Source organism: Collimonas silvisoli (genome assembly GCF_018305005.1).
Classification (GTDB): Bacteria; Pseudomonadota; Gammaproteobacteria; order Burkholderiales; family Burkholderiaceae_D; genus Collimonas; species Collimonas silvisoli.
On record NZ_JAGQEG010000042.1, the window covers coordinates 1 to 45,633 of the forward strand.

General features: G+C 58.7%; 44 protein-coding genes. 10 read left to right on the forward strand and 34 right to left on the reverse strand.

From position 1 onward, the window contains the following. Positions 1-529: MFS transporter (locus KHU33_RS13010; RefSeq protein WP_211463581.1), on the reverse strand; the 529-nt coding region annotated here is incomplete at its 3' end. 20 nt (positions 530-549) lie between these two features. Continuing rightward, positions 550-1,761, reverse strand: coding sequence for a serine hydrolase domain-containing protein (locus KHU33_RS13015; protein ID WP_230414241.1), 1,212 nt, complete (start codon positions 1,759-1,761; stop codon positions 550-552). 112 nt (positions 1,762-1,873) lie between these two features. Between KHU33_RS13015 and KHU33_RS13020 the strand changes: the two genes are divergently transcribed. The 9 genes from KHU33_RS13020 (at position 1,874) to KHU33_RS13055 (ending at position 11,135) form a co-directional block, all read left to right on the forward strand. Further along, positions 1,874-2,791: a LysR family transcriptional regulator gene (locus tag KHU33_RS13020; protein ID WP_211463512.1), complete on the forward strand. Its 918-nt coding sequence runs from the start codon at positions 1,874-1,876 to the stop codon at positions 2,789-2,791. Positions 2,792-2,945: 154 nt separating this feature from the next. Next, positions 2,946-3,293: a zinc ribbon domain-containing protein YjdM gene (locus KHU33_RS13025; protein WP_211463514.1), complete on the forward strand. Its 348-nt coding sequence runs from the start codon at positions 2,946-2,948 to the stop codon at positions 3,291-3,293. A gap of 143 nt (positions 3,294-3,436) precedes the next feature. Beyond that, positions 3,437-4,735 (forward strand): TAXI family TRAP transporter solute-binding subunit, encoded by a 1,299-nt coding sequence (locus KHU33_RS13030; RefSeq protein WP_211463516.1) that lies wholly within the window; start codon positions 3,437-3,439, stop codon positions 4,733-4,735. Further along, entirely contained in the window at positions 4,725-4,886 is a 162-nt protein-coding gene (locus KHU33_RS13035) for a hypothetical protein (RefSeq protein ID WP_211463518.1), read from the forward strand. Before KHU33_RS13030 ends, KHU33_RS13035 begins: the two co-directional genes overlap by 11 nt. Before the next feature lie 722 nt (positions 4,887-5,608). Next, positions 5,609-7,090, forward strand: coding sequence for a hypothetical protein (locus tag KHU33_RS13040; RefSeq protein ID WP_211463520.1), 1,482 nt, complete (start codon positions 5,609-5,611; stop codon positions 7,088-7,090). 427 nt (positions 7,091-7,517) lie between these two features. Continuing rightward, positions 7,518-7,643, forward strand: a complete 126-nt coding sequence (locus KHU33_RS26690; protein WP_268907123.1) for a hypothetical protein — start codon at positions 7,518-7,520, stop codon at positions 7,641-7,643. 190 nt (positions 7,644-7,833) lie between these two features. Continuing rightward, positions 7,834-9,183 (forward strand): 2-hydroxycarboxylate transporter family protein, encoded by a 1,350-nt coding sequence (locus tag KHU33_RS13045; protein WP_329956050.1) that lies wholly within the window; start codon positions 7,834-7,836, stop codon positions 9,181-9,183. 9 nt (positions 9,184-9,192) lie between these two features. Then, the gene (locus KHU33_RS13050) at positions 9,193-10,230 is read left to right on the forward strand and encodes an isocitrate/isopropylmalate dehydrogenase family protein (RefSeq protein ID WP_211463522.1); all 1,038 of its coding nucleotides are present in this window, start codon (positions 9,193-9,195) and stop codon (positions 10,228-10,230) included. A 92-nt stretch (positions 10,231-10,322) separates the two neighbouring features. After that, positions 10,323-11,135, forward strand: a complete 813-nt coding sequence (locus KHU33_RS13055; protein ID WP_211463524.1) for an alpha/beta hydrolase family protein — start codon at positions 10,323-10,325, stop codon at positions 11,133-11,135. A gap of 123 nt (positions 11,136-11,258) precedes the next feature. On the opposite strand, the gene KHU33_RS13060 is transcribed toward KHU33_RS13055, so the two are convergent. From KHU33_RS13060 to KHU33_RS13210, 32 genes are all read right to left on the reverse strand, one after another. Further along, a complete protein-coding gene (locus tag KHU33_RS13060) occupies positions 11,259-12,392 on the reverse strand; it encodes a porin (RefSeq protein WP_211463526.1) in 1,134 nt (377 codons plus the stop codon). Positions 12,393-12,667: 275 nt separating this feature from the next. Then, positions 12,668-13,333, reverse strand: coding sequence for an energy transducer TonB (locus KHU33_RS13065; RefSeq protein WP_211463528.1), 666 nt, complete (start codon positions 13,331-13,333; stop codon positions 12,668-12,670). A 507-nt stretch (positions 13,334-13,840) separates the two neighbouring features. After that, a complete protein-coding gene (locus KHU33_RS13070; RefSeq protein ID WP_211463530.1) occupies positions 13,841-14,491 on the reverse strand; it encodes a DUF4272 domain-containing protein in 651 nt (216 codons plus the stop codon). A gap of 13 nt (positions 14,492-14,504) precedes the next feature. Continuing rightward, positions 14,505-15,731: an eCIS core domain-containing protein gene (locus KHU33_RS13075; protein WP_211463532.1), complete on the reverse strand. Its 1,227-nt coding sequence runs from the start codon at positions 15,729-15,731 to the stop codon at positions 14,505-14,507. A 131-nt stretch (positions 15,732-15,862) separates the two neighbouring features. Then, the gene (locus KHU33_RS13080; RefSeq protein ID WP_211463534.1) at positions 15,863-18,097 is read right to left on the reverse strand and encodes an ATP-binding protein; all 2,235 of its coding nucleotides are present in this window, start codon (positions 18,095-18,097) and stop codon (positions 15,863-15,865) included. 12 nt (positions 18,098-18,109) lie between these two features. Further along, a complete protein-coding gene (locus KHU33_RS13085; protein WP_211463536.1) occupies positions 18,110-18,592 on the reverse strand; it encodes an aspartyl/asparaginyl beta-hydroxylase domain-containing protein in 483 nt (160 codons plus the stop codon). A gap of 19 nt (positions 18,593-18,611) precedes the next feature. After that, a complete protein-coding gene (locus KHU33_RS13090; RefSeq protein WP_329956051.1) occupies positions 18,612-19,361 on the reverse strand; it encodes a hypothetical protein in 750 nt (249 codons plus the stop codon). Positions 19,362-19,372: 11 nt separating this feature from the next. Beyond that, entirely contained in the window at positions 19,373-20,005 is a 633-nt protein-coding gene (locus KHU33_RS13095) for a hypothetical protein (RefSeq protein WP_211463588.1), read from the reverse strand. An 11-nt stretch (positions 20,006-20,016) separates the two neighbouring features. Then, entirely contained in the window at positions 20,017-20,964 is a 948-nt protein-coding gene (locus KHU33_RS13100; protein ID WP_211463540.1) for a hypothetical protein, read from the reverse strand. A 75-nt stretch (positions 20,965-21,039) separates the two neighbouring features. Then, a complete protein-coding gene (locus KHU33_RS26405; RefSeq protein ID WP_230414242.1) occupies positions 21,040-24,729 on the reverse strand; it encodes a hypothetical protein in 3,690 nt (1,229 codons plus the stop codon). 12 nt (positions 24,730-24,741) lie between these two features. Further along, entirely contained in the window at positions 24,742-25,524 is a 783-nt protein-coding gene (locus tag KHU33_RS13110; RefSeq protein ID WP_211463542.1) for a hypothetical protein, read from the reverse strand. Further along, a complete protein-coding gene (locus tag KHU33_RS13115; protein ID WP_211463544.1) occupies positions 25,521-26,522 on the reverse strand; it encodes a phage tail protein in 1,002 nt (333 codons plus the stop codon). The genes KHU33_RS13110 and KHU33_RS13115 overlap by 4 nt, the downstream gene beginning before the upstream one ends. Further along, positions 26,519-27,640, reverse strand: coding sequence for a hypothetical protein (locus KHU33_RS13120; RefSeq protein ID WP_211463546.1), 1,122 nt, complete (start codon positions 27,638-27,640; stop codon positions 26,519-26,521). Before KHU33_RS13120 ends, KHU33_RS13115 begins: the two co-directional genes overlap by 4 nt. A gap of 4 nt (positions 27,641-27,644) precedes the next feature. Continuing rightward, a complete protein-coding gene (locus tag KHU33_RS13125) occupies positions 27,645-30,722 on the reverse strand; it encodes a baseplate J/gp47 family protein (RefSeq protein ID WP_211463548.1) in 3,078 nt (1,025 codons plus the stop codon). A 9-nt stretch (positions 30,723-30,731) separates the two neighbouring features. Continuing rightward, positions 30,732-30,911, reverse strand: a complete 180-nt coding sequence (locus tag KHU33_RS13130; protein ID WP_211463550.1) for a hypothetical protein — start codon at positions 30,909-30,911, stop codon at positions 30,732-30,734. A 22-nt stretch (positions 30,912-30,933) separates the two neighbouring features. Further along, positions 30,934-31,323 (reverse strand): GPW/gp25 family protein, encoded by a 390-nt coding sequence (locus KHU33_RS13135; protein ID WP_211463552.1) that lies wholly within the window; start codon positions 31,321-31,323, stop codon positions 30,934-30,936. 2 nt (positions 31,324-31,325) lie between these two features. Then, on the reverse strand, positions 31,326-31,739 hold the full coding sequence (locus KHU33_RS13140) for a PAAR domain-containing protein (RefSeq protein ID WP_211463554.1): 414 nt from the start codon (positions 31,737-31,739) through the stop codon (positions 31,326-31,328). 115 nt (positions 31,740-31,854) lie between these two features. Further along, positions 31,855-32,451 (reverse strand): phage baseplate assembly protein V, encoded by a 597-nt coding sequence (locus KHU33_RS13145; RefSeq protein WP_211463556.1) that lies wholly within the window; start codon positions 32,449-32,451, stop codon positions 31,855-31,857. After that, entirely contained in the window at positions 32,448-33,494 is a 1,047-nt protein-coding gene (locus KHU33_RS13150) for a phage late control D family protein (RefSeq protein WP_211463558.1), read from the reverse strand. The genes KHU33_RS13145 and KHU33_RS13150 overlap by 4 nt, the downstream gene beginning before the upstream one ends. Then, a complete protein-coding gene (locus KHU33_RS13155; protein WP_211463560.1) occupies positions 33,487-34,131 on the reverse strand; it encodes a CIS tube protein in 645 nt (214 codons plus the stop codon). Before KHU33_RS13155 ends, KHU33_RS13150 begins: the two co-directional genes overlap by 8 nt. Beyond that, complete coding sequence (locus KHU33_RS13160; protein ID WP_211463561.1) at positions 34,131-35,348, reverse strand: hypothetical protein; 1,218 nt, start codon at positions 35,346-35,348, stop codon at positions 34,131-34,133. The genes KHU33_RS13155 and KHU33_RS13160 overlap by 1 nt, the downstream gene beginning before the upstream one ends. Next, positions 35,348-35,860, reverse strand: coding sequence for a phage tail protein (locus KHU33_RS13165; RefSeq protein ID WP_211463562.1), 513 nt, complete (start codon positions 35,858-35,860; stop codon positions 35,348-35,350). The genes KHU33_RS13160 and KHU33_RS13165 overlap by 1 nt, the downstream gene beginning before the upstream one ends. A gap of 53 nt (positions 35,861-35,913) precedes the next feature. Continuing rightward, positions 35,914-36,129, reverse strand: coding sequence for a DUF6760 family protein (locus KHU33_RS26790; protein ID WP_329956052.1), 216 nt, complete (start codon positions 36,127-36,129; stop codon positions 35,914-35,916). Continuing rightward, positions 36,078-36,461, reverse strand: a complete 384-nt coding sequence (locus KHU33_RS13170; protein WP_230414243.1) for a hypothetical protein — start codon at positions 36,459-36,461, stop codon at positions 36,078-36,080. The genes KHU33_RS26790 and KHU33_RS13170 overlap by 52 nt, the downstream gene beginning before the upstream one ends. Positions 36,462-36,529: 68 nt before the next feature. Continuing rightward, positions 36,530-36,976 carry a phage tail protein gene (locus KHU33_RS13175; protein WP_211463563.1) on the reverse strand — a complete coding sequence of 149 codons (447 nt, stop codon included), beginning with the start codon at positions 36,974-36,976 and terminating at the stop codon, positions 36,530-36,532. A gap of 138 nt (positions 36,977-37,114) precedes the next feature. Continuing rightward, positions 37,115-38,758: a phage tail sheath C-terminal domain-containing protein gene (locus tag KHU33_RS13180; RefSeq protein WP_230414244.1), complete on the reverse strand. Its 1,644-nt coding sequence runs from the start codon at positions 38,756-38,758 to the stop codon at positions 37,115-37,117. A gap of 20 nt (positions 38,759-38,778) precedes the next feature. Continuing rightward, the gene (locus KHU33_RS13185; RefSeq protein ID WP_211463564.1) at positions 38,779-39,363 is read right to left on the reverse strand and encodes a peptidase associated/transthyretin-like domain-containing protein; all 585 of its coding nucleotides are present in this window, start codon (positions 39,361-39,363) and stop codon (positions 38,779-38,781) included. Next, complete coding sequence (locus tag KHU33_RS13190) at positions 39,360-39,989, reverse strand: DUF4255 domain-containing protein (RefSeq protein WP_211463565.1); 630 nt, start codon at positions 39,987-39,989, stop codon at positions 39,360-39,362. The genes KHU33_RS13185 and KHU33_RS13190 overlap by 4 nt, the downstream gene beginning before the upstream one ends. A gap of 14 nt (positions 39,990-40,003) precedes the next feature. Continuing rightward, on the reverse strand, positions 40,004-40,807 hold the full coding sequence (locus tag KHU33_RS13195) for a hypothetical protein (protein ID WP_211463566.1): 804 nt from the start codon (positions 40,805-40,807) through the stop codon (positions 40,004-40,006). A 67-nt stretch (positions 40,808-40,874) separates the two neighbouring features. Continuing rightward, complete coding sequence (locus KHU33_RS13200) at positions 40,875-41,612, reverse strand: hypothetical protein (RefSeq protein ID WP_211463573.1); 738 nt, start codon at positions 41,610-41,612, stop codon at positions 40,875-40,877. Positions 41,613-41,623: 11 nt separating this feature from the next. Next, positions 41,624-42,004: a hypothetical protein gene (locus KHU33_RS13205; protein WP_211463575.1), complete on the reverse strand. Its 381-nt coding sequence runs from the start codon at positions 42,002-42,004 to the stop codon at positions 41,624-41,626. A gap of 84 nt (positions 42,005-42,088) precedes the next feature. Then, positions 42,089-42,505, reverse strand: a complete 417-nt coding sequence (locus KHU33_RS13210) for a hypothetical protein (RefSeq protein ID WP_211463577.1) — start codon at positions 42,503-42,505, stop codon at positions 42,089-42,091. A 504-nt stretch (positions 42,506-43,009) separates the two neighbouring features. On the opposite strand from KHU33_RS13210, the gene KHU33_RS13215 reads away from it, so the two are divergent. After that, the coding region (locus KHU33_RS13215; RefSeq protein ID WP_211463579.1) for an eCIS core domain-containing protein at positions 43,010-45,633 on the forward strand (2,624 nt) is incomplete at its 3' end.

Here is a 45,633-nt window from a genome sequence, read left to right on the forward strand (position 1 = left end):
CAAAAGTGAAACGCCAGCCGATCCAGCTGCCGAGCAAGGTGCCCAGCGGAATCCCAAGCGACAGGGCCAGTGGCGTGCCGACCATGGCAACCGCAATCGCGCGGCCTCGCAGCGATGGCGCCGCCATGCGGCTGGCAAAACCGGCCAGCAAAGCCCACAGCAAACCTGCGAAGACCCCGGCAAACAGCCGCGCGACCAAGGTCAGCAGATAGCTGTCGGAGAGCGCGGTAACGGTATTCACGATAAAGAAGCCGCCGATCGCGGTTTGCAGCAGCGGCCGCCGGCGCCAGCTGCGAGTGGCGGCGACCAGCGGAATCGCGGCCAGCAAGGAGCCGATGGCGTAAATCGTGACCAACTGGCCGACCACCGATTCCGACACCGCCAGGTCGCGGCTCATCTGCGTCAACAAGCCAGCCGGCAAAGCCTCGGTCAGAATGGTAATGAATCCCGCCATCGCCAAGGCCAGCAAACCCGCCAGCGGCAGGCCGGCAGCAGCGGAAGGAACGCCGTCCGGCGTGACTGGCTCCATGGTTTGAAACTCGACGGTTTTCATGCTGCCCGCTCCGTGATTTTCGCTTCAGACTGACAGCCGTAGACGGCGTCCCGCACATCGGTCACGAACCGGCCGGCCATGCCTTCGTACAAGGTATTGGTGAAGGCGACCGCACTCAGCCCGCGGGCGCGGTCGACGAACCAGGAGTGGCCATAAGCGCCGCCCCAGCGCCAGGTGCCGACCGACTCCGGCGAATTCGCTGCAAGCGGATCGCGCAACACGGAAAACCCCAGCCCAAAACCGAAGCCCGGCGCATTCGGCAGTTCCAGGTCACCCGTATGATTCTTCGCCATTTCATCGACCAGCGAGCGCGGCAGCAATGCACGGCCGCCTTCGCGCAGCAGTTCCAGCAACTGCAGAAAATCGCCGGCGCTGCCAACCATGCCGGCGCCTGCCGAAGGAAAGGCGTGCGCATCGAGCGCGCGAGCAGGCTGGAAGCGGATACCTACCGCCCCCTCGAAAGGAGAAACGATGTCGGTCTCCTGCATGCGCCGTGGCGGCGTACCTTGGTTCACGTAAGCGCTGCTCAAGCGCGCCGGCTCGGCTGCAAAAAAGGCCGTATCGTGCAGCGCCAAAGGCGCCGTCACCAGACTCTTCACTGCGGCGTCCAGCGGCAGCTGGCAGACCCGCTCGATCACCGCGCCAAGCACATCGGTCGCCAGCGAATAACCCCACGCCGTGCCCGGCTGGTACTGCAGCGGCACGCTGGCGATGCGGCGCAGATTCTCGGCCAGCGTAACGCCGGATTGATCCATGCCGTCGGAGACGCCGGCCAGCGCATACGGGCCGTTCTCGTCGGCTTCGAAAAACCGGTAACCCAGGCCGGCCGTGTGGGATAGCAGTTGCCGCACGGTGATTTGCGCAGCGCTGCCGTCCGCCAGGTGTGGCCGGAACTCCGGCAGCCAGCGCTCAAGCGTATCGTCCAGCCCCAGCCGCCCCTGCCCCGCCAGCACCATGGCCGCAGTGGAAACGATGGGCTTGGAGACCGAGGCCAGCCGGAACAGCGCGTCGTCGCGCATCGGGCGCCTGGCTTCGCGGTCGGCAAACCCAGCTGCACGGCAGTAAACCAGCTTGCCGTCCTGCGCAATCAAGACTACGGCGCCGACCAGCCGTTGTTCCTGCAAAGCCGAGTCAAGCGCCGTATCAAGGCGTGTTTGCAAAGCAGCGGACGATTCGAGCGGACCCGGAGCGGGCATTCGTATTGGCATGATGGTTCCTTCTGTTGGTGTGATCGGCAAATCATAGGAGGCCATCGATTAAAGATAAACTGGGCTATAGTTCCACTCTATAAGGACACAAATGTCCGCAATTGGAGAGCATATGGAGAGCCTGAGTGGATTTGCGGTGTTTGTCCAAGTGGCTGAAACCCGCAGTTTTGTCGCCGCCGGCCGCTTGCTGGGCGTGTCGGCGTCGGCTATCGGCAAACGGGTGGCGCGGCTCGAAGAGCGGCTCGGCGTGCGCCTGTTTCACCGCAGCACGCGCAACATCACGTTGACCTCGGAGGGAACCCTGTTTCTAGAGCGCAGCCGGCGCGTGCTGGCCGAGATAGAGGCTGCCGAAAACGAACTGTCGCTGAGTACCGGAACGCCGCGCGGACGGCTGCGCGTCAGCCTGCCGCTGGTCAGCTCGCTGGTGCTGCCGGTGCTGGCTGACTTCATGCAGCAATATCCGGAAGTCGAACTGGATCTTGATTTCACCGATCGCAGCGTCGACGTCATCGAGGAGGGATTCGACGCCGTGGTGCGTACCGGCGAGTTGGCCGATTCACGCCTTTCATCTCGTTTGCTCGGTTCATTTCGCGTATTGCTGGCAGGCTCACCCGCCTATTTTGCCCAGCGCGGCGTTCCGCAGAAGCCGTCCGACCTGGCCGGCCATAGCTGCCTGCATTACCGCTACCCGAACAGCGGCAAGCTGGAGGTCTGGCCGTTGCGGCACACGCCTGACGAAGCCGAAATCGTCCTACCCACATCCATGATCTGCAATAACATTGAAACCCGCGTCTGCTTCGCGCTACGCGGGCTGGGGATTGCCTGCCTGCCGGGCTTCGCCGTCCGCGACGCCATCGCCGACGGCCGCCTGCGCACGGTACTGGACGACTACGTCGAGCGCACCACCGCATTTCGGGTGCTATGGCCGACCAGCCGGCATCCGACGCCCAAGCTGCGCGTGTTCATCGATTTCCTGGTGGAGCGGGTGTTTGCGCAGAGAGCTGGCGGAAAAACAAAACAGCCGGTTTAGGGCAAATGCCAGAGCTGGCGGATGCGAGAAGGTTAAACGACAGGTAGTGCGAACAGGTAGTGCGCCTCAAAAAACATTTCAATCCTGACAGCGATAGTCACGCAGTATACTGTCGCACTTTTACGGCTCCGGCTTTATTTCGAAAGACAACACCATGACTACCCTACCAGCATGCCCGCAATGCAACTCCGAATTTACCTACGAAGACGGCGGCCTCTTCATCTGCCCGGAATGCGCCCATGAATGGTCGGCACAGGCGACTGCAGAATCCGGCGGCGACGGCGTCAAGGTCTACCGCGACGCCGTCGGCAATGTCTTGCAGGATGGCGATACCGTCACCGTGATCAAGGACCTGAAATTGAAAGGCTCCAGCGGCGTGGTCAAGGTTGGCACCAAGGTCAAGAATATCCGCCTGGTCGACAGCGATCACGATATCGATTGCAAAATCGACGGTTTCGGCGCCATGAGCCTGAAATCGGAGTTCGTCAAGAAGGTGGTGTAATTGTGCGGGGAGCGATAGCCATCGGACTCCCCGGCAACAGTCCAACAGCCTCGCGCCCGGTTTTCGCGTTGCCCGACTAAGCGCTTCAAATCCGCACCATGCCCAGACAAAACCCAGCACTGCACCGCATCCAGAAGCCACCGATGACCGCGCAACGCCTGCGGCTCCTGATCATCGGCGCGATCGTGTTGATCGCTGCGCTGGGCTGGGCCCTGTTCATCATGCTCAAGCCCGCCATCCAGCGCACGATTGTGATTACCGCCGGCGCCGACAAGGGCATCTATAGCGGTTTTGCAGAGCGCTATGCGCCGCTCCTGAAACGTGAAGGCATCACCCTGGATATCCGCCGCTCCTCCGGCTCGGTGGAAAATTATCAGCGGCTGACGGATCCGGAAAGCGAATACGAAGTCGGCTTCATCCAGTCCGGCACCAACGCCCCGACTGAAAACGATCACCTGCAAACCATCGCCGCCGTCTCCTATGAACCGATCTGGGTGTTTTATCGCGGCGACACCGTCATCAACCGGCTGACGCAATTGCGCGGCAAGCGGGTTTCCGTCGGCGTTCCCGGCAGCGGACTGCTGAAAGTCTCGCGAATTCTGCTCGGCCACAGCGGCATCAACGGCGACAACGCCACGCTGATCGAAATGGATGCCTACAAGGCCTACCAGAATCTTGAAAACGGCCAGCTGGACGCCGCCTTTTTTATCGGCAGGCCCGACGCCCCCATGCAGAAAATGCTGCTCAACAGCGATCTGAAGCTGATGAGTTTTGCCCAGGCAGACGCGCTGGTGCTGAAGTTTCCCTCGCTCTCCAAGATCATTTTTCCACGCGCCTCGACCAGCATCGCCAACGATCTGCCGCAAGCCGACGTCACCATGCTGGCCGCCACCGCCCTGCTGGTTTCCAAGGATACCCTGCATCCGGCCCTGGCCTACCTGCTGCTGGAAGCCGCCAACGCCGCCCATGCCCGCGAAGATTACTTTACGCCGCGCGGTGTATTTCCCAACCTGAATACGGATGATTTTCCGGTTTCCGACGAAAGCACCCGCTACTTCAAATCCGGCCGCCCTTTCCTGCAACGCTACCTGCCGTTCTGGCTAGCCAGTTTCATTGAAAGGCGCTTGCTGATCCTGCTACCCTTCATGGCCTTGTTGTTCGGGCTGCTGCAAGCGCTGCCGCGCATGGTGGCGGCACGCATGAAAAACCGGCTGGTGGTCTGGTATCGCGAAATCAAGTCGCTGGAAGATGAGATATGGGCTTGCAAGAATCCCAGCAAGGAACAGATTGCGCAATGGCGCGACGACATCGAAAACATCGATGCGAACGCCAGCCAGATACGGATTCCGCAGCGTTATTTTCAAGATGTGTATGCGCTCAAACAGGCGATCCGGGTGGTGCGGGAACGGATTGTTCAGGTGGCGCAGAAGGTTGAACAATGAATTGGGGTTGATTGGAGACTTCCTGACACTTGGACAAGCTGGCAAGGACGAGGCGATCGCCCTGGTCCGCATGGCCGTCGAACGCGGCGTCACGCTCATCGTCCAGCCGCTCGCGCTGAAACGAGCCACATCAAACCTGGCATCCCCATAACATTTTCCGCTCGGCTGCTTCCCTCGCTTTACGTACGCCGCTTCAGATTGACGAGCGAGCCGGAGAATGGCGGCTTGCTAGACAGCCAGCATGCAGCGATCCAATTTTCCCCGGCGCCTCGAAATTACCCCACTTCTGATGTTTTGTTACGCACCAATTACCTTTTAAGCATCTATTCGCTCAGGGCCTCTTTATTTCGCATCTTGAAGAGGTTGACTGGTCACATGTCGCAGTATGAAAACGATATCGAAATTTCCAATAGCCAACATTGAACGGCTGAATGTCGAATGGCAGATATCGATTGAGAGACGAGACTATTCGACAGGAAATGATGACCCAGAACCTTGACGGTCTTTTATGGAGCATCAGAAATGCATATACAAAACCTACCCCAGCCCACGATTTCGCCCGAGAACACTGAGATCACCGAGAATGTCGAAACGAATACAAGCGGTTCCAGCCGAAGGTCGAGATCCCGCAGCCCGATGGCGAGCTCAGGCGAATTAACCCGGCTTGCAGAGCCAAATACCGGTAGTAACCGACATTCGGTGTCCTCCAGCATAGGCCATGAAGGAAGAGTGGAAAGCGCCAGGATGTCAGTATCTTCCAGTATCGGATTTGAGGGACGCACGGACAGCGGCAGACGAATTTCAGCATCGTCAAGCAGGAGCGGAAGCGGACGGGCCACCGTTGGTTCGTCGACGCGGCATCACAGCGGGGAATTGAATCTCGACGTCCTCTCAGACGAGGAAAAAAAAATAACTTTCGATGAGCAATTGGCGCTTTCCCGCATCGAAGGCTCTCCAATTGCGGAAGGTTCTCCGCTGCCGCTGATTCCCAAAGCTCCCGTCAGCCGCAGAAAGCTCTCCACCATTTTCTCCGGTAAATATTTGGGTTCGTCGTCAACTGCGAAGGCGCCTCTTTCCTCCACTGCGGAAAGCTCGGCAATGGCCAGGGCGACCCATATTGAAATCGAAATGAGCGGCATGCTTGCAGACGAGGCTGAACCAACCGCACCCTTGGATGCTGAAAACATTCGGCTGGGAGAGGAAGTAATTCAGATTCCGAACAGGGATTCAATCTCAGTGCAACTGCACGAAATATTTGCGCCGCATATTAATGAAGGCAACCATGAAGCTTTCGAATTGCTGATCGGCGAGAGAGCAATCAGACTCGATGCAAAAGGCGAAACACCTGAAAGTATCCATCGGATCCTGTCAAAAGGAACTAACATGGATCGCGTTGCGCAAGCTACCGTGGGCTACGTGAGATCAGTCCCGTTCGGAATTGCATCAAGATTGCTGGACGCCAAGCAGGTATTGACCGCGGCCGCAAAAACCCCGGCACAAGGCGGCGCCATTGCCGGCGTGTTTTCTGGCGCCGCAGATACCGTGGGCGCAAAAATTCTGGAGAAATCGACCGGCAATACCCAATGGATGAAAGCGGACGCGGAACAGCTGGAGCCGGTGATGGCGGAAGCAAAAGGGGCAACGGGCAATCTGATGAAGCAAGCTCTCGAAATTTCGGCTTCGTTTCAGACCTATACCGGACGCAACATCCTGCGAAATGCTGTCGTTCCGGCGGTTGCCAAGAAAGCCGGCGCAGCTGCGGCAACTGGGGTTGACTCCTGGATAGCGGCTGCCGGAGGTCCCATCGCCGGCTCGGCTGCATATGTCGCCATGAATGCGTTCAATGAGAAGAATCATCGTGTCGGCCCTGAATATTTGCTCGGCCGTCCTGATTGGGAAGCGCATTTCGATAGACTGAAAAATGCCACATGGACCGATGCCGGCATCAATGGGTTGAAGCGTGCCGCCAGATTGCCTGTGGATATCGCGACGGACACGCTTAGCGGGGCGCGCGAACTATTGACTGCCAAGCGTATCTTGACGAACGGTGTGCTGGCCGGCGGTTTTGCCGCAGTCTCCGCAGCAAAAGCAGCGGCCGGAATCGCAGCGAAAAAGGCGGGAATGGATCCAGCCAGCATCTCCGCCATCCAGGAAACAGTCGGGACGATCACCAGCGCACCGGTATTTGCGGCATGGACAATGACCGATGTTCTCGCCGATACCGCAATTGATAAAGCAGGTGAGGCAGCGAATCGGGCCGGCAACATGATTCACCAATCCAATCCGCCTATGGCCGCAAGAGCGGAGTATCACGTGATCGACATGCCGGAGGACGATCGGGGACCGGCAGCGTAGCCCTGTTTCTTTAACCTGCAGTAGTTCCAGGGTCGGCTTCTAGAGCCTGTTCCAGGGCCTGTCACAGGCCCTAGTGATGTCGCACAGCAAATTAAATAGTGAGGAATTGGAAAGCTGGATGAAAGTTATGCTGGCCTAGAATACATCCACGTTAATAAATGTTTGAGGAAGATCACGGCCGCCATATCAATTGCGGCAGGTCATAATTCCCAAAATCGTGGAGACAAGAAGTAATGCCTAAATTTCTCTATGGCCCAATGCATCCGCCCGCAATGCCGGCGGCACACGCGAGTGCTGCCCCGATTGCAGCGACCGGGGGCATGGCTGCCAACTCATCAAAAAATCGCCGTCATGACTGGCGGCATCGCGCAGATTATCTATTTTCCGGTAGAGCCGACTGAGCACCTGCAAGATAGATGCTGCCAGATTGGCGCGCACATTTAACACGATCCTGACGTTCATCAAGGATGACGCCACCGATTTTATCCATCAGCGCAGTACCGCCTTGACACCTGCAGATTGGCCGCCCTGGGGGGCGCATGCCTTGTTCTGATCGATGAAGTCATCGGGCAGAGTAGCAACGGGAAAAAACTGCACGTTTCCTGAACGAGCAACTTATTCGCGCCATGTTCCACATTAGCCGTAAGGCTGCGACAGCACACACTCATAACTGCCTTTGTATTTAAAAACACAGCATGACGAGCCTTGTGCCAACTCTAGAATTTGAATCAAAGGAGAAAGAAATGAAAGCTATACCTGCTGAACAGCTTATGCCGGTCACGGAAAAAACATCCGAAAAATTCTGGCCGTACGGCTGGTGGAAATTGATGGAAATGCGCATTGGCGTTATACCGTTGCCGGTGTACTTGTTGCTGCTGGCATTGATCACCGGATTTGTCGTCACCGGCAAAGTGCCGTCCGATATCTCGGTATCGATTGCGTTGCTGGCAGTGGGCGGCTTTTCTTGCGCGGAATTGGGCAAGCGGCTCCCTATCATGCGCAACATAGGCGCCGCAGCAATTTTTGCGACCTTCATCCCTTCCTACCTGGCATTCCAGCATCTTTTGCCTGCCATGGTTTTAAAGAACGTAGTCGATTTCACCAAGTCGACCAATTTTCTTTATCTATTCATTGCGTCGATCATTGTCGGCAGTATCTTGAGCATGGATAGAACGGTTCTCATCAAAGGTTTCATCAAGATTTTTGTGCCGCTTGCCGCCGGTTCTGTCGCGGCAGCTATTGTCGGCACGGCCGTCGGCACTCTGCTTGGCCTGGGCACCTACCATACTTTCTTTTACATCGTTGTTCCGATCATGGCCGGCGGTGTGGGTGAAGGCGCTATTCCCTTATCCATTGGTTACTCCGGAATATTGCACCAGGCTCAGGGTGATGTCTTTGCGCAGGTGTTGCCCCCTGTGATGCTCGGCAGCCTGACCGCAATCATGCTCGCCGGCGTGCTGAATTTTGTGGGCAAGAAATACCCGCACCTCACTGGCGAGGGCCGGCTGCAGCCGGGCGAGCATGACGAAATGCATCCGGCGAAGGAAGAAGGTCTCGCTCATACGGATGTCGGCAATATTGCGGCCGCCGGCATTACCGCAATCTCGCTGTATATGTTTGGATTGATGTGCTACAAGCTGTTCGATTTTCCGGCGCCGGTCGCCATGTTGTTTATTGCCGTGATTTTCAAGCTGTCACGCGCAGTGTCGCCGCAGTTGCAACAAGGCTCTCTGGTCGTCTACAAGTTCTTTTCCACGGCGGTCACTTACCCCTTGCTGTTTGCCATCGGCGTATCCATGACGCCCTGGGACAAACTGGTGTCCGCATTCAACGTGCTCAACCTCATCACCATCATATCGACTGTTGCGACCTTGATGGCGACAGGCTTCGTGGTCGGGCGGTGGCTGAACATGTATCCGATTGAAACGGCAATTGTAAATGCCTGCCACAGCGGCCAGGGCGGCACCGGCGACGTGGCGATTTTGACGGCGGCGAATCGCATGCAAATGATGCCGTTTGCACAGATTGCGACGCGCATTGGCGGTGCGATTACAGTCACTCTGACCCTGATTGTCATGTCCCAGTTGAAATAAAAGGATCTCATGAAAAACACAATAACTCCCCAAATTCCCGCAACGTTGATCCCCGGCGACGGCATCGGCCCGGAAGTAGTCGAAGCCACGGTCCAGGTATTGGATGCCTTGGGATCGCCTTTTTCCTGGGACATACAACAAGCGGGCATGGCCGGCGTCAACAGCAGCGGCGACCCGTTGCCGGCAGCAACCCTGGCCAGCATCCGCAAGAACAAGCTGGCCCTCAAAGGCCCGCTGACCACACCGGTAGGCGGAGGCTTCCGCTCCTCCAACGTCCGCCTGCGCGAAGAATTCCAGTTGTACGCCAATGTCAGACCGGCGCTGACGATTGTGCCGGGCCGCTACGAAAACATCGACATCGCGCTGATCCGGGAAAACATCGGCGGCTTTTATGTGGCCCATGAATACTACATTCCGGTCGGCGACGACCCGCGCGCCGTCGCCGTCTCTACCGGCATCAACACACGCGAAGCCTGCAAGAAGATTGCGCGCTTTGCCTTCGAATATGCGGTAAAGAACGGCCGCAAGAAAATCACCGTAGTCCACAAAGCCAACATCCTGAAAGCGCTGACCGGCATCTTCCTGGAAGCCGCCAAAGAAGTTGCGAGCGAATACGAAGGCAAAGTGCAGATGAACGACATGATCGTCGACGCCTGCGCCATGCAACTGGTGCTCAACCCCTGGCAGTTCGACATGCTGTTATGCACCAACCTGTTCGGCGACATTCTTTCCGATCAGATGGCCGGCCTGGTCGGCGGCCTGGGCATGGCGCCGGGCGCCAACATCGGCGACGACTGCGCGATCTTCGAAGCTGTGCACGGCTCGGCGCCGGACATCGCCGGCAAGGGCATCGCCAATCCGATTTCCTTGCTGCTGGCAGCGGGCCAGATGCTGGATCATGTCGGCCGGGGCGATCTGGCCCTGCGGCTGCGCACCGCGATCACCGACACGCTGAACAAAGACAAAATTGCGACGGGCGATCTCAAGGGCAGCGCATCCACTCAAGAGTTTACCGATGCGATTGTGCGTCGGCTTGAGGTGATCTAGCTAGCGATCCATCGAACTGTGCAGCGGCGGAATATGTCACCCTCACGTTGGCACGATCAAGGTTTTTATTTTTAATATGCCTGGAGAAAAAAATGCCAACGGAACGTTTCGAGTTCTTAGGGGCTGAAAAGCAAAAACTTGCCGCTCGCCTCGATCTTCCAACGGGAGAAACACGCGCCTATGCTTTGTTCGCTCATTGCTTCACAGGCGGCAAAGACATTCTCGCAGCCAGTCGAATTGGACAGGCGCTCGCCACGTGCGGCATAGCGGTATTGCGCTTCGACTTTACCGGCTTGGGTGCAAGTGAGGGGGAGTTTGCCAATACCAATTTTTCCTCGAACCTGGCTGATCTGACCGCCGCGGCAAATTATTTGCGGCAGACATATCGTGCGCCGTCCATGCTGATCGGGCATAGCCTCGGCGGCGCGGCGGTGCTAGCCGCCGCTTCAAAGATACCGGAGGTGCGCGGTGTCGTTACCATCGGTGCGCCAAGTGATCCAGCGCATGTCAAGAAGCAGTTCCGTGGATATCTGGACGAGATTCAAACTAATGGTGAAGCCGTAGTCAAGCTCAGTGGGCGACCATTCAGAATCAAGAAACAGTTTCTCATCGATGCGGAGAAACAGCGATTGCTGCACAATATTTCGGAGTTTGACGGGGCGTTGCTGGTCATGCATTCGCCGCAAGATGAGACAGTCGCGGTGCAGAATGCGAGCCATATTTTCAGCGTTGCAAAACACCCGAAAAGCTTCGTATCCTTAGATGATGCAGATCATCTTCTTACTCGGAAAAGCGATGCTTTGTATGCGGCAAAAGTCATTGCGGCATGGAGTGAGCGTTATATCATCGGTGACGCCAAAAGGTCCGGCTATCAAGATAATCTAGTCACTCCAGAAACGAGCTGATTTTACGGTGTGCCATCCATGTACCCAGGCCAAGCTAAAACAGCTTGATCGCATGTCCGTTGTTGAACTTCTAATTCACCGAAAGCAGAGTTTTTTATACTCTGCCTCCGGCGATGACAGCAATCAGAAGCGGGTACGCATGCCCACCGCGAATTCGGTCTGGTTCTGGAAGCCGTTCGCCGAACCTACACGATAGCCGCCGTCAAGTTTCATGTAGTCGGCAGCCAGATACAGCTCGGTACGCTTCGACAGATGGTAGAAGGTCGAACCGTACAGGGTTTTCTTTTTGCCGCTGCCGGTTGCGGTCGAGCCGCTGGCATCGGCATAGGCATTCAAGGTGCTGGTGCCGGCCGCATTGTAAGCAGCGTTGTTGGCCTTCATCACTTGATAACCGATTTCATAGTCGAACGAACCTTGCGGTGTGAACTTGGCCGATACGGTATACGCATCGTCCTTACGCTTGCCGAGTGCACCTTGCTCTGCCGTGTAATGGAAGTAGCCGGCATTCAAACGCACCAGATCGAAAATGTAGCTGCCACCCACCGAATAGGATTTGTGCTTTTCCAGACTGGTGTCGACGCCGTTGCCGACGTCGGCCTGGTTGATAAAGCCGGAGACGATGAAATTCGGGCCGTTGTAGCCGATCGCCGCCGATTTGGTGGTGTTGTGGGCGAACTGGCCGGCGACGTTGCCGAACTGATAGCCAAGGCCGGCCACCACGCCGTTATCGAACACTTTCTTCCACACCACGCCATTGTCATAGCGGGTGCCGGTGGCGCTGCCCGAGTAGAAAATCAGCTGTTTGAAGTTGTTGTTGTTGGTGTAGCCGCCCTCTTCCAGACCCAGCTTGGAACCGTAGGCGTCGCCGTAGACTTGGGAAAAATCGCGTGCCAGGGTGTTTTGGCGGCCCAGTGTGAGCTGACCAAAGGTGGTGTCTTGCATACCGACCCAGGCGTCGCGGTTAAACAGCACGCCCGGCGTATCCATTTCACCGGTGCCGACCACGAATTCGGCTTCCAGTTTGAAAATCGCCTTGAGTCCGCTGCCCAGATCTTCAGCGCCGCGGAAGCCGATGCGGTTGCCGCTGAACCAGGCGACCGGGATGCCGGTCAGGCGGTCGCCGGCCTTGTCAGCATGATTGACGGTGCTGATGGTGGCGTCGATCAGGCCATAGATAGTGACATTGGATTGTGCATATGCTGCATTGGCAGATCCGAGCGTCCCCAGAACAGTTAACGCTAATAGCGATTTTTTCATTTTTCCTCCAAACATGGGTATATTGAATTCACCGGCCAATTTCGCCTGACCGTTAAAAGATAATAATCGCAAGTTTCCTAAAAGCATTCGGCTTATATATTTTTGTTGCTTTTTGGATACAGTCGAAGAGTTTGAGTTCTTGTCCTGGCAATGGGACAAAAACGGGACAAGGGCGTAAACAGAAAAGGGCCAGCATGCAGCTGACCCTTATGTATTCTGGCTCCCCGACTTGGAGTCGAACCAAGGACTAGCCGACTCACTCACTCCAGACTTATTCACTCCAATTTCCAGACATACTGCATTCGTGTCGCAGACTGCACCGGCTGACCATCTGCCATGGCGGGAGTAAAGTGGCAGAGACTCCAGGCTTTCAGCGTCGCTCTATCCAGGTCTTTGAAGCCGCTGCTCTTTTCAATCACGGCGTCCACCACGTTACCGTTGACGCCAATGATCAGCTTGACGTCCACCGTGCCCTGTTCCTCATTGCGTAAAGAGTTTCTCGGGTATTCCGGCTTTTCGCAATTCCCGCTTACCCTCGCACTGGTGTGCGCCGGCGGAGCAGCTGCTTGCGTTACGGCAGCAGGAGACGGTTGCGCTACGGAGGTAGGCAGATCATTGGTCGGTGGCTTGACATTGCTTACGGCGGCAATCGTGTTTTCCTGCGGCTGCGGCTGTACCTTGACCTCTGGCGGCGGTACGTAGGGCGGTGGCGGCGCGACTGTTTTCGGTGTTGGCGGCGCCGGTTTTTCTAGCGCTGGCGGCGGTGGCGGCGGCTTGATTTCGGTGATGATCTTGGCGATCACAGGTTCCTGGATGACATCGACGACTTTACGGGCCAAGCCGGTCACCAGTGCATACACGACCAGCATATGCAAAAAAATTACCGCGCCGACGCCAACCAGTTTCCTGGTAGGCCTGCCGCCATCCAGTGTGAAATCCATTTAAGGACTCCTGTCTGCCCGCCAATATAAAGTCCGACAAAATCCACGGCAATCCAACTTACCTATGGAACGCAAGGTAAATAAGGCACCGTATCTCCAACCGAGTCCAAAACAACCTGTCTAAAACCAAACAACAATGGCATACCAATAAACCCACATCAACAATAAAAATTATGGCAATTCTCACCGATCTCAAAGCACCCAGCATCAAGCCCGACTCAGGAATTCTACCCCACGGCGCAGTTATAGGCTTGGCGTTCCCTGTGTATTCGTAGACTTCCAGCTGGTTCGGCACGGCGCCGTGGTCTTCCAGCGTGTAGGTATTGGTGGCGTTATTGTGGCAGGGAGATTTGTAGTCGTAGGTCACGGTCGACAGCTGCCGGCTGAGCAGCTTGCGCTGGCCGCGCCAGCGGCGTCAACTGGCGCACCGAGTCCGTGATCACGAGCGTGTGAGCGCTGCCGTCTTCCTTCTGCTTCCACTTTTAGCTATCGCTTCGCCGCAATGGATCAAATATCCACAACGATATCTTCCCAGGGCTGGCGCGCCGGATCGAGCAGCCATTGAAACGCATATTGGCGCTGCGCCACGACCTGGCAAATCACGCCGCCCGGCGCGTTTTGGTACGACGGGACGGCTTGCCGACAGATGCCGAGAAATCGCCAGGTGAGATCGGCGGCATCGAGAATGTCGCCGTCGCTGCGGCATGTGCCGATCAGACGTTCGATTGACTTTGCTGTGGTAATGATTGCGGCGACCCGCTGCGGATCGCACATCGCCACCGGATCGTCGAGGCGCTCTATCCGTCCGAGTACCCATAGCAGCACCCAGCAAGCTTCATACCCCCATTGAAACAAACGTCCTTCGATGCCGGGATCGGCCTGCGCGTTGAGAAAATCCGACTCCCGCGGCCGCAAATGCTGGGCCACGCCCAGATCGTGAGTCAGGGAAACCGCAACCTGCTGTTCCAGACCTTCGGCCCGGGCGGCGCAAATGCACAGGCAAATCGCGCGTGCGGCAATTTCTTCGGGCGTGCGGGCCAATGCCGACAGCTCCGGCGACAAGGGCGGCAGGGTGGGATCGATGGGCAGCTTCGCGTGCGCCAGGTGTGCTTCCGATCGGGTTTTTCTTGCTGCTGCGGCTGCTTCGATGTTGTTCATGATGAATGTCTAGTTATTTGAAAGTACCCATCGCCGTGCTGCTGTAACTCGTCTGCGCATCTTCTATGATGTCCTGGATATCCGTGTCCATGGCGTTGTAATTGATATACCCGGTTCCTGGCTTCATCGCATGCAATTCTTTGTGGAGTGCCGACAAGGTTTCCTTGGCGCCGGTAGGCGGCGCCGCCGCGAACATCAGGTTTTCGTACGCAGTCTGCGCGCCTCCGAACTTCTTGCCCTTGTTAACCATGTGCTCCTTGTTGACCTTGAAGGTCGGCACTTTTTTGGTTTTCGCTGCCAGGGACGGGAAATCGACGGCGATTTCGTGCAGCAGTCCCTCCATCTTATCCTTGAATTTGCCGCCGACCGAGGTGTAATTGGTCTTGTTCGAACTGGCGTTAAGGCAGCGCCGCCATGCTTCTTCAAGCACGGGGTTGACCTTGAAGTTCAGTTCTGCGACTTGCTCATAGAAATCCTCGATCTCGGCTTTGACCGTCGGCGTCATGCCGTGCGCCTGAAGCTGGAGATTAATCGCGTTGACCTTGCTTATCCAGCTATCCGGGTCGAGCAGATTTCCTTCCTGCGCTTCGATAAGCGCGTCGAGCGCATCGCTGAAGATCTTTTCATTGTTGCCGGCCTTATCCGCCTTAATGTCTTTGCTGCCGATCATGACTCGTTGCACGACAGGCTGCATCTGCACGGCGGTCCGGTCGCGATAGCCGATGACGTCGGCCGCAGCCGGCGCCAGTTGCGCCGCCTTGCCTCCCATGACGTCGGCTTCTCGCTCCAGGCCGCGGTCATCGTTGATCGCCACCCCCTGCGCCGCCAGCGTCGGCTGCACCCTGCCCTGCCGTTGCTGCACCACGTGCCAGGCCTCGTGCGGCAGATGCCGTTCCTGCCCCGGCGCGAGATGGATATCGGCGCCCTGCGCATACGCCAGCGCCTGCAAACGGGCGGGCTCGGCAGAGTTGTAGTGGACCTTGACCTGATCCATCGACAGCCCGGAAAGACCTTCGATCCCGGCTTTCAGGCCATCCGGCAGACCAGTTCTGTTGTTGCCGTCCGCCGCCGATCGCTGGATTGGACTCGCCAGCGGGCTAGGTGCATAACGATAAGCCGCCATCGCGGTGACATGGTGGCCGCTGCGCTGCTGCACGACCTCCGGCGCGCCGCCCGCGCTGGCGGCATGGTCTGTCAGGTGGCAGCTTCGCGGGTTGGGGAGCGGCGGTTCAGTGGCCATTTGCAGATCCGTATTGTCATAACGTCCTGAAAAACACGCGATATATAATTTCCCATGGGAAATTATATGACTTTTTTCCCGCTTGCAACAAACCCAGTATTGCCGCCTTGATCCCTAAGTCCGCCAAGCTGTTATTCATCATCATCCCAGCGAAAATCCCCCGCGCTAAACACCTTGCCCAGCTTGTTGTATTCGCGCTCGGTCGCTTTCAGTACGTGGCGCTGCGCCACCGCCTGCTGTTCCGCCGCCGCCAGGAACGCGGCGCCGACGGCAATGTTGTTGATGCTGCCGCCGCTGAGCGCCGCGCTCTTTGCCAGTAGCGCAAAATCGACGTCGTCGGCCAGCGGCGTCGCCGCCGGGAACGCATTGCGCCAAAGCTGCAGGCGCTGCTCGCCGCCCGGAAACGGGTATTCGATCATGAACTTGAAGCGGCGCGTGAACGCCTTGTCCATGTTGGCCAACAGATTGGTCGAGAGAATGACGATGCCGGGATAGGTTTCGATCCGCTGTAACAGGTAGCCGGTTTGCAGGTTGGCGTAGCGGTCGTGCGCGTCCTTGGTTTCGGTGCGCTTGGAGAACAGGCTTTCGGCTTCGTCGAAAAACAGCACGATGTTCATCGCTTCGGCCTGGTCGAATAGCTGCGCCAGATGCTTCTCGGTTTCGCCGATGTATTTGCTGACGATATTGGCCAGATCGATCTTGTACAGGCCGAGATTGAGTTCATTGGCGATGATCGACGCCGCCATGGTCTTGCCGGTGCCGGACGGTCCGTAGAACAGGATGCACAGGTTTTTGCTGTTCTGGTTTTTTGTGTCGAAACCCCAGTTCTCGATCACCTGATGCCGTTGCTGGGCGTATTGCAACACCTCCTGCAGCCATTGCCGCGTCTCGTCGGGCAGCACGATATCGGAAAACCGATGCGGAGTTTTGACTTCCCGCGCGACCATCATCTGCTCCCGGTTGCTCTGCTCGCGGCAGGCGTCGAACAGCAACGCGTCGGCGCTCGCCTGGTCCGGATTGAGGATTTTCCGACCGGCGGCATCCTTGATCGCCATCACGATCTGTTCTTCGGTAAACAGGTAGTTGTTGACCAGCTTGTCCAGCATCGCCGCCGTCAGGACGATGCCGCAGGCGGCGCCGTGACGTTGCCAGATCCGCATCCGCAACCGGCTGTCGGGCACGCTAATTTTGATCAGGACCGACGCCACGTCGTGTCGGGTGTAGCGGTACGCCAGATCGGACAGGCGCCGCGCCGGGCCGTTCAGTACCGCCAGGTAGCGCTGGCTTTCGAGCAGGGTATGGAACACATCTTCCAGCAGATCGTCGGCGGCGTCCTGCGCGCCGAGCCACTGGCAATGCAGTAGCACGCATACCCGGTTGCACAACAAGGCGTCGCGGCACAGCAGGCGCAGACGCAGCAGCAGGGTCGCGCGATTTTTATGGCTGGAAAGATAGGCTTGCCAGATTTCCCTGCCGTCCAGCGCCACGCAGCGCATCTGCATTTGCTCGAACGCGGCGGCGCACAGGCTGCGTTCCAGCGCCAGGTCCGGACCCTGCAATTGCAATACATAGCCCGACGCCTTGGCGCCGGCGTTGCCGCTTTCCAGGCCGCATTGGTCGATGAAGCGCGACAACTGCTGCAGAACCTGTTCGTCCACCAGATGATCGGCCATGGCCAGCGTGCTGTCGACCGGCTCCAGCGGCTGCGCCAGACGCAATTGCGGCGCCGCTTTTGCCAGCAGATAGACGGCAATCGCCGGGCTTAACTGAATCGAGCCTTCCAGCCCTGCAAGCCGGGTGTTCGGCGCCAGCTCGATCAACTCCCAGTAACGCAGGGTGGCGTCGGCCATCAGGCATTGCTGCAGCGTCAAGCGGGCGGCGACCGAGCCGCCCAGAGCCGCCGCCAGACCGCTCAGGTCGACCCAGTTTCCCTGCGGATCGGAGGCCCCGGCGGCTGCCCCGCCGAGGGCGCGCAGGATGGCGCCGTAACGCGGTTCGATTTCAGCCAGCAAGCCGAACAACATGCACGCCTGGTCTTGCCGGCTTAATTTGAATAGCGCCGCCAGATGGATCCACGGAATAAAAACCTGCGCCTCCACGGTGGCGGCGATGCGCGTCTGCATTGCCTGCCACTGGACCTCCTGGGCCGCGTCCAGTTGGGCGATTTGCTGCTGAAGTTGCGACGGCGACGGCTGGCTGCCGCTGGCTTGCCGGTACAGGCTATCGAGCTTGTCGTCGCCATCGGCGGCGGAATCGGCGCCCGGCTGGCGCGCCAGCAGTGCGCGTTCGATCATGCTTTCGCCGAGCGCACGCAGGTCCTGCAAGAAGGCAGAATTGTCGGAATAGGCGGCGTTAGGACTGTCCATGGCTGAAAATCCTTATGGTTTCGCAAAATCGACCAGTAGCACCAGACGATCCGCATGCCCCCGGTTCCACGCCTCATGTTCGACCGTATCGTCGAAAATCAGGCATTCCCCCGGTATCCAGTGCCGCACTTCGGCGCCCACCCTGATGCCGCATTGCGCCGAGCTGCGCAAGGCCAGATGCAGGCGCAGGACCTGATCGGTGTAGCCGACATGCGGCGTAATCTCGGTGCCCGGCGCCAGCCGCGAAAAACCGGCGGTCACCAGCCCGGGAACGGCTTGCAGCAGCGCCACCGTCCGCGGACAGAAGATGCAGTTCTCCATGATCCGCTGCCGCATCAATACTAGTCCGTAGACATCCCAGCCGCGGTTATAAATACTTTTTTCCGGCCATGCATCGAACTCCGCTCCCGGCAGGGAAAGACATTCGTCCAGAACGACTTGCCAGTGCCGCTCAAGGTCTTGGGTAAAACTGAAGTTGGCGCGGGGGAAAAACATCGCGGTGTCTCCTATGCATTCACCAGAATAATTGCCATTGCCCATCCAGCCAAGCGCCATGGCCTTGCAGGGTGATGCGGTACTGCTGCTCATGAAAAGGCAGGCCGCGCGCCTGATGGAAGAAATCCCCTGAATGGACGAATAGTCCGCCAGTCCGATAAGCGACGCACCGGCTGGCCGTGCGCCGCAGCAACTGCAGTTTCCCGCCTTCGTCGATCCGCTGCATGTGCTCAGCCGTCAGCGGCCATATTTTCATGCCGGCTCCGCCTTGCGGCATCGCTATCGCCAGCGTGAAGGAGATCGTCGGCGCGGCCGGCAAGCCGATCGCCAGATGCGCCGTATCGACATGAATCGGATTGCCGGGAAAGCCGTCGGCGTCCCGGCGCCGAAACCATTCTTCATGCGTGAGGTCATGCCGGTCCGACGCCTCGAAAGCTGGATGCGCTGCAAAGATATGAAAGCCGGGCAGCGCCGCGCCCGGATAAAATCCGACCGTTTGCCGCAGATGTCCGCGCAGTGCGGTCAGCAGCGCGTCATACACTTCGGCAAAATTCTCCAGCAAAAACGGATTGTATTGGCGCGCCAGCCGCCGGTACGGTCGCGCCGGGTTGGCGACGATGTCGTAATAGTTGGTCGCCCCCAGCGTATAAAACGGAAAATCCCGATGGCGCGGCAGCCAGAACGCCTCGACATCGAGCAGGCGCTGCACGATGTCGTCGCACTGCGCCGGCGACAAGACCGGATCGTGAAATTCCTGTACGCGAGACACATTCATTTCCGCTACCAATACAGAAGTAGTTCGCCGTCCAGCCGGACAGCGTGACCTTGCAAGGTAATACGCTCCAGATCGCCGTTGCAGCGCAATACCGCCTGATGCGTCGTCAGGCCGCTATGCAAGACCAGCCGGCCGCTGCGATAAGGGATGAACTCCGGCGGGTCCCGCTCCTGGCGCCAGAGATTGAGGCCGCTGCCGGGCGGCGTGCTCAATGGCAGGGTAAACGTAAAGACATCTTCGGCCGCGATCTCGCGCTTTGGGAAAACATCCCGGTATTGCAGATCCCGATGCACGCTGGCGACCGGATCGGCGAAGGCCGGATGCGGCAGGTGGATATGAAAACCGGGAAAAGCCGCCTCGCGCGCCAGCCGTGCGGGCAACTGGAAATGCGTCTGCAGCAACGCCGTCACCTGCTGCAACAAGGGGCCGAAATGCGTCTCCAGCAGCTGGTTGCTTTGCTGCCGTTGCGGCGCGTCCCGGTAGGCGGCGCCGGCCCGCCCCGCCACGCAATCGAGGTAAGCCGCCATGCCGAGGGAAAAGAAGGGCACTTCGGCATGACGCTGCCGCCAGTGCCGCTTCAGCAGCAGCACCCGCAGTACCCAATCTTCGCAATCGGCTTCGTCCAGCAAGGAGAACATCTTCACCGGCGTCAGCCCTGCGTCCCGTCTCCCACCAGGCGCACCACGGCACGCGTCAGCAGCCGACGCTCATTGGCGCCGAACTCGACGTTCAACGCCTGCTGCACATTGTCGAGAAACAGGCCGATATTGTTATTGATTATGACCAGATTGTTCCGATTGGCGTCGTTGTCGTTGATTTGCACCAGCGCCCGGACACCGGCTTCCAACATTCCTTTTTGGGCGTCGCTAAAGGAGCGGCCGGTCACTTGCCCCATCGTCGCAATCAAACCCGCGATATCGCTGTCGTCGACCCGGTTATCGGGCGTTTTACCGGCGGGCGTCGCCGAACAGACGATCTTTTGCAGAGCCGCGACAAAGCGTTGGCGATCCTGCTCGCTTTGGCTCATTTTGGTGGCGTCGCCGAAAATCTGCGAAAAATCGTTGACCCGCTCGTCGATCGCCTGCTGGGCCGAGGCCAGCAGGCCGCTTTGCAGGCGTCCCGACTGGATATCCTCGCGCAGCGTCTGCATCGCGGCGCGCATGCCGCCGGCCTTGGGATAGACCGCAGGGCGAATCTCGGTCCGGCCGTCGTCGGGCAGCCAAAAAAACGCAACCTCGGGCGCCGGCGCCACGGCGGTATCGGTGGTCAGTTGCAGTTTCCAGGTTTCGCCGGCGCGCACCGGCATGGTAAATGTGCCGGGAAGCGGAATGTAATAGGTCTGCGTACCCTTCTTCCCGCTCGACGTGGTGCATTGCTGCGTGGAGCCGGTCGTATAAATATAGCTGGTGACGTTGCCGCCGCCGTCAACGGTGCTGCCCTCAAGAATGCCGAGATAGGCCGAAGCGACGGTCGCCTGGCCCACATTGACCATCACAAAACCGTCGCTCTGCGCAACCTGCGCAAACGCGCCGTCGCTCATGTCTGCTTGGGTATAGGCCGTGCGCGGACCGAAATCGTTGGAAATGGTGTTCGTCATGTCTACTCCTTGGTGAGTTGCATCATCGAAAAATACGTCATCGCTATCACGCCTGGCCGCTGTTGTGGCCAGGTCCTACATAACATCGTTCGCCGCATCAACCGCGCCGGCGTTCTGCCTGCCGTCGCCGACCAGACGCACCAGCGCCCGCGTCAGCAAGCGCTGATCGCCGCTGCTGAACTGCTTGCCCAGGACCTGCTGCACGTTATCGATGAACAGGCCGATGTTTTTCTTGATCAGATTCAGATCGTTGCGGCTGGCTGCGCTGTCGTTGATCTGCATCAGCGCCTGTACCCCGGCAGTCAGCAGGGCGCGCTGCTCCTGCGTAAAGTCGTGGCCGCTGACCTTGCCGAAGGTGGCGATCAGGTCCTGGACATCTTGTTCGCTGACTTGCTTGTCTGCCGGTTGTCCGGGAGCGGCAGGCGAACAGACGATTTTTTGCAGATCCCGGATAAATTGCGCGCGGTCGTTCTCGTCCGCGCTCATATCGGTGGCGTTGCCGAAAATCTGCGCCAGGTCGCTGACCCGCTCATTAATCGTTTGTTGCGTAACCTGCGCAGAACGGTAACTCATGCCGCCGGCGCGAATCTGCTCCTGGACTCTCGCGAGCGCGTCCATCATGACGCTGGCCGGATTGGCGGGCAAAGAAGCGGCGTCTGCCGGTTCCATGCCTTCCCCGACGCGCTCGTCCGACGCGACCGGTATCGCGGCGTCTGTTGCCATGGCTTGCGGAGGCGGTGGAGAAGGCGACGAGAAAAGGGTTGACGACTGCGTCGATGCGCCAAGCGGCACCCACCAGAACGAGACCGGCGCCGCAGGCAGGAAATCGGTTGCAGTTGTCAGGCTCAGCGTCCAGGTTTCTCCATTGCGCACCGGCATCGTGAACGATCCGGGAATAGGAATATCAGTGCTGCCCGAGCTTTTCCCGCTTCCGGTTACGAACGATGCGATAGTTGCAATGGCGAACATTGAACTGGTCGGTACACCGGAAGCGTTTTCGGTCAAGCCGCTCAGCACACCGAAACACTTAGCGCCCGGTTGCCCGACGATCGCCATGACCAGACCGTCTGACGCCGCCACTACGCTGATGGGTAAATTGCTTTGCGTATAGACGGTGCGCGCGCCCAGCAGATCGCCCACCAGGTTTGTCCCCTGCACATTGCCCGCAGCCGTGATATTGGCGCTGGCCTGGATATTGCCCGCCACCGCCAGCATCGCATCGGCCGTGCTGCTGGCCTGGCCGAGCAGGACATTGGTCGGCGTCACCACCAGCAGGGGATTGGCGCTGGCCGGCGGCGCTACCGTCATTACCGCGCCGCCGGCCGCCAGCGCGGTGCCGCCGACCGTGAGGGACCGTTGCGCCCACACCGTATCGGCGGTCACATCCTCGAAGTCCACGCCGCCGTCGCTGACCTTGAGGTCGCCCACGACCTGCAAGGCGCAGTCGTGATCCACATCGGCCCGATCGACGTTGATCGCCACCGTGTTCGGGTTGGCGATACCGCTATTAGTCACAATCAGCATCGCCGGCGCCTGGGCGGCCTCGACGTCCGGTGCCACGATGGCGTTGTTGTCGTTGGCCTTGAACTGCCCCAGGAGCCCGGTGGTCACCATGTAGACGGAAGTCGCCGCCGCAAAATCGAGCGTTTTACCGTTTCCAGGCGGCTGCAGGGTCAACTGTGTCTGGCTCTCGATCGACTTGACCGTCCATTTTTGCGGCAGACCGGAATTGGCGTTGACCGGATTGGTAAACAGGATATCGCCCGCTTTCACCGTACTCAGAAACGCGGTTCCGCTACCGGTTACCGCCGTTCCATCGCTGGTGAGCGTCCCGGCGCCGGCAGTCTTGGTCCCGCCAGGCGCCTGGACGCTATACGACAGAGCGGCCACGGTGCCGGCATAGGCGCTGGCCAGGGTCAGGGCGGTGTCGCTGGCGACTGCGGTGACGGTCCGGCCCTGCTCCGCATTGACGGTCGGGATAAAGCGCGGAATACACAAGATGTCGCCTGCGTTAAGATCGGTGAACGTGGTGCCGACGCCGGTGATCGCGGTGCCGTTGCTGGTGACAGTCCCGCCTCCGGTGGTCTCGCTGCCGCCCTGCGGCACATAGCTATACGGCGATTGAATCACCGGCACTTCGAACTGGGTTTGCAACGTCAGTTCGGTATTGCTGGTCGGCTTGACGGCCACGGTGGCGCGCTGCTCGATCAAGGTGCCGATCGCAATCCGATCGCCCGCCATGATCTGATCCTGGAACGTGGTCTGGTTGCCGACAACGATATTGTTGCTCACCGACGAAATCACACCGTGGCCAATGAATGCGTGCCCGCCGCCGACGCTCAGCGATGCGATCGGATTGGTATCGAGGATGCCGACGTTGCCGCTGTTGTAGTACAGCTTGCTGGCCGCTGCACCGGGCGTTTCCTTGGTCCAGTAGCTTAACATCGCCATGCCTTCCAGCTTGGAGCCGTTGCCCTCGAAACTCTGGGCCTTGATCGCCCCGCTCGAGATCAGGCTGGTGGCAAGAATCTGGCCGTTGACGTCCAGCGCCGCCTGCGGCGTGCCGGAGGTCAACCCGATTCCGACCCTACGGTCGGCGGTGATCGTCAATGCATTCGGCCCGGCGCTGCCGGTGCCGCCGCTGACCGACGCCTGCTTCCCCAATCCGATCGAACCGTCGACGTTGACCTGCAACAAACTGGTATCGCTGGTCACCGAAAACCGCGCCAGCGTCGAACGGATATACGTATAGCCGGAGCCGGAGGTGCTGACCACCGGCGAAAACGCCGCATCCACCATGACCTGCGTGCCGAGCTGCACGATCGAGGTGACGATGCGCCGCTGCGCCGCCCCCTGGCCGACCGATGGATCGGAAATCAGAATGTCGCCGACTTGCAGGAACGGCGACGGTCCATCCGTAAACGTCACCAACTGGTTCTTCCACGAAATCGTGCCCTTGCCTTTGAACGTCACCGCATCGATCTGCAAGTTGGCGATCGGATGATCGGTGCCGACGCCGAAGTTGCTGCGCGTCGTCAGCAATCCCATGAACTGCCCGCGCGGCGCGTCGAATTCCAGATAGTAGTCGGCGCTGTTGTTGCCATTGCTGCCCGTCATGCCTTCCCGTTTGGCGCTGATGCTGGCGTAATCGGTAAACAGTTTCGCGCCGCGAAAGTCGGGCGGCGAAGCCGGCAGGTTCGGATTGACGCCCGAGCCTTCGGTGACAAAATTGACCGACCCCACGCTGGAGCCGACATAACGTCGCTCATTGCGCCCCGATTTGTAGGTCAGGCTGTTGACGCCGCCCTGCGTCGTCAACGAAATCACCGCCAGCACGATATACAGACCGGGCTGGTCGAGATTGCGCAGCGCCTTGATTTCCGGTTGCTGCACGATGCGCTTGTAACCGGCGGTGCCGGTGACATCGCTATAGTCGGCAAAGACCTCGTGGTAATTGATGGTGACGAAATAGGTGGCGCCCGGATCCAGGTCCTTGAGCGGGACGACCGCCGGTTGCAGCAAAATGATTTGCCGGCCCAGCGCATCGATCGCCATGCCGCGCGCCACTTCCAGTTGCGTCGCCGCGCCGCCGTCGGAAGCGGTCGGCATCGACACTTCCAGCCCCTGCGCAATGCCATAGATGTATAAGCCGGTATTGTTGGCCGCCAGCATATCCATTTGATATTGCTGCTCGCAACGGAAATCGTCGGTCAGCAGCGCTTCACCGGTGAAATAATTCGGACGTTCGACTTTTAAATTACGCATATTTTTTTGAAATCAATTTTCGATGGCGATCCAGGACAGATCGACGGTTGATGCTTTCGGCGCGGCGGTTTGCACCGACGTCAGCGTGATGACGCATTGCGCCAGCTCCGCAGCGACTGCCGTGGCATAGGGTGTGCCGCCGGTGACAGACACCATGACCGTCGGCGTCTTGCTGAAAGCAGCCTCTTTCGACGCCAGGTAACTCACCGTCACGGAAACGCTTGCCCCCGCCGTTTGCAAGTTGGCGGTCGAGACCGACACGCTGCCCTGCAAGGCGTGCATTTTCTGCAACCCCGTATCGGTCGGGGGCAGCACCGCGGGCAGGCGGCTGGTAACGGGAACCCGGCTATCGGTCACCTTCTGGATGACGTTATTGGCATCGAGCGTCACCGTTGCCAGGACGACGCCGTTGTCCGGCACGCTGGCTGCGGCTGCGACCTGCGCCGCGGCATTCACTACCGGCGTGGTGGCTTTGCTGGTGTCGGGATAGAACGCGTACACCAGGAAGGGATTGGTTGGCGCAGCAGGAACCGTCACCGGATTGCCGCTGCCGCCGGGCAAGATCAGGAAATTGCCGGCTGCGTCGAACGCCACCCCTTGGCTGACCGACAGCGCATTGTCCTGCTGCGTCACGAGCATGCCGTTGAGGACTCCCGGGGTGAATAAATACTGATTTTGCAGCCAGAACCAGTTACTGAAATAGTTCTGTTCCAGCGTCATATAGTCCGACGTCAGAAACATGCCGGTCTGATAGTTCAGATGTTGCGCGACATCGGATGAAATTTCATTGCTCATTGCGTTGTTTCCTGTTCGCCAAGTAAGGTATTAACGCCCAGCGCAGTCGCATGGGCCGGGTCCTGCAATTGCATGCTGGGTACGATCGCGATGACGAACCTGCTGGCGGCCGGCTTGATGCCGGATAGCAGTTGCGTCAACTGAAGATATAGGGCCTGGATCTCCTGCACGTTGTCGGCCGTCAGGATGAATGTCGGATCCTTGGCGTTCGGCAGGACCATTTGCACATCGAACAGCCAGGGCAGATAGCCGGCAACCACCGGCGCGCCCGGCCGGTACCGGTCCGGCAAAATGAAGGCGGTGGCGACCGTGTCGCTGAGGATGATCCCGGGAACGACCGGATTGGCGAGCGTGACGGCAAGCGTGCCTTGGGCCGGCTGCGGATCGCCGTTGTCGTCGTATTTCACGCCGTTGATCGTCAACGGCAGGTCCAGCAGCAAATCGACCAGAAATTTCAAGCCCTGCACCGTGCCGCGCATCCGGTACAGCGCCATGATCTCGGCCATCACGGTGCGCTTCTTGTCAATGCTCCAGGCGTTGTCGACCACCAGGCCGACCCATCCGCCGAGCCAGATCAGGAAATCGTTGAGCCAGGCTTCGATCGGACCCAGCGGGTCGGTACGGGTCACCGCCTGCGCGGCGGAACCGGAGACCGAAGCGGTCACGTACGCGGCCAGCGGATCGCCCTGGTCGGGCACGCCGATATAGGTGTCGAGGTCGGTCAGGATGGCCGTTTCCTGGTCCTTCTTCGCGCCGGAAATCGGCGGAATGAACCCGGTGTCGTTGGGCGGAAATAAAAAGCTCAGGCGCGGATAGAACAAATTGCCGATGACTTCGGCGGCCAGCAACTCCTGGATGCCCTTGCGCCCATCCAATTCCTGGTCTTTGATGCCGGTCAGGATTTTCTGGAAAATTTTCAGGTATTGCGCGAGAAACCCTGGATCTTGCGTGCTATAGACCGCCGGCAGATAGCGCAGGTAGCTGGTCGATTCGCTCATGCCTGACTACTCCTTGCGATGACGTCGAGGCAGCGCAGACGCGGCAGCCCGCGATAGAACATGGCCGGCTCGCCCGGCGGCAGATCGGCCAACTGGGCGTTGACGTCGAGCGTTGCCATCGTATCCAGTTCCATGGTCGGAATGAAATTGAAGTCGAAGCTGTCGATCGCGTCGATGCCCGGCACGCTGAAGACCAGATGGCGGATCTCGTCGGCGACCGGCGCCTCCCCGTAAGCCCAGCCTTGGCCGTCGGTTCCTCCTTCGCACGGCAGAAAATAGCGAAACAGTGTGGCGAACAGCAAGGTCAGCGTGACATCAACGCGGGTATTGGCGGCACAGCGAACCGTGAGCGCCAGATTGATGTCGGTCAGTTGCGCCGCACGCACCCACACCTGATTGCCGGCGATGACCCTCGGCTTGAGGTAGGTCGTCACCTGATCGAGCAGGGTCTTTTCCGCCTTTGCATCGTCTTGCGGCTGAATCATCAACAGCTTGCGCAAGGTGGTGCTCGAGCCCTTGTATTGTTGCTGGTTCGGATAATACGGGTATTGGTAGCGCCATTTGGCATCGCTCAGGACGTAGGCGATGCAGCCCTCTCCGGCACTTTGCGCATAGGCCTGCCGCACCAGCGGCGACGGCGGATCGGCCGGCTTTTTTTTCTGCTGCTGGGCGATCACCAGATTGGTCTGCATCGCCAGCGTATCGACATTCGATAAGGTCAGCGCCATATAGGGCTGCTGGACATAGGCCAACACATCCTGTTGCAAAGTCTCCCGGCTCAGCGCCGCGCCCTGCTCCATCTGCGTCAGCACTTGCTGCAGGGCGAGGAAATCGAAATCGTTATCGGTGACGGCGACCTTGCTGTACGACGTCTCGTTGCTGCTGAAAGCCAGTCCCAGCACCCAGCGCAGATAGTTTTGATCGTTCTGAATCGGAATCGCATTGGCCTGATACAGCAGCGAGTCGTCCAGCCAGGCCAGCAGCTGCAATAAGGTGATGCCGGGGTCGGAATCGTTGTAATCGGTCCATTGCGTGGTGTATTGCGGGATGCGGCGGATCAGCTCGGCGACCAGTTGCGGGTAGCTTTTTCTGTCGAGGTTGGGTATGTCAAATGACATCTGGCTAACTCAGCGAAAGATAAACCAGCATGTCGCCGGCCACCGGCAACTGGGTCGGCAACAGCACGATATTGCCGTTTTGGCGGCCGTTCAGACTCAGGCCGAGCACCGCTTTCACCTCCGGCATCTGGCGCAGGAAGACGCTGACGGTCGACGCCTGCACGGTCTGGCCGAAGATCCAGCCCCGGTGATCGAGGCCACCGAACACGGGCTGGAAAAACGCCTGGAGCCGGTCGGCGATGGCTTGCTGCAGCGCGTTGATCTGATCGGGCGCAACGTCCACCATCAATTGCGCCGTCACCGCAACCGGAACGAAGTCCGGCGGCTCGGTGCCGATGCGATCGGCCAGCGCCGCCAGGCAATATTGCTTGACGTAGTCGGCCACCTGGTTCAATACCGCCGGACTGGTATAGGGCACCGGATCGGCGCTCAACGCCAGTAAGGCGATGCGTATCTTGTGGCCGGCGCTGTCATCGGCGGCCTCGACCGCCCGCGCCTGCGCCACTTGCTGGCTTGCGGCGGCGGCCAGCGCGGAAATGTCCTGCATCTGCACCGCCCAGCCGCCGGCGCGGATCAGGGCCGGACTGGTGGCGCCGACCTCGACCACGGTATCGCCGCCGACGCCGCCGGCGGCCGGGGCGGGATTGCCGACGCCGGTGATGTTGGCAATCCCCGGTCGCAGCAAGTTGATCGCCCCGGCATCGACATTGCCCTTCAGCCCTTGCGTGTATTCGTAGTAGGCGGCAATGATGTTGTTGTGGCCGGCCGGCGGGATCATGCCGTTGTAGCCGTCGCCGAAGGTGATGAGGCCGTTCTGGTAATCCAGCGTGTAGACGCGGTCGGTCGGGCCGCAAAAGGCGAAGGTATCCACCATTTGCCATTGCCGCGCCACCTCGTCCGCGGCCACGCTGATCTGGCTCAGATCGACGCTGGCGCCAGCGTCGGCGCCGGACGCCGCTTCCAGCCCGAGCGACTCGATCACAACCAGCGCCAGGTTGGCCAGCACCGGCTTGTAATTCAGGACGAAGGTCTGGAATTGCTGCTCGTTGCTCGTCCCCAGCACCTCGTCGGACACGCTGGTGATATTGCTGGCCATCACCGTGTTCGGGTAAATCCCATAGACCCGGATGGTGCGGCCGACGTGCGGATTGATGACGCGAAACCAATACGCCGTTTGCGAAAACAGATACGCCTCCCGCATCGCGGCCGGGATCGTGAAGCCGACCACACCGGACCGGGACAGGCCGTAGGTCGCATCGTCCACCGCCAGCGCCTGCCACTGCTGGCCATCGTTGTATTCCCAGCGCAATTTGCTGCCCGGCGCGGCCTGCTCCTGTTGCAGGTAAAAGTACAGCGCGAGCTTGTTGCCGACGCTCATGCCGCCGAACTCCTCCGGCGCAAACGCGAAATAGAAACCGGTCAGCTTTTCATCCACCGGCTTGAACGGGCTGAACAGGAAGCGGCTCAGATAAAACGCGTTATAGCTCCAGAAACTGGCCGGCTTGGCCGAATAGGTATAGGTAATCTGTAGCGATTGAATATAAGGCGGGTAATAATCGGTATGCGTGAACGTGTAGGAAAAATTAACGCCGGCCACATTGTTGAGGTAGTTGCTGACGTTCTGCTTTTGCTCTGTATTCAGAATGCTGTCTGGAACGGCGTCGATGGTGGCGTTGACGCTGGTGGTGGCAAATCCGCCCTCCTGCCCGTAACCGCCCTCGGCGATCACCGACCGTATCCACAGCCCTTCGCTGCCTGCCACCGTATTCTTACCCATGGCCGGACATTGAAACTGGATGTAGGTAGCGCCGTCCGGATTGTCGTACTGCAGGTTGCTGGTGGTATCGACGAACTGGTAGGTGCTGACATCGGTCGAGGTTTGATTGAAGGATTGCCACTGCTTGCCGTCCCAGAATTGCCAGTTCAGTTTGGCCGGGAAAGTGCGCTTGACCGCGGTGAGCGCAAAGAACAGCGTAACAATGGCCCCGGTTTTAGCAAACACGCTGTCCGAGCGCAGGTAAAAGGCGTCGTTCTTTTGCGGCGTCTCGCTAAACGGATAGGCGCTGTTGGTAATGTCGAGCAACACGACGTTATAGGCTGCCTGCTGCGGCTGGATTTTATGGCCCTTGAAGCTGCAGGACAGACCGGTAATCACCGGCAATTGCTGCGCCAGCGAGGCCAGCACCTTGACTTGGGGCCCCGGCTTGACCAGCAACCAGTATTCCGGCGTCTGGTCCTGCCGGGCATCGGGCGCGGCATCGAAACCGGCGTCGGGATCGTCCTGATCGTAGAGTTCCTGCTGCACTTGCGAAATGGTCAGCGCCTGCGCCGTCGGCGTCCTGGTCAGCACGATATCGAGCGCCCGGTTATCGGACGATTCGATCAACTGCGCCGTCAGCGGCGTCAGCGCGCCGTCGAACCATTGGTCGAAATATTCCGGATACAACTGCTTGCCGGTCAATGTGACGGTGATGCTTTGCAGCGCATCGTCGGGCTTGAATAGCTCGGGGTCGCCCATCATGAACCAGTGGGGAAGCGCTTGCTCGGCCGGGTCGATGGCCTGGTCGGCAACGAAAATCGGCGTCCCGCTCTGGCTCGCCTGATCGCCCAGCAGGACCGGCATCGCATCGATGAACTGATCCTGCGCCGGAATGATAGTCATGGCCGCGCTCATCACGGCCGGCAGCACCAACAAGTCCTGGTTGGTCTGAAAGCGGATTTGCTGCTGCGCCGCATCCAGCACCGGCGTCTGCGCCGGCAGCAGTTGCGGCGGCTGGCCGGATTTCAGCGAAAAATGCAGCGGAGCCTGCGCCGGCAGCGGCGGGCGCAGTTGCATGTTCATGAATTTGAAAAAACCCAACCGGCGCTGTTCCGGCATCTGGTTTTCTATTTTCGCCGTGTAGTCGGCCAGTTGCGCAAACAGATTGAGCAGCACCAGGCCCGGGTCCTGATCGACATCTTGCGCACCGGGGACGGCGGTCGGCCAATAGTCCGCCCATTCCGGCGCGTAAACGTTGGCCAGCGCCAGCGCCTGCAAATAAAATTGCTCGGCGCTGCGGAAATCAAGTGTCGGATTGGTCATCGGTCGCGGCTACGAAGCGTTTTCCTGTTCGGCCTGCAGCTCTTCCAGAACCTGGATCGCGCCGCTGATGCGCATCAGAGTGGCCTGCAAATCCCGCTTCTTTTCTTCCAGCACGCGTAATTGTTCCTGTCCGGCGCTGAGATTGTTTTTCAATTCCTGAATGCGATTGGCGATCACTTGCATGTCCATGCTGCGTAAGTCCTATAAGAAGTCATTTAAGAAAAAACGGGTAAACCAGATTGGCCGGCTGATTGCGGGCGCGGATCACGTATTCAAGCGAGATCTGCAAATAATTCGGCTCCTGCGGCGTCACGATCGCCGTCACCGACGTCACCTGTATGCGCGGCTCCCAGCGGTCGAGCGCCTGCTTGACATAGAGCTGCGCCAGGCTGGTGGCGGTCGCATTGCCTTCGGCAAACACCAGTTCGTTGATGCGGCAGCCGAAGCCCGGCAGCATCACGCGCTCGCCGGGCGCGGTTTGCAGGATGATCAGGATCGCCTGCGCAATATCCTCCGCATCGGCGGCAAACACCACCCGTCCGCCGCTGGTATGCACCGGGAACGCCCAGCCCTGACCGAGAAAGTCGGGATTGTTGACCATGGCTAGCCGATCCTCACGGTGGGCATGCCCAGTACCTGCACCGTCGGCGGCGGCCCCTGCGGTCCGGCGGGCGGGATATCGTGGCAGGTTTCGCAGATATCGCCGGCGCGCGCCGCGCCCTTGCCGTTGATCCGCACCGTCGGACTGCCTAACATCACGCGCCCCAGATTGGTCGGCGGTATCTGAAACGTGCCGGTGGTCGGAATGTGCGGCGGGATATTGTTCGCCATCGAGCCGACGGTCGCGGCCGGTCTGGCGTTGATGCGCACGTTGAGGCTGGTGTTCATGCTGATCTTGCCGTTGAACGGGAACGGTTGCGGGGTCGGCACCGGGCCGCCCGGACTCGGCACCAGCACGATATGGATATCGGCGGCGTTGACAATGCTGTCGCCCGTTTTTGCTGCGGCCATTCCCATGTTTCTTCCTTCGATCGCGTTTCGTTGTGGTTCAAACGTTATTTCCGATCAGTTGAGGACCGAGTAACGCGCCACGCTACGGTGGTTCTTAAACTCTGTCCCGCAATCAGTTCAATCAGTTGATATCAATCATCGCCGCCTGCAATTTCATGCTCCGCGCCCCGCTCAACTGCATCCCGTCGGCGGATAGTTCCGCCTTGACGCTGCCGGTGGTGTTCTGCACCACAACCTGCGCGCCGCTGATGGTCAGCTTGCCCTTGGCGCTGATGTTGAGGTCGCCCTGGCTGCTGATGCTGATTTTGTTATTGGCGGTGTCGATTTCGATCTGGTTGTTCTTGTTGTCGACGATGGTGATCTTTCCCTGGCTGGAGTCGTCCAGCATGATGGTCTTGCCGAGCTTGGTCTTGATGATCCGCACGTCCTGCTGCCTGGCGCTCTCGACCGGCGGCTTTTGCACGCCGTTCCACAAGAAACCCAGCACGTAGGGCTTGCTGGGGTCGCCGTCGGCAAACGCCAGCAGCGCCGAATCGCCGACCTGGGGCAGGAAAAATGCGCCGTAGTTCTGGCCGGCAAAAAAACTCACGATCTGCACCCAATCCGAGTCGATTTTCTGCCCGCTCAAAGAAAATGTGACGCGGATGCGCCCCAGTCCTTTCTCGTCCTTGGTATCGCTGACCGTGCCAATCGTCACGCCGTGGGAGAGTTCGCTCATATGCCCGTCCTTCTTATCTTGATATCGGTTTTATAGCCGCTGCTGTCGTCATAGCTGTGGGTGCTGGAGGTCACGTAATACGTCCCGTCGAATCGCTGGCTCAAGCCGGTGAGCCTGACGTTGACGCCGGCCACCAGTTGGCTGTCGCCGACCAGGCTGGCGCCGCCTTCGATAAAGTCCTTCAGATTGCTCTGGAACTGGGCGTCCGCCACGGCTTGCAACGCGCTCGGATCACTGATGTTGGGACACTCCAGCGTAATGCCGGAACTGGGAAAATCGTCCGCCGCCTGATAGCCGGTTTCAGTTCCCCCCATCTTGTCCTGCGGCGTGCCGGAAGAAGCCACGGCCTTGATGATCTGATTGGTTTCGACGTCGTAACCGACCGCCGTCACCGTCTCGCCCATGGTCGGCAATTTCAAGTTCAGGTTCACGTCGTTCACATCGCGCGGAAATTGCAGGGTCTTGACCGGGCTGTTGCCCTCGGCCGAGGGGCGGAACACCAGCGTCGTGTCGGCCATCAGCAGTTCGTAATCGAGTTGCTTGCAACGGCCCATCAGGAATTTGTAATTGGACGTATTGTTTTGCAGCACGTATTTATTGATCGTGCTCGGACTGCCGGCCAGCTTGACCGACAGGCCGGACGCTTTCGCAACGTCGGTGACGATTTCATTATCGTTGAGCATTTCATAGGTCTTGATGCGGGTGCCGAACTTGAGCCGGTACATGCGGTCGAAACCGCGGATCGTGGCCGACGATGAAGTGGTGCTGAAGTTCGGTTCGATCGCCGTGATATCGCCGCTGATCAATTGCTCCAGGCTGTCCAGCCCGAGAAAAATGGTGATCTCGTCGCCCGGTTTGAACACATCCAGATCGACGTCCTGCCAGCCGCCGCTGGACGACATCATATTCAGGCTGAAGCTGAACATGGCCGGGACGTTGATCTCATCCTGAACCCGCACGTTATGGATCGCCGCCACCACCGAGATCGGCAGCGCCGACCTGTTTTTCAGTATCCTGAAGGCGCCGGTCTGGACGTTAAGCATTGACCAATCCTTTCGCGCCGTCGGCGTGCACATCGGGAATCACCAGCGTGCGGCCGATGTCTTTGCGCTGCGGAAAATTGAGCGGGTCGTAGATGTCGTTGTATTCGGCGATCAGACGCCATTGATTGGGATCGCCCAGCGCATCCTGCGCAATCAGGTACAAGCGGTCGCTTTGCTTTACCTGCCACAACTGGCGGCAGTTGAAATAGCCGCGCGATTGCAGATCCTCTTCCTCGGTCAACACCGATTTGAACGTCACCGACAGCTCGGCCCGCACCGGAATGCCGGAGCTGAGAAACATCGTGAACTTCTGGTCGAGCTTGACGATGATGCCGGTATACAGCGGCCCGGCCCAGGTGAAGACCACTACCGGCGGTTCCTTGCGCACATTGGTGCCGACGCTAGGCACGGTCAGCGCGGCGATCTTGTTGGTCTTGCTGCGCACGTCAATCTGGCTTTCGTAGGTGTCAAAGAAAAGCGATACCGTCAGATCGTCGTTATTGACCCGCTGAAACTGGATGTTGGAACCCTCTCCCTGCACCATGACGGTTTTGTTCAGCGACAGTTCGATCGGGTTGTACATCACGGGAATTTCTTCGCGCGTTTGCTGCACAACGATTTTTGCCATCTCCAGCATCAGTCTGCTCCTCGTCGATAACGTTCAGTGGCGCTGTGCCGCTCTACCGCGACATAAATGCGATCGGCCAGCGCATGCAGCATTTGCGGCGACAACAGCGAGTCCGTCATCACGCGGCGCAACTGCTCCTGGGTGTGGCTGCTATGCACGATCTCGTGCAGCACCCTGGTTTGCACTTTCCGTTCCAGGCTTTGCACCTGCGTCTGAATCCGGGTGTCAATCCGATTTTGAAGATCGGTCCCGGCCGCGCGTCCGGCTTCGCGCAGGATGCGCGTGGCCGGATGCGGTGCGTGATAGTGCGCCAACACCGTCGGCGCAACTGCGGGCGACGCTGCGGCATGGCCGGCCGCGGCGGCAGCGATCTCCTCCAGCCGCGCAGCGATCCGCTGCAAGCCTGGCGAGCCGGCTGCCCGCGGCGCGGTGATTCCGGCATCTGCATCCCGCCGCGCAATCGTCGCAGCGGTGACTCGGAAAGCCCGCTCGCCTGCCAGGGATTGCCGCCGGACCGGAAACTGCCGGGATTGAAGCACTGACATTCTCGTTAGAAATGCCATGTTTTTTCCTATGACGGACCGTGACTTCACATTCTGAAATGCCGGTAACTGCGGCTGTAGCTGCACCGCATGAATAAATCGCTGCGCATGCCGCGGCCGCATCGAACCGTTTTGTCGCGCACCGGTTCCCGCATTCGGCCACCCTGGACCTGGCGTTTCGCCGTCCGATTTAACCTGGATGCATGCCGCTGCCGACCTGCTCCGCCGCCAAAACGTCTGCGCACTGCGTGCATGCACACGCGACAGATCCCGCTTGCCTGCCAGAATCTGCAACATGCGTTCGATGCGCTCCTGCACGCCCGGCGACGGCTGCCGCCCAGCCTGCACGATCCGATGCAAAAGCCGGACCTGCTGCGGGGTAACCTGTAACGACAGACGCAGCAGCATCGGGCTGCGGGCCATGGCGGACGACGATTCCTGCAGCTTGCGGCCGCGATCGCGCGCCATCGCGCGCATCCACTGTTGCAACAGATGCACACGCTGGATGTAATAGGAAATGCGGGTAGTCGGCGGCGCCTTGGCGCGCATCAGAAACGCAAGATGAGCGCCGGCCCCGGACATGCCGGACTGCAAAGCGGGTGCGCCGCGCCCGGCGTGAAAGCGCTGCGCGCCGCTTGCGCAAAGCAACTGCATGGCCTTGCCGCTGACTGGCGCCATCGCCATTACAGCAATCCCTTGGCGACGGAATAGGCGGCGCTGCCGAGGCTCTTTTTGATGCCTTCATGAGCCAGCGTAAAACTCTGGCTGGCGACCAGATTCTGGCTCGCGTCCAGGCTCGGCCCTTGCCACTGCACCGGCCACGCATTATAGAAATCCCACCAGACGCTGGGAATGCCCTGATCGTCCAGAATGAAAATCGAACCGTTCTTACGCTTGATCGCGCCCGAAAGCGTCGATTGATACCAGAGCCACATTGGATCGAGGAAGGTGATCCCGGCCTTTAACACCAGGTCGCTGTAGGTGATTTGTCCCGGCAATTTGTACTCGGTGTCATTGACGCCGCCCTGGCGCACGGTTTTTACCTCGGTTTTGGATTCCAGTCCATCCACCGACATAAAGCCGCCGACCAGGATGCCTTCCACTTCCACAAAAAAATTGTAGGACTTGAACGGATCGATGCGCAGTCCCAGTTGGCGCTGGGCAAAGCCGACTCCTGCATTGACGCCTATTACCATTGTATCCTCCTATGCCGCCATTCCGATCTGCCTGGGACGGAGTACCGCTGCGCTCAACTCCTTCCCGCAAGTTCTAAGCTACTCCCGTTTTTTTGCCGTTCGTCCGTATTCATCACTTTGTTGATTTTGCTGATTTCCTCGCACCAGCGGCGCCGCTCGGCATGTTCCATTGCCAGGATCTCCCCGTAAGACCAGTGAAAGTGATAGGCGACGAAGGCTATCTCTGCGTAAAGCTGGTCGGCAACTGCGGGGAGTCCGGCTTTCCCAATCCGCCCTGCGCCTCCATCTGCAGCACGTTGTCTTCGCCGCCGACTTGGTTGATCTTGTTGTACAGGCTCTGCAAGAAGGAAAAATCCGCCGAAAATAATTCTTCGACCACTTTGGTGGTGATCATGTCCAGACTGCCGAGCCGGACGATGACGCGCGACAGGACGATCACGATCAGATAGGCCGGATTGCTTTGCACCCGATGGTCCTTCAACGGCAAAATCTCGTCCCCGGCGGTGGCCAGCCGCATCACGCCTGTGCGATGCAATGTGCCGTCGCTGTCGCGATAGCCGATCGGCAGGGTGAATTCCTTTTCCATACTGATGACGTGCATGCTGATTACTCCTTGATTACTCATATCGACCTTGTAGGCTGGAGCACCATCCCAGCCTGCCCCTTCGTTCACGACACGCGTGTCATGTATTCCATCGTCAATTCAAACGTCTCGACCATCACTTCGCTGCTCGCGGCGTTGAGGCCGGTGCTTTCGTATTTGCTGGCCCAGGCGTTGATGATGTTCCAGCGGGCCTTGTCGACGCCGCCGGCGTCCATCAGAATCAGCGACACGTTCTTTTGCGCACCCTTGGCGCCGGAGCCTTGCGACGAGACCAGTTGATACCAGTTATACAGATCCATCGAGTCGGTCAGGCCCTTTTTCAGGCTTAGCTTGCCGTAGCTGGTCAAGCCCGAAAACGAGCGCTTGTACACCGGATCGGTGCCTTCCCGATATTCCACCGTTTCCACCGTGCTGTCGGGCACACTTGCCTCGGAAAACGCGGCAATCTGGATGCCCGCTATTTCCACCCGAAAGCGAAAACCGCGGTAGGGATCGGTTAATGTCGTTGCCATAGTTGTTCTCCGCAATCAGTCGTCATTAAGTTGGTCATTCCATTTCCAAATCAAATGCGAACGCGGCGCGGGCCTGCAGGCATTGCGCCAGTCAGGCAGGCGCCGACAACCAAGTGCACGTTTGATGTGGACATGGAATCAGTTTCCGGAGTCCGGCGCGCTGGTCTTCTGCGTCATGCGAATAATGACAAATTCGGCCGGGTACACCGCCGCCAGGCCGATGTCGATATACAACTGCCCCAGCATGCGGGTTTCGGGCGGGTTATTGGACGCGTCGCACGTCACGAAAAACGCTTCCGAAGCAGTGGCGCCGAACAGGCCGCCCTGTTGCCACAAAGTCGTCAGGAAAGCGCTGATGTCGCGCGTGACCGACGACCACAGTTGCTGGTCGTTAGGCTCGAACACCACCCACTGCAAGCTTTGTTTCAGGCTCTGCTCGACATAGATGAACAGGCGGCGCACGGCGATGTAGGTCCATTCGGTATTGAGCGCGAGCGTGCGCGCGCCCCAGATCACGTTGCCGTAATTGATGAAATTACGGATCGCGTTGATGCCTTCCTGGTTGAGTTGATCCTGATCGGCGTCGGTGATCGATTGATCCAGCAAGACCGCCGTCATCAACGCACCGTCGCTGACCCCGGCCGGCGACTTGTAGACGCCGACATTGGTGTCGGTATACGCGTAGCGTCCCAGCACCGGCCCCGACGGCGGGATCGGCACATTGGCATTGGCAATCGGGTTATAGATATAGACCCAGGGATAATAAATCGCGCCGAAGTCGGAATTGAGGGCATTGGGATTGCCGTTGGGAGCGGTGCCCTGCCCCGATTTGAACGACAGCATATCCTGAAGGTTGAGGCCGAACGGCGGATCGATGACATAAAACAGGCTGCGCAATTTCTCGCAAAACCCCAACCCCAGATTGATCAGTTGGCCTTGCAGCGACTGCGACGGTTTTCCGCCGTTATCGGTGGCGGTCACCGTGTCCGGCACCGATAGCAGGCTGAGCCCCTGCACCTTGGCCAGGAGATCGGTAGCCGCATTCAGGTCATAGACCGGAGCGGTTCCTCCGGTAAACAAGGTCGGGCCGCTGTTAGGCGGACGCGTGCCTGTGGTCGCGCTGGCGCTGACCGGCAGGCGCACGAACATCGAGTTGCTGTTGATCTTGGCCGCCAGCGGGCTGGGTTGATCGGCGATGCTGGTCAAGCTGTTGGCGGTAAAGCCGTTGAACTGTTCCAGCACGTAATACTGCTTGCTGTTGATGGTTTTCGGCGACAGGTTGTTTTCCAGTACGTATTGCTGCAACAACTGATTCGGCATCGTGGCGGTGGTCGTTGCGATCACGGCGGCGTCGACCAGAATGGTGACGTTGAATACCGGCGTGGGCGGCGGCGACTTCACCGTCGGATCGGTCGCGCTGCCGTTGCTGATCATGATGTTCAACACATTGCCCCAGGTTCCGGGCGTGACTGCGCTGAAGACCAGGGGCGAGGCCTTGCCGGTCGCAGCCTTGGCGTTGGCGCTGTCGGTGGCGCGCACGATGTAGCAGGCGGTGCCGCCTTCGTTGAAAAACTCGTAGACTGACCACGACACCATCGCATACCAGGCAAGGTTGCCGAACTGGCGCTGGTACGCATTCCAGCTCGTGATCAGCGTCGGTTGCATGAACGGACCGGTTTCGGTGACGCCGACGAAGGCCGCGGTCGAGGTGGATGCGCCTTGAATGCTGCGGGTGCTCGGCACTTCCTGGATGTAAATGCCGGGATGATTATAGGTGGCCAAGATAGTTCTTTCCTTATGGATTAACTTATTTCAATGTCGACGCACTGCGTGGTACCCGGCTGCACACTTAACTGCTTCCGCACGTTTGCAAATCCAGCCTTGCTAAAATTCAGGTCGACGGCGGTGTGCGCCGCCAGTTTGCCGGTCAGGGCCAGCGCGTAACGGCCGTCGTAACGTCCATAATCGGATGACCGGGTGGTTTGACGCTTTGGCCTGGCGCGTACATTCTGATAGCTGGCGGCGACGTCGACGCCGGGCACGGGTCGACGCTGTGCGTCGACCTGGAAAATTTGCCCGCGAATCAGGGTTGTCCCTTCCGGATAGGGATAGAGCGGGCTTGGAGCCAATGTGCAGGCGATGATGGCGTCAGCCAACGGCTCGCGGAGCGGCACTTGCAATGCAATCCGTTGATCGAAGAAGACATGATTCTCGCAAAGGATCGTCAATTGATACGCGCCGTCGTCAAGGTCGCTAAACGCGTAAAAGGCCTGTGCCTTGCTCAGCGGCAGATACGGCTTGTCGTTGAGCAAAAACCGTACCGCGACGCCCACCGCAGGCTGCAGACTGAAGCCGTCGATCAGTTGCACCACCGCGCTGAGCTTCACGTTGCGCCCTTGTGCAGAACGCCGTCGAGCGGCCGCTGCTCCGCGTGCAAATCGCCCTGGATGACCATATTGCTTTGCCATGCATCGGTGGACGGAATCCGCACCGGCGACAACATATAGAGCTTGGTGAGTTTGTAGGCTTTGTTCGGAAACCCGCTCCAGATATTGTGCAGCGTCGCGATCGAGCTGGTGTCGGGCACGATCGGAATCGCCTCATTGCCGCTTTGCTTCAATACCGGATGCAGCCATTCTCCGGACAGCGCAGGTATTTCGTGAAACAGCCTGACCAGCTTGTCCACCAGCACCAGTTCCAGCTCGGCGGAACGGGCGTAAGGCACCATCATGTACAGCAGATCGGCCACCAGTGGCGGCGGCGTCACCGCCAGCGAATTCCGTGCATCATCGGCGCCCTGCCGACGAGTCAGGGTCGGCGGCAAATTGCGCAGGTAGGGATTGATTTCCAGGTTATAAAGATACAGCGACAGCCGGGTCTCGCCCTGGCTGTCGATCTCCGCGGGTGAGTCGAACACCACCGCCGACTCGGGCCGCAATTCCGCAATATGATCGCGAATCAACGATCGCAACGATTCGCTGACGCAGCGCAGTATCTGACCGTTATCGACCATTTCCGGATGCTTCCTCAGAGTGTGAAAACGGTGTCGGTCTGACTCACGAGTTGCGGCTGCCGGTTGCCGACATGCGCATACAGGCTGACATTGCTGTCGCAAGTCGTCTTGAGGTAAATGTAAGGCAAATCGATCGGCTCCCAGATAATATAAGCCAGCAAGAAGAAATCCAGGGTCTCGGCCGAACTTGTATTTTTTGCGGTCTCGAATACGATTTGGCGGCTGTTGTAAGTCAGGGAAGCCAGCGGCACGGAACCTTTGGCACTGGCCATCCGGATACCCCCCGCTTCGGAAAATATCGGCCCCAGACTCCAGGTCGCCAGGCCCAGGCCCTTCTTGGTCGAGAGTTCCAGGCTGATCCTGTTGCCGGGAGCGGCGCCCTGGACGGTAACCAGTACGCCACGGGTATTGCTTTCCGGATTGCGCAGCACCGCGCTGATGCGTCCGTTGCGCCACTCCATCCCGCGCTGCGCCCCGAAAAACGCCATTACCGTAGCGTCGTTATTGAGTGTGCAATAGCCCTGCAAATAATCGACGCCGGGCGTCACGCGCAGGAACAGGGTCATCGTAAACGCGCCCAGCGAACTGTTGTCGCTGGAGGTGCGGATGGCAAGCATTCCTTCGTTGAATTCGATTTTCTGGATACAGGATTGCGGCTGCCCCGAGGCGTTCTGGGCTGCCACGGTAAAGCCCATGCTGTCGCCCGATAGCGCCCCCAGGGACCAGCTCGCACCCAACGTTGTAAACGTGAAGTTGATATTGGAATTGGGCGCGACATTATTGAATATCAACACAACCGGCATTAGCTCTTGAATCATCGATAACCTTTTGGTGTTTTACCGCGATCCCATTCGCCCGCGGCAACCGCGGCGCGATACCCAGACATCACTCCAGATCCACCCCGAACGAACTCAAACCGACGATACTGCTGCGGTCGCAGCGCGACTGCAGGGTCACGCTTGCTCCGGGCGGCAAATCGACCCGGCCCTGTAAATGCAGTTGATCGGTACGTACATAAAGGTTGATATTGATCTCGCTGCAATCCTGATAGGTTTCCAGGATCATCTCGCGCGCATTAATCAGGAAACTACGGAGATAAAGAGCGGGATCGGTACCGGCCGCGAAGCTCAAACCCACCATCCGGCTATTTTCGCCGCCCTCGCTCCAGATCGCCTTTTGGTCTTGGCGGATCGATAAAAATGCTTTGCTGTTGGCACGCAGATTGCTGAAAGTGAGACTCATTTGCCGAAAGGTATCGACCTCCTTGAAGCAGGTCTCATTGAGCGCATGCATGGGATTTGCCAGCAAATGCGAATGCAGGTGCCGCATCTCCTCGGGCGAAAGCGCCTCGGCTTCGCTCTTGATCTGCGCCATCATCGACGCCGCTTGCTCCTGCTGCACCCGGAGCAGGAGCAGCTCCGTGTTCGGAACCGGCGCAGCGGCTTGCGGTTTCGCCTCTGGATCCGGTGCGGCCGATGCCGGCGCGGGCGTTGGCGCTGCTGCCTCTAAGGCTGCGGCTGGTGCAGCCGCCTGCGGCAATGGCGTAGCGCCGGCTCCTGCCTGATCAGGCTTGGCTGCTTTCTCAGGCACCTTCGACGTGCCGCTTTTCTTTATGTCATCCATGTCGACGACAGTCAGCTCGAAAACGAAATCGTGGTATCGCCAACGTTAAGCTGGCCCGAACTGCCACCCGATACGCTGTAGTACCCGATCACGGTCACGTCCGAATAGGTAAAATTCACCTTCATGCTAGCGCCGCCCGGGATCACAGGCACCATGACCTTGACACCCTGGGTATCGCCGGAGGGATTGGGACCCGCAAGCAGATTGATGCTTTTTTCCTTGACATTCAGATACTTCAGCGGCGGCGTATATTCGCTGCTGTTATAGGGTTGAATCTGAATCTGGCCGGCGCTAAGCGAGATGGTGCTGCTGTCGACAATCGTCAACACCGCATTCAAAGGTATGGTGCTGTCAGGTACTTCAAAGCTAAAAGTAACCGAATATTTCTCCACAATAGACTCCTCTCTCCCGGACAAACGAATGAGTGTCCGCACAAGACGGGCACTCATGCATGGCAGCGCTATCAGGCAATCGGCTTACGGTGTCGGCCAATCCAAAGTGACGAAAGTTTGACTGAGTGTGGTCGATTCATAGCCGGAAAAATTGAATGTCACCACCGGCGAGCCATCGTTAGTGGTTTTGATCTTGAATTCAGACAAATTGATATTCGCAACCAGGAAGGAAGACAAGTTAAAAGACACGGTGCCGGTACTGTCGCCGCCAATATTGAGGGTGATCAGCAAGCCGTTAACGCTAAACTGCGTGAGCGGTACCGCAACGCCGCCTGTAGTCTTGATCTGAATACCAGTGGCCTCCGTTTTGGCCGGGTCGCCGGTGCTCCACGAAATTTTATCGTTGGCTTGCTTGGGCTGCAGCTCAACAATAATTTGTTGGGCAACAGCGGCATTTGAGACCGATATTTGGGCGTTCGCGTACTTTAGTTCGCTGCTCATGGTTCTATCCTCATAAAGTGAAAGTTCATAGAGTTAACCAAATCCGACCTTCCGATCATTGCCCACAAGCAACGAATGGCTGGCTAGACATTAGACCTGAGGCAACTTTTTAACGCAACTGTAAGATTTACCAGGTGTGTTGACATTTATTTCAACCAAAATGCCAAAGCCGCGAGCGCCACGAATGAAGCAAAGCGCGAAGCGAGTTTGTCGTAACGCGTATGCGCTCAGATTGCGCTTGAAGCGCTCGCTAATAGCGATTAGCAGAATTCTTAGTTTTTAAGTTCTCAAATAATTCGGCTTTTTCTCATTTAATCCGGATTTCTACAGGCAGCTTGGATTGCTCAAGGAGGTTGCGCGGATCTTGCCCGATCCGCGCAACCCGGCACTGGTGAAGCATCCCATCGAACAAAAACGCACACTCGTGCGGGGCCAACTGCCGTCTCCAGGACTATTGTTAGACCGGCATAACTGACTGCACTAGAAAGAGGGAGAGTAAGTACGATGTCTGAAATAGCGAACGAACCGCCACGCCCAGCCTCACATCGTCGTCACCTGTCGGGTAAGGAAAGTGCTCCTGCGGCGCTTGAGCCGCCAGCGGTTGTCAACGACGATTCGTTGACCGTCATGGGTGACTATCATTACGCGACGAGTCCGATTCGGCGTGGCGCCGACGAAGCGGCGGTGCACAAACCTGAAAATCGTACTGGCTTGCCGGACCATCTCAAGACGGGCGTGGAGCAGTTGTCCGGCGTCGCGTTAGATCATATCAAGGTGCATTACAACTCATCCAGCCCGGCACAAATAAAGGCGCTGGCGTATGCGCAAGGTAGCGTGATCCATCTGGGACCGGGGCAGGAGCGGCATTTGCCGCATGAAGCCTGGCATCTGGTGCAACAGGCGTGCGGCAGGGTCAAGCCGACGATGCAAGCCAAAGGCATGGCGATCAATAATGACCGTGCTCTGGAACGCGAAGCCGACGTCATGGGAGAGCGGGCTAACCGCTTCGTCCCGGCTGCAGGCCGGAGCAATCCGGCAGAACCACATGCCGCACAGGTTGCTGCGGGCAATGCGGCACCGATTCAGGCCGTCTTCGCGCGTGACGAAGAGGCGGCGGGAAAGTTTACGGACCTTGAAACCGGGCTTATATATGATTTTGTCCTGGCAGCGCCCGGCTACATTGCGGTACGACGCGTCGACGACGGTCATATTGTCTATCTGCACCAGACCGCCGACGGACTGCTGCCGTTTGACCAGGATGAAGAAGCGGCGCTGAAGCGGCGCACTATCGATGTCGGCATGAAGGGGATTGTCGAAGAGCCGCCGGATTCTGGCGACTATGTTGACATGGACGAGGGCGGCATCGAGCAGTTTCTGGAGCAGGGATTTGACGAGGAGATTCTTGATTTCGCTTTCAGCCAGGCGGAGCAGGCAGACCTGATCGGGCAGGACGAAGACGAGCAGGAGTACGACATTCACATGACGAGCGAATTTGGTTCGCAGGTTGCGCTGGTGCCTATCGCGCAAGGCGAGTCGGCAAAAGGTTCGGAGCATCAATATTTGTCCGACGATTTGCTGGTAAGCGACGTCAATGTCGGCGACAAGGATCGTCCCGATACGCGTTTCGGCGCTAAACAGGAATCGCATACCGTCGCGTGGGTGCTGCTGCGCCATACCCTGATGACCCAGAATGGGCGCACTGTGCGTCAAGTGGCCGAATTTTTGTTTCATGACATCGACCGGATTGCGGAAATGGAGCAATCAGAGAGTGTGGATGCCCTGTTGCAGCAGGTAGCTAGAATCCCTGAGGCTTTTGAGCGTGGCCGTCTCCCGGTATTTGTCTGGCAGCAGTTGCTCAGCCGGCTGGTGGTGATCTATACGCAGATCTATCAGGCGAGCCGTGCCGCCACGTTCAGAAAAGGCTCGCCCAAGGGCCATGGCGAATCGCATGCAATTGCTTTGCTCAGCGCCGCCCAGGTCGAGGCGGCAGGCGATCAGGTGATCGATGACCCGGACCGGATCGACGCTTTAACCAAGGCGTGCGGAAGTTTATTGGATATCGCCTTCAATCCGTCTCTGGGGGCGGAGGCCGCTTCATTTTCGATTCGGCACTGGATGGCAGCTCTGCAGCAAGTCTTCCCGGCGTTGATGGCGCAGGTTGGCGAGCAATTGACGGGACCGGTGCTGCTCAGGAAAATCCCAAAAAAAACCGCGGAAGAACTGGGGGCGACGTCGGTCAGTGAGCTGCTTGTGCGTTTCGGGCATGTAAAACCTAACTTCAAGACACGTCCCATGCCGAATTTATATCTGGCCAAGGGCAACATCGCGGGCGAGCATTCGATGCAGATTCCATCTGACATCGCGACCAATTTCGTTGCCAATGTCGATGTTGCACCGTTCGAGCTTACCGGTACCGGCACTCTCGAAAAGCTCCCGGTTCAGGTTGATGGCCGCGACGAGCAGGAATTGGAGGTATTTGCCTACCCGGCCGATGCGCTCGAAATCCGAGAGGTCAGTTTGTCCGACCGCGATCGCCCTAAAACGCGTTTCCTGCGAGCGCAGCTGTCGCACACCGTTGCGTGGACCCTGGTGCGCAATATGCTCATGGAATTTTCCGGGAAATCCGCAAGGAGTCTGCTCCACTACATCGGGGAAAGTCTGGAGAAATTGGAGGTGAAAAATGACGACGGCGCGCAGTTACAGACTCTGGCACGGTCTCGGGTGAAGCAGTTATGGGTAGCGCGTTTGCCGCTGCATACCTGGCAGGCGCTGTTGAGCAATCTGATGCGTGTCTATGTGACGTTGAGCCAACTAGCCGAGTCGTCTTCTTACAACGATGTCGGCAGCCTGTCGCGCGCCACGGGGCACGCCGAAGGCTATCACATGGGATTGTTGCGCGTTAACGAGGCACGGATCATCGAGACTGGCAAGCTGTCGCATACGCCGAAGGAAATTATCAAATCCGCCAACGCGCTATTTGATGCGCAGATAGGCGACAAGATGCTCAGCACCGAAGCTTTTGTGACGGCGGCCATCGACTGGATGGGGCATCTTCGCCATCGGTTTCCGCAAATCATGTCCATTGGCGAACAGGATATTGTCAGCGAACTGGCCAAACGCACGGTGCC

Bases quoted from the DNA above. Each gene is read 5' to 3' on its own strand.
- KHU33_RS13130 (WP_211463550.1), bottom strand. From the start codon at position 30,911: ATGGACATGCAAGTGATCGCCAATCGCATTCAGGAATTGAAAAACAAT.
- KHU33_RS13120 (WP_211463546.1), bottom strand. From the start codon at position 27,640: ATGTCATTTGACATACCCAACCTCGACAGAAAAAGCTACCCGCAACTG.
- KHU33_RS13050 (WP_211463522.1), top strand. From the start codon at position 9,193: ATGAAAAACACAATAACTCCCCAAATTCCCGCAACGTTGATCCCCGGC.
- KHU33_RS13150 (WP_211463558.1), bottom strand. From the start codon at position 33,494: ATGCTTAACGTCCAGACCGGCGCCTTCAGGATACTGAAAAACAGGTCG.
- KHU33_RS13160 (WP_211463561.1), bottom strand. From the start codon at position 35,348: ATGGCGATGGCGCCAGTCAGCGGCAAGGCCATGCAGTTGCTTTGCGCA.
- KHU33_RS13195 (WP_211463566.1), bottom strand. From the start codon at position 40,807: ATGATTCAAGAGCTAATGCCGGTTGTGTTGATATTCAATAATGTCGCG.
- KHU33_RS13100 (WP_211463540.1), bottom strand. From the start codon at position 20,964: ATGACGAACACCATTTCCAACGATTTCGGTCCGCGCACGGCCTATACC.
- KHU33_RS13135 (WP_211463552.1), bottom strand. From the start codon at position 31,323: ATGGTCAACAATCCCGACTTTCTCGGTCAGGGCTGGGCGTTCCCGGTG.
- KHU33_RS13110 (WP_211463542.1), bottom strand. From the start codon at position 25,524: ATGAGCAATGAAATTTCATCCGATGTCGCGCAACATCTGAACTATCAG.
- KHU33_RS13175 (WP_211463563.1), bottom strand. From the start codon at position 36,976: ATGGCAACGACATTAACCGATCCCTACCGCGGTTTTCGCTTTCGGGTG.
- KHU33_RS13155 (WP_211463560.1), bottom strand. From the start codon at position 34,131: ATGCTGGAGATGGCAAAAATCGTTGTGCAGCAAACGCGCGAAGAAATT.
- KHU33_RS13070 (WP_211463530.1), bottom strand. From the start codon at position 14,491: ATGAACAACATCGAAGCAGCCGCAGCAGCAAGAAAAACCCGATCGGAA.
- KHU33_RS13080 (WP_211463534.1), bottom strand. From the start codon at position 18,097: ATGGACAGTCCTAACGCCGCCTATTCCGACAATTCTGCCTTCTTGCAG.
- KHU33_RS13095 (WP_211463588.1), bottom strand. From the start codon at position 20,005: ATGTTCTCCTTGCTGGACGAAGCCGATTGCGAAGATTGGGTACTGCGG.
- KHU33_RS13060 (WP_211463526.1), bottom strand. From the start codon at position 12,392: ATGAAAAAATCGCTATTAGCGTTAACTGTTCTGGGGACGCTCGGATCT.
- KHU33_RS13125 (WP_211463548.1), bottom strand. From the start codon at position 30,722: ATGACCAATCCGACACTTGATTTCCGCAGCGCCGAGCAATTTTATTTG.
- KHU33_RS13025 (WP_211463514.1), top strand. From the start codon at position 2,946: ATGACTACCCTACCAGCATGCCCGCAATGCAACTCCGAATTTACCTAC.
- KHU33_RS13140 (WP_211463554.1), bottom strand. From the start codon at position 31,739: ATGGGAATGGCCGCAGCAAAAACGGGCGACAGCATTGTCAACGCCGCC.
- KHU33_RS13200 (WP_211463573.1), bottom strand. From the start codon at position 41,612: ATGGATGACATAAAGAAAAGCGGCACGTCGAAGGTGCCTGAGAAAGCA.
- KHU33_RS13170 (WP_230414243.1), bottom strand. From the start codon at position 36,461: ATGCACGTCATCAGTATGGAAAAGGAATTCACCCTGCCGATCGGCTAT.
- KHU33_RS13085 (WP_211463536.1), bottom strand. From the start codon at position 18,592: ATGTTTTTCCCCCGCGCCAACTTCAGTTTTACCCAAGACCTTGAGCGG.
- KHU33_RS13055 (WP_211463524.1), top strand. From the start codon at position 10,323: ATGCCAACGGAACGTTTCGAGTTCTTAGGGGCTGAAAAGCAAAAACTT.
- KHU33_RS13190 (WP_211463565.1), bottom strand. From the start codon at position 39,989: ATGGTCGATAACGGTCAGATACTGCGCTGCGTCAGCGAATCGTTGCGA.
- KHU33_RS13065 (WP_211463528.1), bottom strand. From the start codon at position 13,333: ATGGATTTCACACTGGATGGCGGCAGGCCTACCAGGAAACTGGTTGGC.
- KHU33_RS13115 (WP_211463544.1), bottom strand. From the start codon at position 26,522: ATGAGCGAATCGACCAGCTACCTGCGCTATCTGCCGGCGGTCTATAGC.
- KHU33_RS13165 (WP_211463562.1), bottom strand. From the start codon at position 35,860: ATGGTAATAGGCGTCAATGCAGGAGTCGGCTTTGCCCAGCGCCAACTG.
- KHU33_RS13020 (WP_211463512.1), top strand. From the start codon at position 1,874: ATGGAGAGCCTGAGTGGATTTGCGGTGTTTGTCCAAGTGGCTGAAACC.
- KHU33_RS13030 (WP_211463516.1), top strand. From the start codon at position 3,437: ATGACCGCGCAACGCCTGCGGCTCCTGATCATCGGCGCGATCGTGTTG.
- KHU33_RS13015 (WP_230414241.1), bottom strand. From the start codon at position 1,761: ATGCCAATACGAATGCCCGCTCCGGGTCCGCTCGAATCGTCCGCTGCT.
- KHU33_RS13210 (WP_211463577.1), bottom strand. From the start codon at position 42,505: ATGAGCAGCGAACTAAAGTACGCGAACGCCCAAATATCGGTCTCAAAT.
- KHU33_RS13075 (WP_211463532.1), bottom strand. From the start codon at position 15,731: ATGGCCACTGAACCGCCGCTCCCCAACCCGCGAAGCTGCCACCTGACA.
- KHU33_RS13045 (WP_329956050.1), top strand. From the start codon at position 7,834: ATGAAAGCTATACCTGCTGAACAGCTTATGCCGGTCACGGAAAAAACA.
- KHU33_RS26405 (WP_230414242.1), bottom strand. From the start codon at position 24,729: ATGCGTAATTTAAAAGTCGAACGTCCGAATTATTTCACCGGTGAAGCG.
- KHU33_RS13145 (WP_211463556.1), bottom strand. From the start codon at position 32,451: ATGAGCGAACTCTCCCACGGCGTGACGATTGGCACGGTCAGCGATACC.